Origin of the sequence: Agriterribacter sp. (assembly GCF_035445465.1) — a bacterium.
In the GTDB taxonomy this organism is placed as follows: domain Bacteria; phylum Bacteroidota; class Bacteroidia; order Chitinophagales; family Chitinophagaceae; genus Agriterribacter.
The window spans coordinates 173,014-230,684 of sequence record NZ_DAOMQT010000001.1 but is presented as its reverse complement, the minus strand read 5'-3'; the positions used below and the strand labels follow the sequence as shown (position 1 = coordinate 230,684).

General features: G+C 42.4%; 47 protein-coding genes and 1 CRISPR repeat array (2 of these 48 only partly in view). Of the genes, 29 read left to right on the top strand and 18 right to left on the bottom strand.

Annotation, left to right across the window (positions count from 1 at the left end):
* The 4 genes from PLE34_RS00915 to PLE34_RS00900 form a co-directional block, all read left to right on the top strand.
* Positions 1-101 carry the 3' portion of a hypothetical protein gene (locus PLE34_RS00915; RefSeq protein ID WP_324553157.1) on the top strand. The gene continues 277 nt to the left of window position 1, outside the view, so 101 of the gene's 378 nt are visible here — the last part of the coding sequence; the start codon falls outside the window, past its left edge; the stop codon is at positions 99-101.
* Positions 102-560: 459 nt separating this feature from the next.
* Complete coding sequence (locus PLE34_RS00910) at positions 561-938, top strand: hypothetical protein (RefSeq protein WP_324553154.1); 378 nt, start codon at positions 561-563, stop codon at positions 936-938.
* A 196-nt stretch (positions 939-1,134) separates the two neighbouring features.
* The gene (locus PLE34_RS00905; RefSeq protein WP_324553151.1) at positions 1,135-2,010 is read left to right on the top strand and encodes an alpha/beta fold hydrolase; all 876 of its coding nucleotides are present in this window, start codon (positions 1,135-1,137) and stop codon (positions 2,008-2,010) included.
* A gap of 8 nt (positions 2,011-2,018) precedes the next feature.
* Positions 2,019-2,702, top strand: a complete 684-nt coding sequence (locus PLE34_RS00900; RefSeq protein WP_324553148.1) for a hypothetical protein — start codon at positions 2,019-2,021, stop codon at positions 2,700-2,702.
* Positions 2,703-2,838: 136 nt separating this feature from the next.
* On the opposite strand, the gene PLE34_RS00895 is transcribed toward PLE34_RS00900, so the two are convergent.
* Together PLE34_RS00895 and nhaA are read right to left on the bottom strand one after the other, a co-directional pair.
* A complete protein-coding gene (locus tag PLE34_RS00895; protein ID WP_324553145.1) occupies positions 2,839-4,125 on the bottom strand; it encodes a DUF389 domain-containing protein in 1,287 nt (428 codons plus the stop codon).
* Between the two features lie 72 nt (positions 4,126-4,197).
* The gene (gene nhaA, locus PLE34_RS00890; RefSeq protein ID WP_324553142.1) at positions 4,198-5,538 is read right to left on the bottom strand and encodes a Na+/H+ antiporter NhaA; all 1,341 of its coding nucleotides are present in this window, start codon (positions 5,536-5,538) and stop codon (positions 4,198-4,200) included.
* A gap of 368 nt (positions 5,539-5,906) precedes the next feature.
* On the opposite strand from nhaA, the gene PLE34_RS00885 reads away from it, so the two are divergent.
* The 7 genes from PLE34_RS00885 (at position 5,907) to PLE34_RS00855 (ending at position 12,357) form a co-directional block, all read left to right on the top strand.
* The gene (locus PLE34_RS00885) at positions 5,907-6,422 is read left to right on the top strand and encodes a hypothetical protein (protein ID WP_324553138.1); all 516 of its coding nucleotides are present in this window, start codon (positions 5,907-5,909) and stop codon (positions 6,420-6,422) included.
* A 225-nt stretch (positions 6,423-6,647) separates the two neighbouring features.
* A complete protein-coding gene (locus PLE34_RS00880; protein WP_324553137.1) occupies positions 6,648-7,568 on the top strand; it encodes a hypothetical protein in 921 nt (306 codons plus the stop codon).
* Between the two features lie 5 nt (positions 7,569-7,573).
* Positions 7,574-9,562, top strand: coding sequence for a TonB-dependent receptor plug domain-containing protein (locus PLE34_RS00875; RefSeq protein ID WP_324553133.1), 1,989 nt, complete (start codon positions 7,574-7,576; stop codon positions 9,560-9,562).
* Positions 9,563-9,565: 3 nt separating this feature from the next.
* Complete coding sequence (locus PLE34_RS00870) at positions 9,566-9,931, top strand: hypothetical protein (protein ID WP_324553130.1); 366 nt, start codon at positions 9,566-9,568, stop codon at positions 9,929-9,931.
* Positions 9,932-9,998: 67 nt separating this feature from the next.
* On the top strand, positions 9,999-10,865 hold the full coding sequence (locus PLE34_RS00865) for an MbnP family protein (RefSeq protein WP_324553127.1): 867 nt from the start codon (positions 9,999-10,001) through the stop codon (positions 10,863-10,865).
* Positions 10,866-10,948: 83 nt separating this feature from the next.
* Positions 10,949-11,971: a cytochrome-c peroxidase gene (locus tag PLE34_RS00860; RefSeq protein ID WP_324553124.1), complete on the top strand. Its 1,023-nt coding sequence runs from the start codon at positions 10,949-10,951 to the stop codon at positions 11,969-11,971.
* A gap of 83 nt (positions 11,972-12,054) precedes the next feature.
* The gene (locus PLE34_RS00855) at positions 12,055-12,357 is read left to right on the top strand and encodes a YHS domain-containing protein (protein ID WP_324553121.1); all 303 of its coding nucleotides are present in this window, start codon (positions 12,055-12,057) and stop codon (positions 12,355-12,357) included.
* 273 nt (positions 12,358-12,630) lie between these two features.
* Here the strand turns inward: PLE34_RS00855 and PLE34_RS00850 are convergent, their stop codons facing one another.
* From PLE34_RS00850 to PLE34_RS00825, 6 genes are all read right to left on the bottom strand, one after another.
* The gene (locus tag PLE34_RS00850; RefSeq protein ID WP_324553118.1) at positions 12,631-13,986 is read right to left on the bottom strand and encodes a site-specific integrase; all 1,356 of its coding nucleotides are present in this window, start codon (positions 13,984-13,986) and stop codon (positions 12,631-12,633) included.
* A gap of 556 nt (positions 13,987-14,542) precedes the next feature.
* Positions 14,543-17,110, bottom strand: a complete 2,568-nt coding sequence (locus PLE34_RS00845) for a cation-translocating P-type ATPase (RefSeq protein WP_324553116.1) — start codon at positions 17,108-17,110, stop codon at positions 14,543-14,545.
* 338 nt (positions 17,111-17,448) lie between these two features.
* Positions 17,449-17,979, bottom strand: coding sequence for a VOC family protein (locus PLE34_RS00840; protein WP_324553114.1), 531 nt, complete (start codon positions 17,977-17,979; stop codon positions 17,449-17,451).
* Between the two features lie 78 nt (positions 17,980-18,057).
* Positions 18,058-18,507: an SRPBCC family protein gene (locus PLE34_RS00835; protein WP_324553111.1), complete on the bottom strand. Its 450-nt coding sequence runs from the start codon at positions 18,505-18,507 to the stop codon at positions 18,058-18,060.
* Positions 18,508-18,867: 360 nt separating this feature from the next.
* The gene (locus PLE34_RS00830; RefSeq protein ID WP_324553108.1) at positions 18,868-19,263 is read right to left on the bottom strand and encodes a response regulator; all 396 of its coding nucleotides are present in this window, start codon (positions 19,261-19,263) and stop codon (positions 18,868-18,870) included.
* A gap of 30 nt (positions 19,264-19,293) precedes the next feature.
* Positions 19,294-20,946 (bottom strand): PAS domain-containing sensor histidine kinase, encoded by a 1,653-nt coding sequence (locus PLE34_RS00825; protein WP_324553105.1) that lies wholly within the window; start codon positions 20,944-20,946, stop codon positions 19,294-19,296.
* A 164-nt stretch (positions 20,947-21,110) separates the two neighbouring features.
* Here PLE34_RS00825 and PLE34_RS00820 point away from each other — a divergent pair, with 164 nt between their 5' ends.
* From PLE34_RS00820 to PLE34_RS00780, 9 genes are all read left to right on the top strand, one after another.
* Positions 21,111-21,590 carry a four-helix bundle copper-binding protein gene (locus PLE34_RS00820; protein ID WP_324553102.1) on the top strand — a complete coding sequence of 160 codons (480 nt, stop codon included), beginning with the start codon at positions 21,111-21,113 and terminating at the stop codon, positions 21,588-21,590.
* A 121-nt stretch (positions 21,591-21,711) separates the two neighbouring features.
* Positions 21,712-22,224, top strand: a complete 513-nt coding sequence (locus tag PLE34_RS00815) for a hypothetical protein (protein WP_324553100.1) — start codon at positions 21,712-21,714, stop codon at positions 22,222-22,224.
* A 238-nt stretch (positions 22,225-22,462) separates the two neighbouring features.
* Positions 22,463-25,684, top strand: a complete 3,222-nt coding sequence (locus PLE34_RS00810; RefSeq protein ID WP_324553098.1) for a sigma 54-interacting transcriptional regulator — start codon at positions 22,463-22,465, stop codon at positions 25,682-25,684.
* Positions 25,685-25,979: 295 nt separating this feature from the next.
* A complete protein-coding gene (locus tag PLE34_RS00805; protein ID WP_324553097.1) occupies positions 25,980-26,969 on the top strand; it encodes an alpha/beta hydrolase in 990 nt (329 codons plus the stop codon).
* Between the two features lie 96 nt (positions 26,970-27,065).
* Complete coding sequence (locus PLE34_RS00800; RefSeq protein ID WP_324553095.1) at positions 27,066-27,827, top strand: SDR family oxidoreductase; 762 nt, start codon at positions 27,066-27,068, stop codon at positions 27,825-27,827.
* A 212-nt stretch (positions 27,828-28,039) separates the two neighbouring features.
* Complete coding sequence (locus PLE34_RS00795) at positions 28,040-28,225, top strand: hypothetical protein (RefSeq protein ID WP_324553093.1); 186 nt, start codon at positions 28,040-28,042, stop codon at positions 28,223-28,225.
* A 56-nt stretch (positions 28,226-28,281) separates the two neighbouring features.
* Positions 28,282-29,058: an alpha/beta hydrolase gene (locus tag PLE34_RS00790; RefSeq protein WP_324553092.1), complete on the top strand. Its 777-nt coding sequence runs from the start codon at positions 28,282-28,284 to the stop codon at positions 29,056-29,058.
* Positions 29,059-29,121: 63 nt separating this feature from the next.
* Positions 29,122-29,469: a YciI family protein gene (locus tag PLE34_RS00785; RefSeq protein WP_324553090.1), complete on the top strand. Its 348-nt coding sequence runs from the start codon at positions 29,122-29,124 to the stop codon at positions 29,467-29,469.
* A 331-nt stretch (positions 29,470-29,800) separates the two neighbouring features.
* Positions 29,801-29,977 (top strand): DsbA family protein, encoded by a 177-nt coding sequence (locus tag PLE34_RS00780; protein WP_324553088.1) that lies wholly within the window; start codon positions 29,801-29,803, stop codon positions 29,975-29,977.
* 44 nt (positions 29,978-30,021) lie between these two features.
* Here the strand turns inward: PLE34_RS00780 and PLE34_RS00775 are convergent, their stop codons facing one another.
* The 4 genes from PLE34_RS00775 to PLE34_RS00760 form a co-directional block, all read right to left on the bottom strand.
* Positions 30,022-30,633: a peptidylprolyl isomerase gene (locus tag PLE34_RS00775; protein WP_324553085.1), complete on the bottom strand. Its 612-nt coding sequence runs from the start codon at positions 30,631-30,633 to the stop codon at positions 30,022-30,024.
* Positions 30,634-30,816: 183 nt separating this feature from the next.
* Positions 30,817-31,896 carry a glycoside hydrolase family protein gene (locus tag PLE34_RS00770; RefSeq protein ID WP_324553084.1) on the bottom strand — a complete coding sequence of 360 codons (1,080 nt, stop codon included), beginning with the start codon at positions 31,894-31,896 and terminating at the stop codon, positions 30,817-30,819.
* Between the two features lie 3 nt (positions 31,897-31,899).
* Positions 31,900-34,659, bottom strand: a complete 2,760-nt coding sequence (locus tag PLE34_RS00765; protein ID WP_324553082.1) for an alpha-L-rhamnosidase — start codon at positions 34,657-34,659, stop codon at positions 31,900-31,902.
* A 263-nt stretch (positions 34,660-34,922) separates the two neighbouring features.
* Positions 34,923-35,312, bottom strand: a complete 390-nt coding sequence (locus PLE34_RS00760) for a VOC family protein (protein WP_324553080.1) — start codon at positions 35,310-35,312, stop codon at positions 34,923-34,925.
* 423 nt (positions 35,313-35,735) lie between these two features.
* Positions 35,736-36,630: direct repeats of the CRISPR family, unit length 47 nt; unit sequence GTTGTGAATTGCTTTCAAATTATTATGTAGCTTAGTTCTTATACAAC.
* A gap of 157 nt (positions 36,631-36,787) precedes the next feature.
* Here PLE34_RS00760 and PLE34_RS00755 point away from each other — a divergent pair.
* Positions 36,788-37,390: a hypothetical protein gene (locus PLE34_RS00755; protein ID WP_324553078.1), complete on the top strand. Its 603-nt coding sequence runs from the start codon at positions 36,788-36,790 to the stop codon at positions 37,388-37,390.
* Between the two features lie 94 nt (positions 37,391-37,484).
* Here the strand turns inward: PLE34_RS00755 and cas2 are convergent, their stop codons facing one another.
* The 4 genes from cas2 to PLE34_RS00735 all read right to left on the bottom strand — a co-directional run bounded on the left by cas2 (position 37,485) and on the right by PLE34_RS00735 (position 43,416).
* Complete coding sequence (gene cas2 / locus PLE34_RS00750) at positions 37,485-37,820, bottom strand: CRISPR-associated endonuclease Cas2 (RefSeq protein ID WP_324553076.1); 336 nt, start codon at positions 37,818-37,820, stop codon at positions 37,485-37,487.
* 88 nt (positions 37,821-37,908) lie between these two features.
* The gene (cas1, locus tag PLE34_RS00745; protein WP_324553074.1) at positions 37,909-38,805 is read right to left on the bottom strand and encodes a type II CRISPR-associated endonuclease Cas1; all 897 of its coding nucleotides are present in this window, start codon (positions 38,803-38,805) and stop codon (positions 37,909-37,911) included.
* A 336-nt stretch (positions 38,806-39,141) separates the two neighbouring features.
* The gene (cas9, locus tag PLE34_RS00740; protein WP_324553072.1) at positions 39,142-42,942 is read right to left on the bottom strand and encodes a type II CRISPR RNA-guided endonuclease Cas9; all 3,801 of its coding nucleotides are present in this window, start codon (positions 42,940-42,942) and stop codon (positions 39,142-39,144) included.
* 258 nt (positions 42,943-43,200) lie between these two features.
* Positions 43,201-43,416 carry a hypothetical protein gene (locus PLE34_RS00735; RefSeq protein ID WP_324553070.1) on the bottom strand — a complete coding sequence of 72 codons (216 nt, stop codon included), beginning with the start codon at positions 43,414-43,416 and terminating at the stop codon, positions 43,201-43,203.
* A 165-nt stretch (positions 43,417-43,581) separates the two neighbouring features.
* On the opposite strand from PLE34_RS00735, the gene PLE34_RS00730 reads away from it, so the two are divergent.
* The 7 genes from PLE34_RS00730 (at position 43,582) to PLE34_RS00700 (ending at position 54,149) form a co-directional block, all read left to right on the top strand.
* Positions 43,582-45,435, top strand: coding sequence for a glycoside hydrolase family 2 protein (locus tag PLE34_RS00730; RefSeq protein WP_324553068.1), 1,854 nt, complete (start codon positions 43,582-43,584; stop codon positions 45,433-45,435).
* Between the two features lie 108 nt (positions 45,436-45,543).
* On the top strand, positions 45,544-46,596 hold the full coding sequence (locus tag PLE34_RS00725; RefSeq protein ID WP_324553067.1) for a glycoside hydrolase family 43 protein: 1,053 nt from the start codon (positions 45,544-45,546) through the stop codon (positions 46,594-46,596).
* A gap of 34 nt (positions 46,597-46,630) precedes the next feature.
* Positions 46,631-49,093, top strand: coding sequence for a glutaminase family protein (locus PLE34_RS00720; protein WP_324553065.1), 2,463 nt, complete (start codon positions 46,631-46,633; stop codon positions 49,091-49,093).
* Positions 49,094-49,175: 82 nt separating this feature from the next.
* Positions 49,176-50,201 carry a LacI family DNA-binding transcriptional regulator gene (locus PLE34_RS00715; RefSeq protein WP_324553063.1) on the top strand — a complete coding sequence of 342 codons (1,026 nt, stop codon included), beginning with the start codon at positions 49,176-49,178 and terminating at the stop codon, positions 50,199-50,201.
* Between the two features lie 4 nt (positions 50,202-50,205).
* A complete protein-coding gene (gene galK, locus PLE34_RS00710) occupies positions 50,206-51,402 on the top strand; it encodes a galactokinase (protein ID WP_324553061.1) in 1,197 nt (398 codons plus the stop codon).
* Between the two features lie 156 nt (positions 51,403-51,558).
* Positions 51,559-52,752, top strand: coding sequence for an aldose epimerase family protein (locus tag PLE34_RS00705; protein ID WP_324553059.1), 1,194 nt, complete (start codon positions 51,559-51,561; stop codon positions 52,750-52,752).
* Positions 52,753-52,994: 242 nt separating this feature from the next.
* Entirely contained in the window at positions 52,995-54,149 is a 1,155-nt protein-coding gene (locus PLE34_RS00700) for a cellulase family glycosylhydrolase (protein ID WP_324553057.1), read from the top strand.
* 28 nt (positions 54,150-54,177) lie between these two features.
* Here PLE34_RS00700 and PLE34_RS00695 read toward each other — a convergent pair whose 3' ends face one another.
* Positions 54,178-54,327, bottom strand: a complete 150-nt coding sequence (locus tag PLE34_RS00695) for a hypothetical protein (RefSeq protein ID WP_324553055.1) — start codon at positions 54,325-54,327, stop codon at positions 54,178-54,180.
* A 45-nt stretch (positions 54,328-54,372) separates the two neighbouring features.
* Between PLE34_RS00695 and PLE34_RS00690 the strand changes: the two genes are divergently transcribed.
* Positions 54,373-55,344, top strand: a complete 972-nt coding sequence (locus PLE34_RS00690; RefSeq protein WP_324553053.1) for a glycoside hydrolase family 43 protein — start codon at positions 54,373-54,375, stop codon at positions 55,342-55,344.
* Positions 55,345-55,856: 512 nt separating this feature from the next.
* Here PLE34_RS00690 and PLE34_RS00685 read toward each other — a convergent pair.
* On the bottom strand, positions 55,857-57,671 hold the 3' portion of the coding sequence (locus PLE34_RS00685; RefSeq protein WP_324553051.1) for a S41 family peptidase. 1,476 nt of this gene lie beyond the right edge of the window; the window shows 1,815 of its 3,291 coding nt (coding positions 1,477-3,291); its start codon lies beyond the right edge, outside the window — the gene reads right to left on this strand; the stop codon is at positions 55,857-55,859.

The window sequence follows — 57,671 nt, the reverse complement described above, 5'->3', positions numbered from 1 at the left end:
CGGATCAAACCGTTAAATTAGAAATTATAGTAGACAATAATACTGTAAAATCTCAGGAGTTCCCATCTACTGCCGGTGCTATCATTTATACTTTTCAATAGTAATTTTTAAAAAATATCATGAAGAAAAATTCAATAACCCTGCTGTTTATTATTTTGTTTTCTTGTGGAACTCTCTTTGCCCATAATGAAAAAAGAAATTTTTAATACCCAATAAACAATTATTAAAAATGCTATACTTCAGATTATAGTGATGATAAATTTACCTATGCCGAATTAGTTTTTCAAAGAGATCTTGGACAAGATAAATTTTGGGTGAGTGGAATCAATGTTTCTAAAGAGATAAGAACTGCGGTTTCCGCCTCTAAATACAGGGATGAAGCAATAGAAATAATGGGGAAAAACGGCTGGGAGATGGTAAGTAGTCTTATCCGAAACTTCGATGGCGGGTTTGAAATCTTTTATTACTTCCAAAAAAAAATTAGCTAATAAAAATTATACTCAAAATAATTGTCCTAACATATCATTATAAAATAATTTATTATACAAATAATTTAAAAAATGAAATTATTTAAACCGTCCCTTTTTATCGCATTCATCATGTTCCTTGCAACATCTTGCAAAAAATCAGGTTCCGATATTGGTAATAACTATCCCAAACAAGTTAATATCACTTACAGGGTTAGCAGCACAGCAACCAATAGCCTGGTGTCAATTACTTATGATAATGAAACTGGAGGGCAGACTACTGTTAACAATCCATCATTACCATTTACAAAAACCATCACAAAAACTGTAAATAAAAACAATATTATAACACTGGGGTATTTTGTCAATCCAGATCAAACGGTAAAACTGGAAATATTAGTCAACAATGAGGTAGTAAAATCTCAGACATACAGCAATCCCAATTCTGCGATGTCATACACTTTTCAATAACAAAGAAAACTGATCATACCATTAAAAAATAGATAGCATGAAAAACTTGTTCAAACTTTATTTCACTTTCGTCATCTTTTCAGTATTCTTTTTTTCCTGTACTAAGGAAAGGTATATTAATGAGCCTGGAAATCTGGTGCCAAAAACTGTAATGGAAGAGGCAACTCTTCCGGCAATATCTGTTAATGGAGCAAACTTGCACTCAGAAGCTTTTGGTCCAAAAGACAGTACATTAATTATATGTATTCATGGTGGTCCGGGTGGCGACTATCGATATATGCTCAATTGTAAAACACTTGCAACAAAAGGCTATCGGGTTGTTTTTTACGACCAGCGGGGCGCAGGTCTTTCTCAACGATTCCCCAAAATCTGGTATAAATCCCAGGGCAGCGATGCTATTAATAAAATTTTTTATGATGAATTAAAAGGCGTGATAGCGCATTACAGAACAACTGCTTCGCAAAAAGTAATCCTGTTAGGGCAATCCTGGGGAGCAATATTAGCTACTGGTTATACCGGCAAATATCCAACCGAGATAAATGGTTTAATTGTAGCGGAGCCGGGCGGATTAAAATGGGATGATGTGGTTGACTACGTTGCTGAATCAAGGTCGTTTAAGCTGTGGAGTGAAACCTTAAACGATGCTACATATATTGACCAGTTTATTGCCGGGAAAGAAGACCAGCACGAAATATTAGATTATAAAGCCAGTTTGATGGGCGCTACAAATGAAATAGTTGGTGATGTAGGTGCTGATTTAGGTAATAATGCACCGTCTTATGTGGCTTCAAGAAGTGGTGCCGTTGTGCTTGCTGCATCGTTTGAATTGGGGCAAGACACTAAGCCTGATTTTTCAGCCGGTATCAATAATTTTTCCACCAAAACATTTTTTATTTATAGCTCTAACAATAAAGCTTACCCGGACAGTTGGGCAACAAAAATTTCATCGGTTTATCCTAACAAAGAAATTTTTAAAGCACAGGGCGTGGGTCATTCGGGAATGATAGACCAGGTAAATTTCTGGACAACAACTATGGAACCTAAAATTATTTCTTACATACAATCATTATAACATCACAAATGAAGACGATTGCTCTTAAGTCAATTATAATAGTTGCTGCTTTCTCATTTTTTCAGAATAAAATAAATGCGCAGGTCATAAACTGGGAAAATATCTCTAAACAAAACAAGCATTTGTTGCATGCTAATGTGGGAGCAGAATATGGCGTAACAGCCGGTTTGGGGTATCATCACTTAATACCCATTAAAAAATTTCCACTATGGATTGGTGGCGAATTTTCTGTGCCGGCGGGAAATCAGTTGGCAGATGATTATAAGGCAAGGTTAGGTGCACAGATCAGGATCGCTATATTCAGTCATTTCCAGTTTTCAGCGAGGATACAGGGAATAGCCAGGCGCTACCAGAATCAGTCGGTCACACTTTTGAATTTCGGAAGTGATTTTGCCGGGACATTGGGTTATTATCGTAAACATTGGTTTGGGGGTATTGAAGTTGGTTTTGATAAAGCTATTGTTACACATTTTAAACACAGTGACTGGTACAAAGAAAATATCTATGACAACGTTCAGGATGGCTGGTATGAGCCTGCCACTGGCGGCAATTTTTACTATGGATTGCAGGGTGGCTATTCTATGAAAAAAATTGATATTACGCTCAAAGTCGGAAAGCTTTTACAACAGGATTTCAACTCACAGCCATTGCTTCCTTTTTATGGGCAATTGGGAGTGAATTTTAGATTTTAAAACAGATGTACTATTGATACAATAAAATTATAGGGAATACATCCTGAAGGAATCTGACATTGCTGTTGTATCAATAATACATTTATTTGAGTCTAAAAACTGATTGTTAAGCCCCAACAGTCAGCTGCCTAGTTTTTTACCTCCTGATCAAAACAATATTTTTTGTTTTCAGCCTTTCTGCCAGCCAGGGCTTCAGCTTTTCTTCTTCAACATCCTCCGGAGCGCTATAAAGCAGTATACATTGTATCTGAACACTGTCCGTGTTCGGGAATTGCTCAATTTTTCCCAGCGATATATTTTTTATGGCAGGGAAAAGAATATTTAATTCTTTGGTCAAGGTAGGATCATCCAGTTTGTACTTGTTTAATTCGCTTTTCAGATTATTGATCGCAATGTCTTTTTCGGAAAGCACATTTTCTTTTTTATTGATCTCGTTTAATATCTCGGTCTTTAAATCTTCATCGTTTTGCCTGAATGTAAGTTCCGTATTGGCTGCACCCATATTGAAAAGTATCCGGTTATACGTCTCAATCTCCTTTTCGCTCAGCTTGCGGTTTAGTAGAGCAAGCTCTACTTTTTTGGGATCGCTTTTGTAATCAATTTTTTTGTAAATAACCATATTGCCGTTGCTCACAAATTCTGTGTTGATAAACTGCTCCACTATTTTGGTATATTTTTTTTCATTCCAGAGCGTGTATGCGAGGTAAAAGCTGGGAATGATCATGATAAGGATCAGCGAAGTAATGCCTACCCTGATCTGCCTGCTATACCGTATGCTCTTAAAGCTTGCCGCCGGGTATTTCAGGTATTTCACCACGAAGAAAGTAGCGATACATATAAAGAAGCAGTTGATGGTATATAAATAAAATGCCCCGGCAAAATAAGGAAAGTTAAAGGTGGCGATCCCATAGCCGGCAGTGCACAGTGGAGGCATTAATGCTGTAGCGATAGCCACGCCCGGGATCGGGTTCCCTTTTTCAACCCGTGTTACGGCAATTACGCCTACCAGTCCTCCAAAGAAAGCAATAAGCACATCGTAAATATTGGGTGAGGTCCTGGCTAAGATCTCCGATTGTACATCCTTAAAAGGGCTGAAATAAAAGTACAAAGCAGAGACTAATAAACTTACCCCGGTAGCGATAACAAGGTTTTTCATAGACTTCTTCAATAACGGGAAGTCGTAAGTACCCAATGCAAAACCTGCGCCCACAATCGGACCCATCAACGGGGAGATCAGCATGGCTCCGATGATAACGGCCGTGGAGTTAACATTCAGCCCGACAGAGGCAATAATGATGGCGCACGCTAATATCCAAAGATTAGAACCGCGGAAGGAAATGTTGTTAAACACATTTTCCAGCACTTTCTTTTTATCTTCCTCCCCGTTGTGTAAGTTTATGAACTCAACTATTTTATTGCTCATATTCGTGCTATAATATTAGATAGATGTTCTGAACTGAAAAGCAAGATAAATATCAATTCAGAAAAGACATATTCAATTTTCATTATTGTTCTTACTTTGGCTTTTCAGAATCATATATCCCAAAATACCGCCGATAATAGATGCGGCAAAGATGCCGATCTTCGCTTGCACTTTATATGCTTCGTGCGAAAACGCAAGTTGTGTAACAAATAACGACATAGTGAATCCTATTGCACCTAAAAGCCCAAGCCCCAAAAGGCTTTTTAAGTTCATTCCTTTGGGAAAGGAAGCAATCCTGAGCTTCACACAGAGCCAGGTAAATAAAAATATCCCTGCTGTTTTGCCAATTAAAAGACCCAGCGCAACACCCAATGCTACATTTGTACTGAAGATCTCTTTTATATCAATGTCCAATAAGGAAACGCCGGCATTGGCCAAAGCAAAGATCGGAATGATAATAAAAGTTACCATCGGGTGCATGGAATGTTCCAGTATTTGTAAGGGTGGAATAGCTTTATCGGTATTGCTTTTCACTTCATCGAGAATATGCAACTGCTCATTGGTGAGGGTTGGTATCTTGCTGTTGGAATCCGCCTCTTGAAACCGATCAAGATAATTTTTGATCTTCCGGATATAATCGTTCTCGCTTAGCTTCACATTGGCAGGAATCGTAAAGGCAGCCAGGACGGCCGCAATAGTGGCATGAACGCCCGATAACAGGAACGCCGTCCAGACACCGCCGATACCGAAAATGGCGTAAAAAAGGATACTCCTTATACCTGCTTTATTGCCTAAATACATGATCACCAGGAACCCGAATCCAAGCAGCAGGTTCAATACCGAAATATCTGACGTGTAAAAAAAGGCGATCACCAAAACAGCTCCCAGGTCATCTACAATGGCTAAAGCGGTAAGAAATACTTTTAAAGCCAGGGGAACTCGCTTACCCAGCAAATACAATACCCCCAGGGCAAAAGCAATATCTGTAGCCATCGGGATACCCCAGCCATGCTGCACTTCGCCGGAAGGATTAAAAGCAACATAGATAGCGGCGGGCACGAGCATACCGCCTATGGCAGCTGCAATGGGCAGCAACGCTTTTCTGGGGTTTGACAATTCCCCGGCTACTATTTCCCGTTTTAATTCAAGTCCTACCACAAAAAAGAAAACAGCCATCAGCCCATCGTTGATCCAATGGTGCAGGTCATATTCCAGGTAGGTTTTCCCGTCCCATTGAAAGCCGAACCTGTGCTCCAAAAAATGATGATAATCGTGCGCCCACGGAGAGTTGGCTAAAATCAATGCTACAATCACACTCAGGCCCAGTACAAGTCCGCTGGACTTCTCATTCTGGATGAATTTTTGAATGGGATATACAACTTTGTCAATCTGGTACTTTTTTGAACGGCTCATGCTTATGATCGGTGTATAAATACGAAATAGACAAAGGTAATCTTTAAAAAAATTTAATGACTTCCAAATTGTGGTCGTTAAAAACGATCTTCATAGCCAGCTTGACAATTTTTTATTCTAATAGCTATAAAAGCTCTTTTCATTTCAATTAATGCTATTGAAGTAAATTCAATAGTGCAGTCAAATATTCTTATCTCCCCAATGCCATACGACTGTGATGAATAAAATACTAACAGCTATGAAATAAATGCTGCAGCATAAAAAGTACCTCGGACTGTTGCTTCGTAGGCTATGCTGATGGCACATGCCAAAAACCTTATTTATGTCATCTCCACCATTGTCGTTTATCATATTGTTTCATAAAGCGTATGTTTATTTTTGCTTTTGAAGCTGTAGTATTAACCCGAAGAATATATTATTTACCTGGCAGGGTAATGAAAGCAGTATTTTTATACCTTTGCAAAAAATTACAGCTCGTAAGTATTATTTGCTTGAAACAGTTATCTAAAATAGCGAGTGTTTTTGTAATGTTGATTATGCTTTTGAGCATAATGAAAACCTCTATTCTTTATACTGTTTATGAATATGACAAAGCCTTCTTTATTGAATTGTTCTGCGTCAACAAGGATCGCCCTCAATTAAAATGTAATGGTCATTGCAAATTGGCCCAAATGCAGCGAGAGGAAAACGAAAAAAATGCGGACAACATCCTGAAGCAATTACAGTCTGAAATCGTTTATTTTTCTCCGGTATCAATGTCGCTAATAGACAAGGATTGCTTTTTAGTGACCAATAAAATACAATTTCCTTCCTACCACAATCAACTGTATTCATTCCTGTTTACTGCTAAGCTGATAAAGCCACCAGCAACATTACTCGGTTAGCAATACAGCTAATATCATCTTGTTTTTAAGCGGTGAAAACTTTTGTGTACCATAAGTGTGTAAGGGTTGCCTTGCATGCATGATCAACATATTCATATATGCTGATGACACTGTTTTCTTTCTGCTTACCAGTTTTCCTGTGTATAATTTGATACGACCAAGAAGCGTCGGCGCTTACAGCGACCTGCTGCCTGTCAGATATTTTTCACCAGACTTTCGTCAATAATGAAAAAAACAATATTTTTTTTCACCACCCTGTGCTTATCGGTGATGTCGTGCACCAAAGAAAAAACGGATTATGAAGCAGAGATAAATACGGTAGTGACGGAACATTACGAGTTTAAAGAAGCTGCTGCCATTAATAGCAATGGCTATCATATCAGCATTGAAGCGCTGAACGGAACTTTTTATAAAGGGTATAATGAGATCCGGTTGAAGATTTCAGGCGATCATACCAATGAAGATGTATCTGCAGTAACTTTTTTACCGATTATGACGGGTGCCGATGACAGCAGGATTTCCTGTCCTCACCGGTACGACATGGTTTACAACGCCGATGCTGGATATTTTCCGGGATACGCGGTATTTACAAGCGAAAGTAGTGCAAACGAAACCTGGGAACTATATATCAGTTTCACCATTAACAATCAAATCCATTCGGTTAAGCAAACCATTACTGTTCAGGAGCAACCCAACAAAAACCTGAATATGACTGCATTTACGGGAAAAGATGGTGAGCAATACATCATCGCCCTGGTGTCGCCGCAAAAGCCGAAAGTTGCCGAAAATGAACTAATAGCCGGAATATACAAATTCAACCAGCCAGCCAGTCCTCCATCCGGGAGTTTCCCTGATCCTTCGCAGTTCTCCTATACAGCTGTAAGCAATTATACGTTGCAGCTCGACCCGCGAATGCCCGAACCTTCTATGGGAAATCATTCTTCGACCAATAATAAGGATCTGACACAGCAAAGCGATGGCTTGTATTACGGTGTTGTCAATTACACTATGACTGGGAACTGGACACTGAATTTTATTATGCTGAATCAAAACGGTAAGATCCTGAAAGGAACCGAAGTGCCTACCGATTTCACACCGGGAGTTGAAGGGGTGAAAAGTGAATTATACATTGATATTTTATTCTAAGATTCATGAAGAAGCTACATATTATTTTCTGGACCCTTTTTCTTGGAATGAATGCAAACGCGCAAAATACGCAAGCGCAAAAGGATACGACTAAAATGCTTGAGGAAATAAAAGTAATTGCTATTGCCAAAAAGAAAATACAGACCGAAATGAAAATGGCGGTTACGGTGGATGAGTTCCTGGCGTCTTCCGACAATATCAGCTTTATAAAACGAGGTGCTTACGCCTGGGAACCTTTGCTCAATAATATGAGCTCGGAACGCTCTACCATTACTATTGACGGTATGCACGTTTTCGGCGCATGTACGGATAAAATGGATCCGATCACTTCGTATGTGGAAAGTAACAATCTTTCTGCCGTTGATATAAAATCCGGACAGGAAGGCAGCCTGCACGGCGCAACCGTTGCGGGAAGCATTGACCTGAAAAGAAAGAGTACGCCGTTCAGCCCTGAAAAAAAATATAACGGCGCTTACCAAACCGGTTTCGAGTTCAACAACAAACAGTTTTTCAACCTGGGAAACTTGTCTTACGCAAGCGATAAATTTGTAGCCGACGGAAGTATTTCCTTCCGCAAAGCAGGCAATTATTATGATGGAAATAACAATGAGGTAAACCATTCGCAATACAATAAATTCAATACCTCCGTAGGGTTGGCCTATAAAACAAGCCCGTTTTCCGCGGTAAGAGTGGATGCTATTTTTGATAAGGCGAAAAATGTAGGCTTTCCCGCGCTTCCCATGGATATGTGGCTTTCACGGGCGATCATTACATCTGCCTCCTACAAGCAATTATTTCAGCACGGGCTGATAAGAGTTTGGGATACCAAGGTATATTATAATGCGGTAGAACATTATATGGATGATACACATCGCCCGGAAAATTTGGTTCACATGGATATGCCGGGCTGGAGCACTACGTACGGGTTGGTTTCAAGAGCCAATTTGAAGCGCGGTGATTACAGTGCCGAAATCCAACTGAACGCATACCATAATTTATCCATTGCAGAAATGCGTATGTATCCGCAAGACCGGAGCAAACGCACCATGTTTGCATATAGTTGGCCCTGGGTTACAACACGGTTTACAAGTCTTGCCATGAATAATTCCTGGGATATTTCAGAGAACAGCCGGGTGAACTTCGGCGGCTCGCTGGGCTATAACTACAACCGTTCCAAATATGTGGAGTTCAACTGGATCTTCCATCCCGGAACCCAACAGGAAAAAAGCAGGATACTGCCGGGCTTGCATGCAAATTATCAGCTTACCGTCAATCAATTCAACTTTTCGGCCGGCGGTGGGTACGGACACAGAGCGCCATCTGTTTCGGAAGGATACGGGTATTATATCTACAATAGTTTTGACCGGTACGATTATATCGGTAACCCTGACCTGAAAAATGAAATTTCTTACGAAGCCAATGCAAGCGCCGGGTTTAAAAATGAAAAGATAGGGATAGAAGCCAAAGTAAACTATTTCTATATTCAAAACTATATCATCGGGAGAATTTTGAGTTTGGGAAGCCCTATGAACTACCAGTCGGTTGGTGTAAAAGGATATACCTCACTGGATCATGCCAGGCTTTTCAATATGGCGCTGAATGCCAATTACAATATCCTGCAACATTTACACTGGAAGGGAACGCTCACGTATGCACGCGCAACGGATGATAAAGGCGGGAATCTGCCATTTATCCGTCCGCTAAGTTATCAAACCTCCCTTCACTTTATGTATAAAAAAATCGGCTTTCAAACTTCACTGAACGGCGATCTTACACAAATAAATTACAGCCCGGAATATGGCGAAGATCAAACACCGGCATATATGATCTGGAATATCTCTGCGGATTACAGCTTTCATATCAAGAACTGTAAAACTGTTTTGCAGGTGGGTGCGGAAAACTTATTGAACGAATACTATAGCACTTATGCAGACTGGGGCAATATCCCCAGGATAGGTCGTAATATTTTCACTTCCTTAAAATTCAGTTTTTAGAATATGAAAATCGTTTATAGTGTTTTATTGATGGCTTTATCCCTGCTGATGGGATTTCAGCAGGCGGTAGTCATTATGCACTTTAAACTGAACCGGGATATTATAGAACAAAGATTCTGCATCAACAAAAACAAGCCAGAGTTGCAATGCCACGGAACATGTCATTTAAAAAAAGAATTGCAGCAAACGGAAAGCTCCGGGTCATCTGCCATCAGTAATTACCCAAAGATTGACATATTCCCTGTCTCATTCACAGCATTGGAAGTAACAAATCCAATAATTGATATACCTAGTAAAACATCCATTCAAAAAGACACCTTGTATACATCGCCTTACCGGGAAATATTTGTACCGCCCCCTATCGGTTGACTTTCTATTATGACTTAGTCAAAATTATTATTAGGTGATAAATTTTCAAATACTTAAAAAACCAGCAATGAAGAATTTAAAAAAATACTTATTATTATTAGTTGTTTTATCGGCATTGATATCCTGTAGCAAGGATGATAAGGATCCTGTTGCCAACAATATCACACTGCATTTCAACAACACGTTCAAAAGCAATACCATCGTGCTTGGCGATGCCGCTTCCACTACTGCCACAACAAACACTTCTGCCGAAGGACAGGTGCATCACTTCTCAGAATTGAAATACGTGGTAAGCAATATCCGGCTTATAAAAGCAGACGGCACTGAAATTCCTTATAACATCAACGACCTCGATAAGGGCGCAACCGTTGTAAACCAGGCAAAGACAGAAACTTTGGATTATACCCTGAGCAATATACCTTCAGGCGAATACAAGCAGATAAAATTTGGCTTGGGCGTTAAGCAGGAACTGAACATGCTGGATCAGACAAAGTTTCCAACATTTTATGCTAATGCCGGCGCTAATGAAACCGAAATGATGTGGGAATGGGGAGCGGGATACCGTTTCACAAAGCTGGAAGGTTTTTACGACAGCGACAATAAAGAAATGTCTATCCACACAGGGAGTACCATAGAGGGAGAAGAAGGCGCATATACGCAGGGGGTTGACGCCTACAGGGATATTACTTTGAACCTTACCGGCAATGTCGTGGTAGGCCGTAATGCTCCAAAAATCACCATCAAAGCAGATTTTGATAAGCTGTTGAGCGGAAAGACTAATACAATTAAATTGACAACAGGAACAGGAATGAATGACAATGCCACACCCAATATTCATACCGCCGTTCAAATGACAAAATTTGTTGACAACCTGGGTGGAGACGGGTCAAGCGATATTACCGGGATGTTTTCCATAGATGGTGTAGAAAATTAGGATAATAGTAAGAGCCGCCTGAAGCTCATTCCCGGACGCGGCGGCTCTTTTTTAAAATGTTCTCTTCATTGATTGATACCGGCATGAAAAAAGTATTCGCAATTTTGTCCATCTTGTTTTTGTTACAATCCTGTAACAGGGATGATATTGTTCAGCCGGTATCTTATAACAACCCGCAACTTTCATTGAATATCCCCACGGGCTTTCCTGCATTAAACAATTCAGTAAATGCAAACAAGCCCACAAAGTATGGAGTGGAATTAGGCGAAAAATTTTTCCAGGAAAAAAGATTCAGCGCGGATAATACTATTTCCTGTGCCAGTTGTCACCATAAATCAAATGCTTTTGCTGATAACAATGCCCTGGCAATAGGGATTTACGGCCGGGTGGGACTGCGCAACACACCGCCCATTCAAAACATGGCATTCATGCAGTTTTATAACTGGGACGGAAAGATCCTCCAGTTGGAAAAACAACCATTGGTTCCCATCATCACGCACGAAGAAATGAATTCTTCTATTTTGGAAGTTATTGGTAAAATAAATGACGATAAGGAATACAAAGAATTGTCCAGAAAAGCATTTGGCGATGAAAATATAAGCCCGGAAAGGATATATAAAAGCATTGCGCAATTCGGATATACACTGATCTCTGCCAACAGTAAATATGACAAAGTACAACGAAACGAAGGCGAGGTATTCACGGAAAGCGAGGCAAGAGGTTATCAGACTTTTCAGCATAAATGCGGGAACTGTCACAGCACCGCATTGTTTACCGACCAGAGCTTTAGAAATGTCGGTTTCCCTTTGAATCCTAACACCGATGAGGCGGGACGGGCCAGGGTAACAGGGGTTCCTGCGGACTATATGAGCTTCCGGGTTCCCTCTTTAAGAAATATTGAATATACAGCGCCTTACGGCAGCTTCGGTCAGTTTCCTACTTTGAGATCTGTTTTGGATTATTTTGATCATGGTGTTTTGGATGCTGACAATCTTGATCCTGTTTTAAAGGAGAACGGTAACAGGATACCGCTAACGGAACAGGAGAAAGAAGATCTTATCGCCTTTATGAAAACGTTAAGTGACAGCTCATTTGTTGGAAAGTAATCAGGAAGCTGTAAAATATTTTCTTCCTCAATGACAAGATGTTCATTAAAAATAAACTGATTTAGATAAATAAAAGGAAAACAATGAACAGGAGAACTAAAATAACATACACTCTCTTATTAACAATATTTACAGCCTGTAATGCAGGCGACAAAGGGAATATTCATAACAAAGAAACCCATGTGATGCAAATGCCGACAGAAACTTCCAAAAGAGGATTTGAAGGCATCCGGTTTGCATCTAAAAGAGATACAATTTGTCACATGCCGGTAAATAACGAAACAGCCGCAGATACACTCGTGTTAGATGGAAAAGTTTACGGCTTTTGTTCAAAGGAATGTAAGGAAGACTTTGCCAAGATATTAAAGGAACAAAATAAAATATGAAATGTGGGGATTGTAGGAGGCGCCGTATCTATTTTCCCTGATACTTTTTGGGGAAGGAAGATAAGTCAGCATAAATTGAAGTAACTTTATGGCGTAACCGCTCTTTGTTTCAAAGTTGCCTTAGCTACTGGCAAATTACTGGCAATAACTTACAAAGTCGCCGTCGGCGACTTTGTAAGTTATTGATTTTTTAGCTCCCCCTGCTGGATTTGAACCTGAGACCATCTGATTAACAGATTGAATCAAAGACAAGATCATTACATTGTCTTCGATTTATGCGCTAATAGCAGCGTGTTGAACTTGATGTCGGTTAACAATCCCCATATCACCTCTTTGCTCCCACAGCTCTTTTATTTTTAAGCCTGCTTCTTCGGGTGTAATACGGATGTAGCGGTAAAAATCACGGAGATTTTTATGCCCGCTAATTTTCATAATCAAGTCAATAGGGGTACCAGCTAAAAACTCATTGGTGCAAAACGAACGGCGGCAGGTATGCGAAGTGACCCAGGCATATTTGGGCCGTACTTCTATTATGTCTTTATTGCCCCGTTTATGAGAGAATTTGATCAATTCAGTGATGCCAGCAATTTTGACTACTTCTTTTATATAGTAATTAAAATCGGAGTTAGTAATTTTGGGAATTTTTCTTTTGAACGTATGGATAAATATATAATTGGCTTCATCCCTTAAAGGAATGACTACCCGGTGATCTGACTTCTCCTGCTTTTTGTAGAGCATCCTGTTTCTTACGTCTTCCGGCACAACGGTTGAGAAATCAGAAAACCGAAGCCCCGTTAAACATCCGAAAACAAAAAGGTCACGGTATTTTTCCAAGTGAGGATATTTGGACAGGTCGGTTTGATAAACACGGGTTATTTCATTCCAATTCAGGTAAACAGCATCGGATTCCTCGTCCATACCCTTAAAGTCCTCCAAGTTGATCGGGGAAATAATTTTGCGACGCATCCGGTTATTAAGGAATATACGGAGTTGCTTAATGGTTTTGCCGATTGTACTAATCTTAAATCCTTTTACTAATTTTTTCCTTCTCCGGTGTACATGCTCATAGGTCATATATTCAACAAACTCCTCGTAGAAGTTAATATCAAAGGATTCAAATTTGATTGGATTATTACGATATTCCTCAAATGCCTTTAACGTATCCCGCATGTTATTAAATACGTTAATCATTTTGGGGGAAACCTTCTTTTCTTTGCTTTTGATATATTCCTCTATCTGGAAAAAGACGTCCAGATTGACTTTCGGTTCTTCTTCCTTTTTGCCCTCTATTTCCAGAAGTTTTGAAGCATCAAAATCTGGCTTGAATGTAGTTTTAGTGAAGGATACAACGTCTTCAATATTATTTTGGACGGCATAAGTAATAACATCTTCTGCAATGCGTATTTGCCTTCTTATTTCAGTATTAATTTGGCTGGCGTCGCCATAAGTAGTCGGAAGCTTGTCTATGACATACTTGCCTTTTTTCGACCAGTAAGCGGGAGGAATAGCTACTTGAGTATTCAGTAGCGTTTTATCACTTTCACTTTTACAATACTGAAGGAAGATAATACTGGTTCCATCTTTCCGAGCTTTGCTTGCCGGGCAGATTGGCGTAACTGATAACAACATAGTTAGTCGAATTTTTAGTCGAATAAAATATTGTTACCAGAAGTAAAGATACTGCGAAGAAAAATAGGTTTTTGTTTCTAAAAACTGAAAATCAATCAGTTATAGTTAATCTAAGTAAGAATAAGTAAGTTTAGTTTTCGACAGTTTGAGTCCCAGCGGGATCACTGTTAAATTTAAAAAACCTGCGACTGACGCGGGTTTTGTTGTTTATAGGGTTTGGCTGGGGGCGGTTTTTGCCTTTGGCGTTAAGCTGCATAAAGCGTTATTGATTTCAGGTCCCTGCCGATTTTATTAACCGCCTCTTCTATTTTCAACACCTGTTTTGCTGAAGGATGTTTTACGCCGCTGCTGTACTGTCTTAACAAACCTGGTTAATAAGTTTTGCTATATTATGGAAAAAAGTAGTGTTTACAAAGACACCTGGTCAGTAATGCTGCCCGAAGTTGAAAGTTAAAAGTTCCCGCAAAGTAAAATAAGAAAAAAACACAAAGACCGGTAAGTGTCTTTGCGCCTATCCTTTGCGTAAAACCTTTGCTTGAAAAATTTCTCGAAACCTTTATTTCGATGTCAAATATTTTTTCTTGTTCAATAGTTTTACCACTTCTATCAGCACCACACTCACAATAGTTACAATTACAATCAGCAGCATAATACTACCATTCAATGGCGTGGTTTTGAAAATGGTATCCAAAAACGGCACATATACAATTAATATTTGCAGGATAACGGTGCCTGCAATAGCCAGCCACATGCCACGGTTGGAAAAGATATCTTTTGAAAAAAGCGAATGAAACGCTGAACGGACAGATAAAGCATTGCCCAGTTGCACAAAGCATAATGCAGTAAACACGGCTGTTTGCTGCGTTTTTACATCATAGCCTTCACTAACTGTCCACCATTGAATAAATAAAGCAGCCAGAGCAAGGAGAATCCCCGTTACAATTATTCTTGGAATTAATCCGCCGGCAAATAAATTTTCTTTTGGCGGGCGGGGGGGGCGGTTCATGATATCTTTTTCTGCCGGTTCTGCTACAAGTGCCAATCCGGGTAAACCGTCGGTAACCAGGTTGATCCAGAGTATATGAATGGGAAGCAGGGGAATGGCGAACCCCAGGATAGGAGCGCAGACGATCACCAGTATTTCTGCAAGGTTGCAGGAAAGTATATAAACAATGAACTTTTTAATGTTCTCATATATCCTTCTTCCTTCACGTACCGCCTTTACAATAGTGGCAAAATTATCATCCAGCAAAATCATATCGGCCGCTTCTTTCGATACATCGGTTCCTGTAATTCCCATGGCAATACCAATATCAGCCTGCTTCAATGAAGGCGCATCATTTACGCCATCACCCGTCATGGCCACAAATTCTCCGTTAGTTTGTAAAGCTTTTACAATATTGAGTTTTTGTTGTGGCGACACACGTGCATATACAGCAATGTGTTTGGTTTCTTTGGTGAATGCTTCTTCCGTAAGCTTTTCAAGGTCAGCGCCGGCTCTTACTTCCTTCGAATCTTCTTTCACCATACCCAAGCGTTCGGCAATGGCGGTTGCAGTAAGTAGCTGATCGCCGGTGATCATCACCGTTTTAATGCCCGCTGTTTTACATTGTTTAATGGCATCGATCACTTCTTCCCTGGGCGGGTCAATCATGGCCGTCATACCCAAAAAATCCAGTTCATTTTCTTCACCTTCCGTTATTTTCCCGGGGTCCCGGTCAAATGTTTTATAGCCAAAAAATAATACCCTTAATCCATCGGATGCCCATTGCCGGTTAATACCCAGCCATCCGTTTTTTTGTTCTTTATATTTTTCAGATACTGATTCCATCATTTTTACGGGAGCACCTTTTACAAATAATATCCATTTGTCGCCATGCTGATGGAGGGTGCTCATGCGCATTCTTACCGAATCGAAAGGCAGTTTGTTTACAAGTGGAAAACGTTTATCGGCCTCTTCTTTGGTTTTACCTTTTTCCAATACATATTTTACCAATGCGGTTTCTGTAGAATCTCCCAACAATTCTTTATTATCTGAAAATCTCACCTCATTGTTCAGCATCATGGCGTAGCTCAAAAGTTCTTCCTGCTCCGGCGCAGATTGTATCTTTTCTACGGTCATTATATTTTGGGTGAGCGTGCCGGTTTTATCACTACAGATATAAGTAACCGAGCCTAAGGTTTCCACCGCAGGCAATTTCCGCATCAGCGCTTTTTGCTTTACCATTCTTCGGGCGCCCTGTGCCAATGCAATGGTAACTACCGCCGGAAGGGCTTCGGGTAAGGCAGCTACAGCGAGCGATAATGCGGTGAGAAACATAGCAAATGCAGGTTCACCCCGCCATAATCCAAAACCAAAAACCAGCACACAAATAATAATGACAATCACCGCCAATTGCTTGCTGAAGACCGCCAGCCTTTTTTGAAGCGGTGTTTTTTGGTTGCCCACCTCCATCATTCCTGCAATTTTCCCTATTTCGGTTTCCATGCCGGTAGCAGTTACTATTGCTTTGGCCGATCCATTACTCACAATTGTTCCTTTGAAAACCATATTATGCTGATCGCCCGGTACCAGGTTGTCTTCCGGAATGGATTCTATTTTCTTTTCAATAGAATGGCTCTCCCCGGTAAGCGATGCTTCATCTGTTTTTAATGAACTCACTTCAAACAGTCTTGCATCGGCAGGAACGATATCTCCCGCCTCCAGTAATACAACATCACCAGGTACCAATTCCTTTGCTTCAATTTTTACGGGATTATTTTCGCGAAGCACTACCGCATTTTGCGCAGACATTTTTTGAAGCATTCTTACCGATTGCTCTGCATTATATTCCTGCGAGTAACCCATCCATGCATTGCCCAAAATGATTGCCAGGATAACATACGCATCTGTATGCTCACCTACAGCAAAAGAAATAACTGCCGCCACAATGAGAATAATGATCATTACGTCAGTAAACTGCGACAGGAGAATAGACCATCTGCTTTTTTGTTTGGCTTCCTGCAAAACATTTGTGCCATATTTCTTTTGAAGGGCGGGTATCGTATCATTATTTAAACCGGAAGGAGTTGTTTTCAGTTGCTGAAAAAGCGCTTCATTACTTAACTGGTAAAATGTTGCCATGAAGAAAAAGTATCCTTTAAAGGTAGGCAAAACTATGTTTCGGTACCACTCCATGAACTTGAACCGGGCAAATGAAGTTCGGGTGCGCTATTAATTGTTTTCAATCAAAACTTCCGGAGCATGGCCGGCGATGATACCTTCACCACCGTAACCTTCCCGTTATCTGTGGATGCTCTCATTCAGGTAATTTTTTGCAATAAGCCTTACAGTTGCGTCAATCTCTGTTTTGCCGGCCGGCTTTTCAGGCTAAGTAAAGCGTTGTGCAAAATAGCAGGAATACGCCACAAGTTTATGAAGGCTAAGGCTTGGCTTTTAGTAAGATCAGGATAAACAAATCCTTACCGGGCCTTTTGCATTTGTTCGATGGCGCTCCATCCTTCCGGTGTGATGCCCATAATTTCGGTGGCAACGCCCAGCGTTTGGTAAGTGTCGAAGAAAGCCATCCGTGCAATGGGGTGATCCACTTCGCTGATGATTTCATAACCCTGTTCGCGCAGATCGCTGGTGACACGATCGAAATCGCTAACCGGCAAACGGAACGCCATGTGCTGTGTGCCGCCTGCAGGATAGCGGGTAAGATAGTCATGGAACATACTTTGGCCGGAAAGAGGTTGGATGAGTTCGATGAAGATGCCACCGTTATAGGTTTGAGTGGTGAGCCATTCGCCGGCTGCGGCCTTGCCATAATAGGTCATAGCCAGGTCCTGTGCCCGGATGTGTTCCGGTTGGGGAAAACCGGCGATGCCCAGGGCGTTCGCAAGGAATTTTACGGCGGCGTGAATGTCCGGCACCACCCAGCCAATTTGGGCCAGTTGGAACCTGCCCGCCGCCCAGGCAGGTCCGGCGATACTATCGTTAACACTGTTCATGCTTAATGTTTTTAGATACCGGCATCCGGAGTTGTCATTACTGCCAAAAGCTTCGAATCACTAAGTAAACGGTTTGGGTCAGGCATCCGGTATCTCAGGCTCCACTAATTTGGTCAGCTTTTCCAGCGATTCCTGCCAGCCTAAATAGCACATTTCTACAGGTATGGCAGAAGGAATGCCTTCCTGCGTAATTTTTATTTCTGTACCCGCAATATTTTTCCGGAGCCACACTGAAGTAATCATATCTCCCGGCAGGTTGGGATCGTCAAATGTATCCGTGTATTTCAAAAATTCATTAGGTTTGATTTCTATATATGTTCCACCGAATGAATGACTATTCCCCGTTGAAAAGTTTTGGAATGACATCTTATAAGCACCACCCGTTTCTACATGCATTTGGTGAACGGTGCAAAGAAATCCGTAAGGGGGTAACCATGAAGCGATGGCAGGGGCTTCCGTAAATGCGCGGTATACTTTTTCCGGGGATGCTTTAAGCACTCTTTGCAGCGAAACAACATTGCCTGACATAAGAATATATTTTTGTTCCTACTCGTCTGGCTTTTCGGTTCCGCCCGTTTTGGAGTGGTTGCTGCTCCACTTACCTTTAATGCTGGTTGTTTATTGATTGCTTCAACACAACAAAGATGGTAAGAAGATTGCATTTGGATAGAGGCTGTATATGACAATTTAAAGGGCTGTTTGCGACACGGCCAAAAAATTTTAATCAGCCTTCGCATCAGAAAAACCGGATGGGGTATATACCGAGGTCGAGCAGAGAACCTTACGGGCAATGTTTCCCGGCCCGATGATTCCCCATTTAACAGGCTCCATATACAATTATTTTCAACCCTGTGCCTGATTACACAGTATTAAGCTGCTAATAAAAGCTTAAAAATCATACCGGAATTTTGTATCATCCAGCGTCTTTTTTTCTAAATAAGTTTTAACCATTTTAAGGAGATGTTTTATATCGAAAGGCTTTTCAATAAAATCATCGGCGCCGGCTTCTACAGATAATATGCCAATACCAGGATTGGCCGAGATCATGATAACCGGAATATGAGCAGTAGTTGCCTGGCTTTTAAGGTGATGACAGATATCAATGCCATCAATGCCTGATAACCGTTTGTCGAGTAAAAAAAGATCCGGAATGGTGTATTTATCGCCGAGCACATCTTCGCCGTTGGATATTATTTCAACTATATAGCCTGCTGATTCCAGGATAATCTTAAAGATATCCTGGATGCCCGGGTCGTCATCAGCAACCAGTATCCTTTTTATCATACATAGTTTATATCAAATAATATACCGGTACTAACAGGCAGGTATGCTTTGTGCCTGCCGTGATTTTGGAATGGGTAAGGAAACATAAAATGTAGAGCCTTTTCCCTTTTCAGAAACTACCCATATTTTACCATTTTGACGGCGAACAATTTCCGAAGCAATATAAAGTCCGAGCCCCAGTCCGGAAAAAGTATTAATAACGGGTTCCGCCACCCTGAAAAAGCGTTCAAATATCAGGTTCAGATGTTCTTTTTCGATGCCTACGCCAAAATCCTGAACAGATATTAAAACATTTTTCTTTTTTATTGCGGTTCTTACAATTATTTCACTGGCTTTGGGAGAATATTTAATGGCGTTGTTAAGCAGGTTACTTAACACCTGTCCTGTACGGTAGCGATCGCCCTCCATCAGAACGGAATGATCTAATCCGGTTTTGATCACATGTTGATGCGTGGTTCTTTGCAGCTCCTCTGTTAATTCTGTAATCAGTTCATTGAGGTCGTAGCTTTCTTCCCTGAACTTTAGCTGGTTACCTTCAATACGGTTAAAATCCAGTAAGTCTACAATAAGCGTAGTAAGCCGGTCAACCTGCATGTTCATCTTACCAACCAATTCAGCCGATCTTGTATCGCCGCTTTTTTTGAACAATTCTTCGAGGATCTGTGAATAGGCTTTAATGCTGGTAACGGGTGTTTTTAATTCATGGCTGGCTACACCGATAAAATCATCTTTCTGCTTTTCCAGTATTTTTCTTTCTGTTATATCCCTGTAATTGGCGATAATGCCATTGATCTTATCATTGTTCAAAAAACTCCGGAAAATAGCATCAATGGTTCGGTAGTTGCCGTTTTTATGCCGGAGGCGGAATTCCCCGTATACATTTTCGTCCGGGTTAGAAGCAGCCTTTTTTAATAGATCCAGTTTATGTTCCCTGTCGTCCGGGTGCACGATCATATCCAGTTTAATATTTCGTCCTACCCGCTCATCCGGTTTATAACCCAATACCGGCTCAATTGCCGGGCTTTCATACAAAACAGTGCCGTCTTCGGTAAAAACAGTAATAATATCTGAAGAATTTTGCACCAGCAGCCTGAAGCGTTCTTCATTTTCCATTAATTTTTCTTCCATTTCCTTGCGTGCAGTAATATCCTGTATGGTCAGGATAATCATGGAATCCTGCGCGTTTTTGAGCATGAGTTTAAACGCGCTTACCAGCAGGGTCTTACACCCCACGCCGCTGAAATTTCGGGTAATCTCCAACCCGCTGAAACTGGTATTTTTAGTTTGCAGCAGTTTTAATTTCCGGTGTAGTTCAGGTATATCCCATTTCCCTTCGCTTAATTCATGCAGGCATAAGCCTTCTGTTTCACCCGGCGTTAATTTAAATGCGTGGTAAAAACTTTTATTAGCATTTTTTATTTTTAAACCGGCTGTCATCATCAGCATCGGATCATTCAAACTTTCTATGATCAGTTTTGGGTAGTCTCCCGGTTCTTTCAATCTTTTATTTAGTTCTCTGTTAACCGCTTTACGCTTTTTATGAGTTGTTAATAATTCTTTTTTGAATGTTTTTTGAGCAGAAACAAGGGATGGTTTGGAAGCCTGTTTTGTTAGTACATGCACTGCTTTTTTTATTTTACCCGATACGGGTTTTATTTGTTTGCCAGCTTTATCTTTTTTCACAGCAGTTAAGATTTGCTTTCCCGGAATGCTTTTTTGGTCATAATCCCTTTCAGCTTGTTCAAGCGAAACACAAGTTACAGAAATATGTACTACCACGGCAGTAAACTGATAACCGGATGAAAAGAGGAGGTTGACCGGGAACCGCAATCCCATCCGGATGCGCCATGGCCGGTAAAAAAAGGGGAGTATGGTTAAGCCTGTATAAAAATTCTCTTTTCCTTGCTTTTGCTGTTTTGAAGAATGGATGCGGAGTATCCTTTGCGCTTATGGATAGAACGGGTAAGCCCGTAAGCGCCAGCCCTGAGGAGGGTTTTTTTATTCGCATTGATCTGCCCGGTCCTTCAGCCGGTGCAGGCCGTGGATATGACTGGGTGCAGATAGAAAAAATCGAGAAGGCGCAAGAGCTGCCATATGCAACCGCTCATACACTTATAAGAAGGACCAAAGAGCTTCAGGGAAATGAATGCGCGCATGTTTGCAACCAATGTATATCTTCCTGCCTGCAGGAAGAAGAGGTGTCGATGCTAACCCGTTGTATAAGCCTCGATATGGACTGTGCGGAAATTTGTATTGTTGCCGGGAGGAAATTATGCTCCTCCTTTTGTGGAAAATATTTCCCATTGTTTTTGTATTCACCCCCATAAACAGAACATTGTGCCTGCTGCAACCCGGTAAAACTCCGCTGTCAGGTACCGCTTCCATATAGAAAAGGAAAAGATTTGCAGTGCGGATTCATTTTTGAATATATTATTATAAATGATCAGTATGCCGCACCACAACATATTATTTCTTAAACAAAGGATTTATGAAATAGGCAGCGCTTTGCTTTACTGCCTCAACACCGGAACGCTTCGTATTCCGGCAACCATAATCAACGTGCTGAGCGTAGACAATTACGGAAATTTATATACACTGATCCAGCGTCCGGAGTATGACCTCACGGAAGCCGAAATGCAATTTCCCGTATTACTGAAACTCTATAAAAAAGGAAAACCTTTTTTCATGGAAATTCAGGGGCTGGCAGTTCTGTTAAATGATGGCGAGCTTTTTAACCAATTAATGCACCAGATGGGAAATGAATGTACCAGAAGAATGGAGAACATCATCATTGTGAAATTAAAAATGGAAACCATTTATTATTATGAATGGAAACAACCGTCGCCCGGCAACGGTATAAAAGGGCTTATCGCTCAATTTTTTCAATGGATACGGCGTGCCAGCTCCATATCTTTCTCCCTGAATTTAAATACGCTTGCCCTGCAACAGCGAATCGGATAATAGCAAGAACTGTTTATTTGTGAAACCGGCCGCAACCGTTTCGTAACATTCAACAGAAATACAAATACAATTATTGATTATCAAAGAATTAATATAATTCAGTAGGATAGTATACCCCATATCCACGCCCGTGGCTGTTTTTGCAAAATTTGATCTACCTTTAAGCCTATCGCTTTTTACCCTGTAAATATCCATTCCGCCTAAGCTGTGTGGCACCGCTCACTGCAAAACGCATTCCATGAAAAATGCAACAATAAAAGAACATAGAAAGAGTCAAAACCTCGCGGGGAAAAATGGGCAAAGCCATACCCTTCAGCAACAGTTGGCACTCTACCAAAAAGAAAAAGATATTTTACTAACCTTAAGCAACGACATTACCCGGGTTCGGGAAAAGGATGACCTTATAAAAGTTTTCTCGTCAAGGCTTAAAAAGTATTTCTATTTTACACACACGGTCATTTCGCTGATTGACAAACAAAACGGAACGTATTTTCCATTCCTGATTGACAGGGAATCTATGCAAATTAAACACCGCAGCGAGCTTCCTTCCTTACTTAAAATGCAATTCGTTATTAATGACCCGTTTCTTAGCCAGGTTACAGAGCCGGAAGTGTCGGCGTCCTTTCTGTTAGATGATATCATAAACGAACCGGGTATCCCGGCATTTTTAAAGGTCAATTATGAATGTGGAATAAAGAAAGCGATGATCGTTAAATTAAAAAGTAAAATGGAAACGATCGGGCATGTATTAATGTATTCAGACAAAACTGATAGTTTCCCGGACGACTTTAAAAATGTGCTGGAAGGAATCGCGCCTCATTTATCCAATGCCGTTGCTAATATTATAGTCAATGAGGAAATAGCGGAGAAAGATAAAGACAAGACATTTCTTATTGAGTTCAGTCATGATATAGCATCAGCCAGGACTAAGGATGAGTTAAGCCGGGCAATTCATCAATCGCTGAAAAAGCTGGGACAGATCAGGGCATATTTTATACGCACCATAAATGATGATGGCATTACCCTGAGCCCCTTTATGCATGATGAGGATATTCATTACAAGGATGCCCCTGAGTTTAAAAAATTGCTGAATACTAAGATCAACAAAAACGAGGGACTTAGCGGCAGAGTGCTGAGTGGGAACGAGCCGCAACTGATAGATTTTGAAGAAGAGGTCAAACAGGGAAATACCGATCATTATATAGCATTCTGGAAAGGCCTGGGAGCGCAAAAAGCAGCATTCCAAAAAATGGTAGGCGTTCCGCTCCGTGCAGGCAACACGGACCTGGGGATTTTATGGGTGATAACGGATCAAATAAACCTGAGCCTGCTGAAAGGAATAAGCGACCAGGTAGCCGTGGCCATTTCCAATACCAGGTCTAACGAGGAAATTACAGAAAGAGAGAAAGAAAAATCAATTTTACTTTCTTTATCCAAAGAAATAGCGGCGTTGATGAGCAGGGATGACTTACAAAAGGTAGTAAACAAACAATTCAAGCGTTTGTTCTCTATTGAAGATTTTGGCTTTTTACAGATAAATGAAGATCATACTTACAGCACATTCATGCTGGACCTTGGAAATCATATAAAAACCAAAGCAGGCTATACAGAAGTGAGTTCAGCGAGGTACCCTGTTAATGACCCCGTGTTCAGCCAGATGATGAACTCAGAAGATCCGGTAATATTCGAAATAAACAAGCTTGTGGAAATACCTGACGCGCCGGCGTATGTTTTTTTCTGGAAAAAGCTTGGACTTCGAAGAGTGTTAGGATCGGCGCTGCGTGTGGGCGGAAAAAATATCGGTTGTGCTTTCCTGCATATAGATGCTAATAAAACACAAAACATAAAGATCAATTTGCTAAAAGCCGTTTGTGCTCAGATATCGGTAGCTGTTTCCAATATTCTTGCAAATGAGCAGATCAGTAGAAAACACCAGGAACAAACATTTCTCCTGGATTTCAGTAATGATATAGCGCAGGTAAGAACGAAGCCTGAATTGCAGGCGGCTATTTTCAAAGTGCTGGATAAAACCATGCATGCTCAACTGGCAATGATCCGGGTTATTGAAGATGATAACGTTAACCTGTACCCGTTCATGTACGATAGTTCATTGTTTCAAAAATCAAAAGCGAAGTTTGATGAACTGGTGACGCAGCGGATAACCATCCATGAGCCTTACACGGCTCATGTACTGGCAAGCAGCGATGGCGTAGTATTTAATGTGGAGGAAGAATTAAAAAGCGGGAATGCTTATGCCAGGTTATGGAAAACCGCGGGATTAAAAAAAATGTATGGTTTCCCGCTCAGGGTAGGAAATAAAAACCTGGGTACGATTTGGTTGCTGGCGAAGCGGTTGAGCAAATTATTGCTGAAGGGTATTTGTGCACAGATATCCGTTGCTGTTGCCAATATACAGGCCAATGAAAAACTGCTGGCTTATAAAAAGCAATTGGAAGTAGAAAATGATTACCTGAAAGAGCAGATTCAAACCATCTATAATTTTTCCGATATTATTGGTGATGGCCCTGAAATGCAAAAAGTATATCATTTAATGTCTCTTGTGGCCGAATCTAATTCCACTGTATTGTTATTGGGAGAAACCGGTACAGGTAAAGAGCTAATTGCACGTGCTATTCATAATGCATCTCCCAGGAAAAACAAAATAATGGTAAAGGTGAATTGCGCGGCACTGCCCGCAAACCTGATTGAAAGTGAATTGTTCGGACACGAAAAGGGATCCTTCACCGGTGCCATTGAAAAACGGATCGGCAAATTTGAGTTGGCCAACAACAGTACATTGTTTTTAGACGAAATTGGCGAAATGCCGCTTGAAACACAGGTTAAATTATTACGTGTTTTGCAGGAACGTGAGCTGGAGCGTGTGGGCGGAAAAACGACAATAAAGGTTGACGTTAGAATCATTGCCGCTACCAACCGGAATTTGGAGCATGAAGTAAAATCCGGTCGTTTCAGATCCGACCTTTATTACCGGCTCAATGTATTTCCTATTACATTACCACCTTTAAGAGAACGTTCCGAAGATATTACCCCACTGGCTAATTTTTTTCTTGAACGGTACAGTAAGAATTCAGGGAAAAAAGTAATAGCCATATCTCCAAAGTGCATCGGGGAATTAAAGCGCTATACCTGGCCCGGTAATGTGAGAGAACTGGAACATTTAATTGAGAGAAGCATTCTTTTAACGCAGGGAAATGTTTTAACAGAAATACAATTGCCTAAAAGAGTGAATGAGGAAGGAGCCGATAAATCAGATGTTTCGAACAAAACCCTTCAGCAGCTTGAACGCACATATATCATTGAAGTATTGAAAAGGTGCAGTGGAAAAATTGCAGGCAGTGGCGGAGCCGCTGCAGCGTTGGAAATGCCTTCTACCACACTGCATTCAAAAATAAAAAAGCTCGGCATTTCCAAAGCAGATTATTACCAGAAAGCGGATTAAGCATACTGCTTCTTCTTATTACTGTATTCCTCCTGCTGCAGCCCTGCCGGCACAGCAGTTTATGTTTATCCCCGGTTTGCATTTACCATATCACTTTCGATTCAGCGATGTAAAGTTAACGTTCCACGCAATTCCCCGATATATAGCGCCTCTGTTCGCCAAATGGCGAAATAAAGTGGGTTGAAACATCGTACGCTTCATGTAAGTATCTCAGAATTAATTGATTGCCTATCTGGCACGCCGGTTGTTTTTAGCATCGCCAATCAATAAAAAATAAAACATAAACATTTTAACTATGACACAACCTTACAAGATTGTAAAAGCAGAGAATGATCCACGTATTCTTATACAGGTACGAAAATTTCTGCAAGCGCTTAATTCGGGAAAGGGTAAGCCCATTGAACAGCTTAGTCCCGCTGACGCACGAAAAGTATTAATAAATGCGCAAAATTCAGTAACGGTAGATTACTCCGGTATTGAAGAATCGGAAAGAACAATAATGCAGGACGGCGAACAGGTGAACGTGCATGTTGTAAAACCTATTGGCGCCCAACCGGGCGCGCCGGCCTTCATCTATATTCATGGAGGGGGATGGGTACTGGGAGATTATCAAACCCATAAAAGATTGATAAGAGACCTGGTAGTGGAAAGCGGCGCTGTAGCGATTTTCCCCGATTATACGCCATCACCCGAAGCCTATTATCCGGTAGCCATTTATCAAATCTACGCTACGCTTAAATGGTTGGAGGAGCATGGCAGCGAAATAGGCGTTGATGGTAGCAACCTCGCGGTTGTTGGTAACAGTGTAGGCGGCAACATGGCAGCATCGGTGGCATTGATGGCTAAAGAAAAAAATGGGCCGGCTATAAAGCTCCAGGTATTACTATGGCCGGTAACCGATGCCAATTTTGAAACCGGCTCATACAAAGAATTGGGTGAAGGAAGATTTCTTACAAGGAATATGATGATGTGGTTTTGGGATAATTATTTGCCTGATAAAGAAGCGCGCAGGGAAATATACGCATCTCCGCTGAACGCTACTTTAGATCAGTTGAAAGGCCTTCCTCCTGCCTTAATACAAACTGCAGAGAATGATGTGCTGCGGGATGAAGGTGAGGCCTATGCCCGGAAATTAGATGAAGCCGGGGTTAAAGTAACCTTAACCAGGTACGGCGGATTGATCCACGATTATGGTTTGTTAAACCCGTTGGCTGAAATCCCGGCGGTTAAAACAGCGCTGTTGCAGGCAGCCGCTGTTATGAAGAATGCACTGAAGCACGAATGATCCCGGCAGCAAATAACAAAGTCAACTTGCCTTTTGATAAAAAGATTTTATTAATCACACAAATATTTAAGTATAACAATTTAAAAAACAAAAATCATGAAAATTGTAGTAATTGGCGGAACCGGCCTTATTGGTTCAAATCTTGTAAACAGGCTTCTCCGGCATGATCACACCGTGATAGCCGCATCTCCTGCATCGGGTGTTAACACCATTACCGGTGAAGGACTGAATGAAGCGCTGAAAAATGCAGCTATTGTTGTTGATGTTTCCAATTCTCCCTCATTTGAAGACAAAGCGGTCCTGGATTTTTTTCAAAGGTCTACCATGAACCTGCTTACTGCGGAAGCTTATGCCGGAGTGAAGCATCATGTTGCTATGTCGGTGGTGGGTGCTGAGCGTCTTCCCGAAAGTGGTTACCTCCGTGCAAAAATTGCACAGGAAGAACTGATCAAAGAGTCCGGGATTCCCTACAGCATTTTGCGTTCTACTCAGTTTTTTGAATTTGCAGGCAGGATAGCACAGGCAGGCACAACCGGTGAAGAAGTGCATATTTCGCCGGCCGAATTTCAACCCATAGCATCAGACGAAGTGGTGTCGGCCCTGGCAGATATCGTGCTCGGAGCGCCTTTAAATGCCACCGTTGAGGTAGCCGGGCCGGTGCGTATGCCGATGGTTGAGTTCATCCGCTACTATCTGAATGCAACAGAAGATTCCCGCCGGTTGATCAGTGATGGGCATGCGCTTTATTTTGGCGCCGAATTGAATGACAGATCCTTAGTTCCGGGTGGTAATCCCCGACTTGGAAGAATAAAATATGAAGATTGGTTCAGGGCCCAGTTAGCTACAGCGCAATCCTGATAACTTTCACTACAGCATTTGATCACTGCCTTTCGTAACGGAGATGACGGGTGTCAGCTCGTTGAGGCGGCTGTAAGGGACGTGCACTTTCCACCCGTTCGTGCACGGGACAAACCCACGTCGGCGCGGTGTCCCCGCGAAAACCGGCCAGCTACACAACGAGGCGGCCGGCAGCAGATGCGCTTATTTTCTAATCATAAAAATGGTTTAACATGGGTACCATCTTTTCATCTAAAAAAACAGATCCCGGCAATGAACGGGCCATATCAGAAGGCATTCAGGAAAGCATATACCCATTCTACCACGAAGTAAATATAACCGATGGAGGGGAATTCCTGGATGATGCCATACGAATGAAAGACCAACCCTTAGGCGAAACAAAGGATAGGGAAAACTGACGACACTTTGCAGACGCCTGTAAGAAACAATATTATTAAAATCAAAAACAAATTTTATGTTTACAATTAAACAACTCACATCAGTTGCGTTAATTGCTGCAGCTAACGTTTTTCCGCTGTCGCAAAATGCAAACGCACAAACCCATTCAAAAGGAGTAAAAAATATTGTATTGGTTCACGGCGCTTTCGCCGATGGTTCCAGTTGGACAAAGGTTATTCCTTTACTTCAGGCAAAAGGACTAAACGTAATTGCCGTGCAAAATCCGCTCACTTCGTTCGCCGATGATGTTGCTGCTACCAAGCGGGCCATCGCTCAAATGGACGGACCGGTACTGCTGGTTGGACACTCGTATGGCGGAATGGTGATTTCCGAAGCAGGAAAAGATCCAAAGGTGGCCGGGTTGCTCTACGTTGCTGCATTGGTTCCTGAAGAAGGACAGAACGTTAACGATGTTAATGCTGCGATGCCGCCAACAGCAGTGGGGCCGGAATTTCAGCTTAGCCCCGATGGTTTTTTATCCCTGTCGCCAAAAGGGATCAACGAGTTTTTTGCGCAGGATGTATCACCCGAAGAAAGAAAGGTAATATTTGCTACCCAGGTTACATGGGCTGCATCGGCCACCCAGGAAAAAGTATATAGTCCTGCCTGGCAAACAAAACCTTCATGGTATATCGTAGCGGCAAAAGATGGGATGATTAATCCTGACCTGGAGCGGTATAAGGCCGGGCTGATAAAAGCAACAACGCTTGAGCTTGCATCCAGCCATGTTCCTATGGTATCCCAGCCAGGTAAAGTAGCGGATTTCATGATTGAGGCAGCCGGGAAATTATAATATACCCGATGCGCAAGAACTTACCGACAGTATATTTTTTTAAACAAATAAAATCTAAACAAAATGAACGAGTTTTTATTAGCGATCCACAGGGATCTTACAAGCAAAAATCCGAGTCCTTCGCCGGAGCAAATGAAAGCAGCATTAAAACCTTATCAAGACTGGATAGCGGGCATTGCGTCCAGCGGCAAGCTGGTTGCTCCGCCAAAGCGATGGGATGTTGACGGAAGAGTAATTGCAGGAGATAGTAAAGTACAGCAGGGGCCTTACGCAGAAAAAAAAGAGTCTATCGGCGGGTTATTTCTGATAAAAGCAAAAGATTACGATGAAGCTGCGGAGATTGCGAAGGGATGCCCGATTATTCAATATGGAGCCATTGTTGAAGTACGTATGGCAATTCCTGCAGCATAGGGTTTGGGGTTATTGAATGCCTTTGGCGTAACAAAGGCATTCTTGTTATTCTAACAGTGCTGATAAAGAAATCAAATAAATAGTAATCAAAAAATAAAGTACAGGTTAACAACAGGAATCACTGCGCCGGATTTTGAGCTGTATGCTTCCCCTTATCAAAAATTCATCCTCTTGCCTTACCTGCAGCCGTTGCAACAGAGGCCGCTGCCCTGCAGGATAAATTTTGGGAAATGCACGACATCATTTTTGAAAAACAGCAAACGCTGGAGGCAGAAAGTTTTTTCTATTTGCTACAACCATCGGACTTGACCAGGAACGCTTTAAAAGTGATATGCAAAGAAAAGATCTGGCGGAGAAGGTTCAGCGCGATTTTGAAAGCGGACTCAGAAGCGGGGTAAACCGGACTCCATCTTTCTTTGTCAATGGAAAAAAATATAATGGTGGTTGGGAAGAAGATGAACTGCTTCAGTACCTGGAAAGCAAGTTGGCGGAGATCTCCGTTTTTTAGAAGTAAATGTAAATGTACAGGTGTATAGGGATACTTTCAACCCCTTATCTCCCGTTTGCGCGCAGCACGGTTATTTCTTTCTTCACCTGGTCGTCGTAGGTTTTTTTAACAATATAGTGCCATTGCCGCTCGGGAACGTCAACGAAAAAGATATCATCTTTTTTATGTTTTTGTACAGCGTCCTGGAATTCTTTGGGCATCATTTCTTCGCCGAAGAACCAGCCGGTGTCGCCATGCGTGGTGTTGCCATCCATGGTGTACTGGTCGGAAAGCTGATCGAATGATGTGCCTTCAGATGCTTTTTGTAAAATAACTTTTTTAAGACTGTCTACCTCTGCGTTGGATAAGGATGAGCCGTCTAAGAAGATATAGTTGGCGCGGTAAGTCACTTCTTCCGTTCCGTCAAGCACCAGGTAAGTAACATAGCCAACGGAAAAAACATCGCCTTTTTTTTGCCGCAGCAGCCGCTTGTCTATAAGCGTTGTGTCTTTTCCCAGTGTGAGGTGAAGCAGGGTAGGTTTGAGCGGCTGGTTGGCGTCAATGAATTTCTGCGCTTCCTGGAGTGTTTTGATCTTTTCAAACTGTTCCCTGACGGTTAACTGTGCAAACATTGGCGTGGCAAAGAGCAGGCATATCCATACAAGAGCAGCTTTCATATTTCTATTTTTAGTTGGGTATTTCAAAAAATGCTTTTAATAAAAATTGCTGAACACACCTGATGAAGATACTATTTTTATAGTATTATCATTGGGTGCAAACTGTTATAAATTCTCCCAAAAATACGGCGCAGCCTTGAACCGGTGGTCTGCAGGAGCTTAAAAGATCCTTAAAAATTATAATTATGGTTTGACATTCATATCTTTTGATGTTGCCAAAGCGATCACTCTCCCGTTTTCACCTACTGCGTTATAAAAATGATATACTACGCCTTCCCATTGTATTACCCAGGGCTTATGCGCATATTGCTGATCGTAAGGTTCGGATGGCGCTACCAGGCTGGGTCCATTCCATTCTGTCCAGTTCAGCAGGTTGTATGAACACGCGAAGCGGTCAAAAGCGGAGGGGTTGCCATCCTGCCAGTTATGCCCAAAATAAAACATCACGTACAGGTCATTCATCTTTACAATTTGCGCGTCGCCACAAATACCCCTTCCTTTTGTAATTACCGGGTCATGGCCTTTGCGTTCCCAATGCTCCATGTCATTGGAAACTGCCACGGCAATGCTTTCAAAACTATGTCCCTTAGCATCTGTACTGTCGCCTGCCGCATTATAATACATCACAAACGGGTAACCGCTTTTTTTATCTGCATCATGTATTACGGAACTTTTAAAGATGGTTTTATTATCGTACCATTTAGCCGATGAATCAATGGCCGACAATACCGGCTGCGGTAATCTTTCCAGCTCTTTTGCCTGCAGGTTATCTGTATACGCCATGCCCACACCCAAACGCCCTGCTTCATATCCCTTATCGGCGCCGCCTAAGTAAGATACCCAATATCTTTGGTTATATTTCATGGGCGCATAGCTTCCGCCCCAGGTAATATCTACCAGTGCCGGATACCCTGCCTTTTGACTGGCATCCCAGGTGTTTTCGGTAAAGGACATTATCTTTCCCTGCGTATCCCAGTGCAGCAGGTCATTGCTTTCGGCGATCCAGGTTTCGTAGCCGGTTCCGTCAAAAATAATATAGGTCATATACCATTTGCCATTCAAACGAAAAACGGTGGGACTGTCGGCCATTTTCGCAGCATCGGGCGCTGAAACAACGATGCCATATTTAAAAGGCGTTTTTACTGCTTCGTATACTTTTTGCATGGTTTCCTGTGAAACGGTTGAGGGCACAGGCGCTTTGCAGCTCCATATAACGATGCAGATGCAGAAAAGCGAAAAGCGCATACCCCTATTGTGGTTCATACATTAATGATTGATCGTAAATATATAGTTACCGGAAGCAATCGCAAAATGGATATTACCTGCTTTTTGCTGTATACGAGTGATCCATTTATTTTGGATAAGCGGTTGGTTATCTGCTGTTATGTTTTTTATATGAGAAACGGGTAAGATAACCGCTGCCGTTGTATTGGCGGGGATACTTACCGTTAATACGGTTTTGTTCCCTTCTTTTTTCCATGCGGTATGGATAATGCCGTTTGGCGTGGAATGCGAAGCGCTTACCGAATCCATACCATCTACCATTTGGGGAGCTATACGGATCCTGCGAAACCCGTGATCATCTTCCTGCTGGTTAATGCCACCCAATCCACTGTAAAGCCACTCCATTAAATGTCCCAGCATCATGTGATTATTGGATACAAGCCTCAGGGTGGGCCAGGATTCCGTTAGCGCGGTTGCGCCATGCTTTATCTGGTAGCCGTATCCCGGCACGTCGTTCCTGTTATTCATTTCATATAGCAGTTGGGAAGCGTTACCGTTTTCCAAAACCCGTACCAGGTAACGGTATCCCACATCACCCGCGGTTAATGCCTTATTACCGGCATGAATGGCTTTTACCAGGTTATTAAAAACCCTTTCGCGGTATTGTTCTTCTACCAGGCCTGTGAACAGGGGCATGGCATAAGCGGTTTGACTACCGGTGGCGTATACCTGCGTTTCCGGGTCAAAGAACTTATCGTTAAAGGCTTTTTTAATTTTTTCCGATAGCGCAGCATATAATTCCGCCTCTGCATCCTTTGCTAAAAGCGCGGCAGTTTTGCTTAGTATTACCGCATCGTAGTAGTATATGGCAGTTGCGGTTAGCGCAAGTGGCGTAAGCTGCGAGGGCCCGGGAGGTTCCGGACCAAGGTCGTACCAGTCGCCCAATCCGTACGATAAAATATGATCGTTCGCTTTGGTATTTAAATGGGATACATAGCGTTTCATCATATCATAGGCATTTATCAATGCTTTTTTATCGCCGTACCATAAATACATATACCAGGGAATGATCACGGCGGCGCTTCCCCATTCCGGGGAATCGCGGAAGCCGTCTTCAAACGGAACATATTCCGGCGCAATATCGGGAACAAGGCCGCCGGGCAGTTGCGCTTCTTTCATGTCGTGAATGATCTTCGTATATAAATGCCGGACATCGTATGCGTAACGCATGGAGGCACCCACAAGATGGGTTTGCTCCAGCCAGCCTAATTTTTCTCGATGAGGGCAATCGGTGGCCACACTTGCCATATTGCTTTTTATGGCCCAGTCAATGAGCTGGTAAATATTATTGAACAGGGAGTCGGAACAGTTAAAGCTTCCGGCCGAAGGGGAGCTGTTTCGGGTATGCAGCATCGTTATTTCCGGCATTTGCGGCGCAGGGGCAGTGCTGATGTATTCTACCAGCGTATAGCGTAAGCCGTAATACGTAAACCGGGGCTCCCATGTTTCTGTGCCGCTGCCTTTAAGGATATAGGTAAAGTAATAAGGTTTTCCCGACGCGGATTGTTCGGGCAGTCCGTTGTCGTTCAGCAATTCAGCAGGTGTAATACGAATGGTATCTCCTTTGTTGCCTTTTACTTTCAGGCGCACGATGCCGGAAGCATTCTGCCCGAAATCATAAACTGTTTTTCCTTTGGCTATCGCTGTTTGCGCCTTCACCGGAAAAGTGTCCATCACTTTTAAGGGGTAATCATACTGCGCCCTCATTTGCCCGCCCGGGCCCTTTGTGATCAATACTTTTTTCCAGCCGGCATCTGCAAAGCCGGGCATATCCCAGCCTGCCTGTTCTTTATTGGCGTCATAATCTTCTCCGCCGTAGATGCTTGTAAACAGTACAGGAGAGGGCGCTGTTTTCCAGCTTTCATCTGTAACAATTTCTCTTGAGCTGCCATCTGTAAACCGTACAATCAGTTTAGCGCGCAGCATAGGATATCCTTCTGCGCGAACCAGCTTCCTGTATCTTTCGCGATTGATGTAAAAAAATCCCGTGCCAACAATAGCGCCTATTGCATTTGGTCCCTGTTTCAGGCGGCTGGTAATATCATAGGTGTTGTACAGGCAGCGCTTTTCATAATTCGTCCATCCGGGCGACAGGAAGTCGTCACTTACTTTTCCCCCGTTGAGGTGCAGCTCATATTGTCCTAAACCCGAAACAAAAACGAAGGCTTCCTTAACCTGCTTTTCCAATATGAATTCTTTTCTGAAGCAGGGAACCACAGCGCGTTGTATGGCTTTATTGCCGAGTGCATCACCGTTGCCATGCACGCCGGGCATTACTTGCATGCTATCGGGTAAAATATCATATGCTATCCAGTTACTGGCATGCCATTCTTCCTGCTGCAGGATGCCGGTAGTAAAAGTGGCGGTTTCACTCCATGCAGATGCTTTGCCGGCACTGTTCCATACTCTTACTTTCCAGTAGTATCTGCGACCCGATTGCAATGACTTTCCCGCAAAGGCATTATTGTTATTATCAGCAGATGCGATGCGGCCGGAGTTCCAGGTGTCGGCGTTTTTTTCATTCAGCTTATCCGGGCTTGTGGCAACCAGTACCTGCCAGGCTAATTGTGTAAAGCCTCTTTCGGCTGAACTGATCCACCAGCCCAGTAAGGGCTTTGCACTTTCAATGCCGGAGGGATTAATTTTTTGTTCGCAACTCAGATGATCCGGCAAAAAACCGGCTTTTACTATCATCCCGCACATAAGCAGGCAAAGCAGCAGGAATGATTTTGTATGAAGCATAATTATGCAGTTTGCCTGAAAGATAGCAAATGGCACTTAATAATGGTGCTGTATGTATTCCTGTTTTTTGTTTTGGTGTTTACCTTTTTCCCGGCTCCCTGATGGATGTAATAAGGTTCAGGTACAACGCGGTGTTCAGCTCCATTCCGCAAAGCATTTATTGGGCCAGGTACAACCATTACTACCGTGGGATATGGCGATTATTCCGTTAGCCCCACTTGCACAAAACTGCATGTTGTGCATTCACCATTAGAATTTGATGCTTAGGGTACAAGCTCATACCATATCTCTATTTCATATCCATCCGGATCTTTAAAAAAAATGTAGGGTGAACCGGGAGCAAATTCTCCTTTGTGAACAATTTGCCCGCCTGCGTTCAATATCTTCTTTTCCATTACTGAAATATCTTCTGGTTTACGAAGCCTGAATCCGAAGTGCTTAATGCCACCAGATTCTCCATTGGCGTTTCCGTTTTTTTCAAACACAAGAATATCGTGAGAACCGGGTGTGGAAAGTTGAATAAAATCTGCTTCTTCATACATTATTTCCATGTCAAACACGGTTTGATAGAAATTCTTTGTTTTACTTAGGTCTTTGACTGCAACAGCAATATGTGTCAGTCCATAAGTGGGAGTTTTTCCTGTTGATGTCATATTATTGATTGCTATACAGACTTAATACTATGTTGGCATGAATATCGGGATGTAGTTCCAAAGTCAGATTGTTTGTATGTCGTTGTTCACCATTTAAATTTATTCTCTTTCTGTTTGTTCTCTGCGTGTCTGCTTAAAGATAGTTGTCGTTATAGCAAGACCGCTAATGCTGTTTCGCTGTGGCTAAATTAGGAAAAAAGCCAGTGTGGACAGCATTGGCGGTAGTGTTTTTTTTTGTTTTCGTCCTTTTGCTGTTTACGAAATACTGCTTTTGTCAGTTCATAAAAGAAAATTATTACACCTGATAATAGTAAAGTAATTCTAATGAATAGTATTGTTGTCTGGCTACAAATATAATTTGGGATAAGAGGTGTTTGTGTCATAATAGACAGCCGAAGCGGCGGTTACCGGTACTGTCTCTAAGTTGTGAATTGCTTTCAAATTATTATGTAGCTTAGTTCTTATACAACATGGATTCAAGTATCCCTCTGAAAAAGAGAGTTGTGAATTGCTTTCAAATTATTATGTAGCTTAGTTCTTATACAACATGGATTCAAGTATCCCTCTGAAAAAGAGAGTTGTGAATTGCTTTCAAATTATTATGTAGCTTAGTTCTTATACAACGTCATACGCTTTTAATGCCTTTTTTATTGAGTTGTGAATTGCTTTCAAATTATTATGTAGCTTAGTTCTTATACAACACGCAAAACATAGGTTCCTTCGCTCAGCCCGTTGTGAATTGCTTTCAAATTATTATGTAGCTTAGTTCTTATACAACCCCACGTGAAACGAATTCCCTGATAGCTCTGTTGTGAATTGCTTTCAAATTATTATGTAGCTTAGTTCTTATACAACTTCCGTCTGGTGCGTTGAAGGGCACAATCAGTTGTGAATTGCTTTCAAATTATTATGTAGCTTAGTTCTTATACAACGCACCTTTTGAAATAAGTGTGCGCCTCTTTGTTGTGAATTGCTTTCAAATTATTATGTAGCTTAGTTCTTATACAACCGCTTCTTTTTCAGACTTTATTGCATCGTCGTTGTGAATTGCTTTCAAATTATTATGTAGCTTAGTTCTTATACAACCGGTAACCTCCGGAACAGTCAGCAGGGTATAGTTGTGAATTGCTTTCAAATTATTATGTAGCTTAGTTCTTATACAACAGGGAAAGTGCAGCGAAAGACATTACAATAGTTGTGAATTGCTTTCAAATTATTATGTAGCTTAGTTCTTATACAACGATGCTTAACTGATCTTCATGCGCCGTGTCGTTGTGAATTGCTTTCAAATTATTATGTAGCTTAGTTCTTATACAACCACAAGTTGCCTAAGCGCTTGATTTTAATGTATTTGGACTAAGTTTTACAATGAAAAAATGGGGCTCCGGCTCCATTTTTTTGTTCCTGTTCTGCAAAAACAACCCGGAACTTTGCGGGTTTTTGGGTAATTTCCCATACTATTTTGTATTTGCTATATGCCTGATTACCACCTGCCGCTGCTGCCCGGCGAAGAATACCATGTGCTCAGCAGAGCCGTTGGAAATGAAAAATTGTTCCGGAATGGGAATAATTATGCTTTTTTTCTCACCCGTTATATTAAACATATTTCACCGGTCGCGGATACTTATTGCTATTGCCTGCTTCCCAATCATTTTCATTGTTTGGTTAAAATAAAGGAGGAAGCGCAACTGGAGCGTCACTTTCATGAAGTAAAATACAATAAGCGATTTTCGCCCGAATTGCTTCCCGGATTTGTAATGGAGCGGTTTTCCAATCTGCTCAACAGCTATGCCAAAGCCTATAATAAAATGTATAACCGGAAGGGGGCTCTGTTTATTGATTATTTACGGCGAAAACAAATTGAAAGTGATGAGCAATTTCGGGCCACGGTGCGGTATATTCATAACAACCCGGTGCATCATGGCTATTGCACCAACCTGAGCAGATGGAACTGGTCTTCTTATCCTGCTATGCGCTCAAATGAACCCACCTGGCTATTGCGACCTGAGCTGCTGGACTGGTTTGGAGGAATAAAAGGGTTTGAGGATTATCATAGCCGGCCTGGCCAAGACCTATAAGATTTGCCGCGCTGCTGCAACCGTGGGCTGCAAATCTTATAGGTCTGCCGCCCGGCTTCCCAGGGCCGCAAATCTTATAAATCTGGCGCTACCCTTAAAATAGCTCCAGTTGCTGCGCTATGGCAGGGGCTTCCGTTAATTCCTTGCCCCGGAATATCTCCATCATGCCAAACTGTTTATCGGTAACGCACATAATGCCTACATGTCCTTTGGCGGGGAGAAAGCTTTTCACCCTTTTAATATGCACATCGGCATTTTCCCTGCTGGCGCAGTGTCGCAGGTATATGCTGAACTGAAACATATTGAATCCATCCGCCATAATATCTTTGCGGAATTTGGCATAGATCTTCCTGTCCTTTTTGGTTTCGGTGGGAAGATCAAAGAATACAAGTACCCACATGATGCGATAGGCGTTTAAGCGATTGAACATATAAGCGCAATTGAGGTTCCGGATGCCAGCTTGGGCCAGATCTATAAGGTCTCCGGCGCAGCGCGGCTTCCCGGCAGACCTGATAGATCTAGCTCAGCTCCGGGTATAATATCTTCCTGCTCTTTCCTTCAAAGCATTTGGCTAAGCTGGCAGTTGTGCGCTGTACCGCATTCATCAGCGGACTCTTTTGTCCGTCTATCTGCACATCCATGGCAGGAATTTCAAGCAATGCCTTTTTCATATTAGGCGTCATCTCTAAGAATTTTCCATTGCCTCTTATGATCTGGCAAACGATCTTGTCTACAAAAGGGCGATATGGCTCCATAATATCATCTGCCAGGCAATAGGCATTATACTGGTTCCTGTGATGGATACCCAGCGTAGGCAATAATCCGCTTGAAGTTAAACCCCTTGCTACCAGCGCTCTCAGTATAGCATAACCGTAGTTGAGCAGGTTGTTGGGCGGTGGGCCATAGCGTTCGCGCCTGAACTGCAAAAAATCGGGGAAGATCCTTTTCCAGTAATAGGCTGCAGCCTGGGCTTCATGATTTTCGCTGTCACCGCTTTTTACATCTTTGGCGTAGGTGAGCAATAATTTGTATTCTTCCCTTTCATGCAACAACAGGGCTGCCTGGTTTTCTATTTTGCAGGTTACCGTTTGCTGCCATAATTGTTTTTTTAGGGGAACCGATGCCTCTACCTGCGCCTGAAATTTCTGGCTTTGCAGGCTATGTCCGTCTAAGTTAAACAACATACCCGTAGGGTGGTGCGTGTGGTCGCAGGTGATCACTGCCGTGTTGTTAGACAGTAATTTGGCCAGCAGGGACTGGGTAATAGTGATCTGCTGGTGATCTAATATCAGTAAGCCAATGTCCTCTATCGGCGCCGACCTGGTTTCGCCGCTGTCGTGCATCTCGATCACCAATTGCTCGTTATTGGTTTTGAGATAGGCAGGATTGCCGAAATAAAGCGTTCGTTTGATCATGGGAGCAGGGTTTATCGCAAATGGGTTGTTGTCGCTTTAAGTTTACCAGGAGGTTAGTTTGCAGCTTTCTAAAAGGGACTGCCGGAGCGTAAAATATTGCATTAGTAACTCACGGAATCCTAATTTATTACTTTTTTCTGTATTTATTTATTCTTTTCGTTCTTCAATATCCGTTTTATTAATTCATTTTGTTACATATCAGGATATGTTGTTCCAGGGGCAGGTTTGCTTTCGCATACGACCCGGCGGTCCATTCAAAGGTATCAAATGTTGTTAGAGTTGTTTTTTATAATGGCTTCTGACTTCGGTAAAATGATGTGTTGTTCTTTTATTTCATTAAAGGATTTTTTTTACGGGTGAAATATTGCCGAGGCAGTCAATGTTCAATTTAAGCGGATTTTGAGCTAAAAATGCGCCAACACTTTTAAACAAATAATATCTTTTACTTTCTTTTGCTCCTAATGTTTGCTTCAAATCTGAATTTTTAGTTTCTAAATGATGTCTGAACCAGTATTGATTTTCTCCCACACTCCAAACTAAATACAAGTGTTTGCTGATAAGTGATTTGTTGTTCTCGGCAATTGCTTTTTTTACATTTTCTTTACTTAATCCTAAAATGAACATTTCATTTTGTTGCAGGCTATATTCTAATTTTAGATTATCTACAGGAAGTTTATCTATAAAAGGCTGTGGTAATTGCTTATCAAGAATAGTAGTCCAAAGAGCATTGGTATCTTGTATCACTACCGGAAGCTTGAATTTCTTTCTTTCTACTGCGTGCCAGAATGTGCAGGCGTGCTGTATCAGCTTGCCGTCTGCATCTTTATAAATAGCGATGTGGTGGTTGTTTCCCAATACAACAAAACCAATATCCTCTCCTTTTTCATCTTTTTTTATACCTTCCACTGCCGACAGACCTGTAAAACACCTGACGCTTTTAATGGGGATTTGCTTTTCTTCATTATGCCAAAGCGTTGTTTTGAATGCTTCTTTCTCCTTTCCCCCGTGTTCATACAATCTTTGTTGTACAAGTTCTTTAACCTTTTTATCTACGATGTACGGAACATCTTTGGCTTTTAAACTATCCAACTTATACTTGATAACGACTTCTTCTTTAAAGCAGTCTGCCGTTTCCAAAACCTTTTGCTTTTCATTATCTAAATACACGGGTGATTTTTTTAATGAGTTTATTGCCCTTTTTACATCACCGTTAAACTCGCTTATTTTATCCAGTACTTTTTGCTGAATGCTTTTATCAATAATAGTTTTTGGATTCTCAAAAAGATATTTTGCAGCTTTATTTTTTTCGATGATTTTTATTTTTCCATAAACGGATTGCTCATGCAATGCACCCCGAGGCGTTAGCACTCCTGTATTAATATTTTTTCCTTTTGCCTTAAACTTGCTGATGGAAACCACTCGTTTACCGGGTTTGAAGGAAATCAAAATTTCGTCTATCGCTTTAGAAACCTGTGCAGTATCGAACGGTCTCTTTATAAGCAAATAAGTTTCTAACAAGGTCATCTTTTCATTATATTCAACTTTTGCAGCATCTACTTCTTTTTTCATTTCGTCCCGTACATCGCTTGCATTCAAAGTATTGATACGTTGAATGAATCCTTGTTGTGTGCAGGCTATCACTAATGCATCTACCGCATGGTGGCGGTGATCATCGCGCTTACTCCAGTTGGCAATTCCTTCTTTGTAATGTTTTCTTCTTCCGTGTTCACTTGTCCACTCCTTCATTTCCGTTTGCTCCAGCTCTTTGAATTTGGGTAACTGCAAATGCAGCATAACATCTTCCCAACCCCATAGCTTACGCAGTTTGGCCGTAACATTACCCTCTGTAACTCTTACCTTACTACATATTTTTCCCAATATCTCTTTTGATTTTCGACTGATGTATTGAGTTTCCCTGATATTACGATCTATGAAACTTTCCCAAAGCTTTTTATCTGCTTCTGTTTCTTTTTTTTGCTTTTTTCGTTCCTGATATTGCTCAAAGGAAACCTTTAAACGGTTCATTTTAGAATAAGAAATAATACCGCGCTTAAACCATTCGTCTACCCTTGATAAATATTGATTGAGTACAGCATTTCCCTTTTTCGAAATATAATCGTAAGCTGTTAAATTGGTTTTGTTGCCATTGCATTTACGATGTACCAGCACTTTATTGCTTTGAGAATCATCGAACAATAAAGCTTTAGGCACTATATGGTCTACATCAAAAGCATCGCCGGTTAAAGCTTCTGTTAAATTAAAAGTTTCTCCACAATAGATACATTGATTAACGACTTGTGTCTCGTTCCAGCTTTTATCTCTTGTTGGTGAAATAAATTTATATTTTTCAATAAATCGTTTGGTAGCAGGTATGTCTAATTCTTTTAAGGCATTTGCCACTTTGTCGTTTATCTTTTTATTGAAAGAATTTAGTTTATCAGCTGCATCGCGTTCGTCTTTACTTTGTTTGAGTTCGCGAGCCAGTTCAATTCTGATTTCAGCAGGCTTGCCATATTTTTCAATCAAGGCATTTACCACATTAATCATTTGGTTTAAAATTTTTTCTACTACCGGCTGACGCAAGCTATTTTTTGGTAAGAGCGTCAGTTTTTTATCAGTACCTGTTTTTTCTAATTCATCTTTGGTAAGTGACCGGGAAACATAACCGGCAAGGCTTTCTGCTTCATAAAGATTATAGCCTTGCATTAGGTAAGACAATATTTTTCGAATAGCTTTTACCGATTTATTAGCATAACCCTGTTTGTCGAAATCAATCTTAGAAAGCTTTTCAGCAATTTCTTCTGAAAACGCAAACCGCTTTATTAATGCCTGCTTACATTCTTCCAAATCTTTAATGGAATAGATGGTATGCCATAGTTGATAGAGTGGCTGTTTTTCTATTTCTTTACTGATAATGGAGCCGTGTCGTTCTTCCAAAATCTCACCTGTTTTACGGTCATAAATGTAAGCGTCTTTTCCATTGGAGATAATTTTTGTATTAAAGTTCAGAAGGTTACTGTCGCCAATAATTTTATGGATATCTGCAAATGTGGGATTACCCTTAATACCTTTTAAAATTTGTTTATTGCTATAAACGTCGTCTTTTTTAAGGGTTAAAATTTTCAATAAATCGGTGAAACTTAGCTGTTCGTTTTTCCAAAGGTGCTCAGCAATTTGTTTCTTTTCGTCAAGTGTAGGGGTGCGGTCGCCCCATTTGTATTTTGCATCAGGCGGATTTTTTACTTTCAAGTTGATATTGTTTACCGTTTCCCAAATTCGGCATAATTGGAATAATGGGTTGGATTTTGCCGCTACTTTTGGCCCTACAAATACTTCTTTATCGTTTCCTGATTTGTCTTTTATTGTTTTTTCAAAACCTTCAAACTCACATACACTCAATAATCCTTTTTGCGATTTCAGTTTGCGTTGATAATAAATAATTTCATCGCGAAGCGAATGGATTAAATCGTCTGTCAGGAATGGATGATGCTTTTTTTGAACATTGATAATCGTATCAAACTCTTCAATATAAGCCTCACGCGGATATACTTTTTCCTTTACCCTGAAATATTGATTTTGTTCAACAGCGTTTTTCAATCCTTTATAAAAAAACTGCCCAATGGTTTGATTACGATCTTTCAGTTGGGTATATCTGCCTTTTACGGCTTGTACATATTCTGTATCCCTTTTGTCAGCATTGGCTTCGTTTCTTGCCGATTTATAACCTCGTTTTTGATTAAGCATATACAAGACTCGTCCCAATTGCTTCGGTTCTATGGGCAGTGAAGCAGCGTCACTTCTTAATTTCCAGATGTCCAGCATAGATAGATTAAGTAACTCTTTGGATGGATAAATACTATATTTCTCTAAAGCTTTTCTTAAGCTGTATTTGAAATCATCACTTTTCTTCAGTTGTTTCCTGTCATATCCTCTGCGCTGTATTCTAGCTGTTGTTCTATCCTGATTTTTGGAAATTGCTTGTCCTTTCTGAAACTGGGCACGTTCGTCAGAGGACAATGATATAATTCTGCTGCCCATTGCAAGAATTTCTATTGGAATATTATTTTCATCAACTTTTATTAATACCCACCCAATGGAAGTCGAGCCGAGGTCTAATCCAAGAATTGTTTTATTCATTTTGAAATTTTATTATTTTAAAAATTGCTAAACCTTTATTATTTTCGCTATGAAAGCAATTCACAATAAGGATTATTCCGTTGTGAAAACATTTAAGGTGGCGCAAGTCGCCTTTTTTTATTCCCGAAGCGCTTACTTGAAATTACGGACAGGGTTCATGGAGTGATATTGCAGGTAATGCAGGCAATCGGGTTGAGACGTTAATTTACGAATTTTGGATGAATTTTGCAGCAGCTTTTTATTTTACTGCAAAGTTTTTTAGTGTGCTGTAAGATTTGCATGGTAATGCACTGCATACCTGGATTTTTCCTCTCCCTCATGCAGAATAGTGTTCCAAACCCCGAACGGAGCATCGCAACAGTTGTACATAGCAGCTATGCAGCCGGCTAACCCATACCATAGCAGATCCTGTTCATTAGGGCTATGTTGTTCGTATTCATCCCGCTTCACCCTCGCATATTCCGTTGGCGTCATGCCAAACTGTTTTAAAAAGCTCCTGCCGAAATTGTTCTGCGGTTGAAAGCCGGTCGCATAGCTGCTGTTTCGGGGTATAAAGGAAGGCTCCCTTATATTTGTACGCCCGGTTATTACTATTATTGCAGAATATTGTGTAAAGTTTATCATTCAAAGCAATCAATCATGAAGCCATTTTTTTCTTTTGTTTTTTTTGTAACGATCAGTATGGGATTATATGCGCAGGAAGCGTGGAAGCCTGTTGCGGGCAAAATTACAACGCAATGGGCAGCGGATATAAAAGCGCAACAGCCCTTGCCCGAATATCCCCGTCCGCAGCTTGCCCGCAAAAGCTGGGTGAACCTCAACGGGCTGTGGCAATATGCCATTCTTCCTAAGGAAACCGGCGAAACCCCACCTGCCGCTTTTGATGGTAATATCCTTGTTCCTTACGCGGTGGAATCTGCCCTTTCAGGCGTGGGCAAAACGGTAGGAAAGGATAGTGTGCTCTGGTACAAACGCGCGGTAGAAGTATCCGCTGCATTCAGAAAAGGGAAAGTGCTGCTGCATTTTGGCGCGGTTGACTGGCAGTGTGATGTATATGTAAACGGTAATAAGGTGGGTTCGCACCAGGGCGGGTATGATCCTTTTTCATTTGATATAAGCACCGCGCTTACAAAAGGAAAGCAGCAGGAAATTACCATACGCGTTTGGGATCCCAGCGATGACGGCCCGCAGCCGCGTGGTAAACAAATCAAGAATCCTCACGGCATATGGTACACGCCGGTAACAGGTATCTGGCAAACCGTGTGGCTCGAAAATGTGCCTTCTACCTATATTGCCGCTACGGTGCAAACGCCCGACATAGACAAACAAACGCTTACAGTAAAAGTGGATATAGAAAACCTGCAGCCGGGCGATGCCGTAAAAGTGGTTGCATACGATGGACAGCAACAGGTAGCGGAGCAAACATTGAAGGGTGAAGAGGAAGTTGCTTTAACCATAAGCAATCCAAAGCTATGGTCTCCGTCCGATCCTTTCCTGTATGATCTTAAATATACGGTTACCCGCAGGGGGAAAGTGATAGATGAGGCAGGCAGCTATTTCGCTATGCGTAAAATTTCGGAAGCGCCGGATAACAATGGTATAAAAAGAATGTTGCTGAACAATGAATTTGTATTTCAATACGGCCCGCTCGACCAGGGCTGGTGGCCGGACGGCTTGTATACCGCGCCAACCGATGAAGCGCTTAAATTTGATGTGGAGCAAACCAAAGCGATGGGCTTTAATATGATCCGCAAACATGTGAAAGTAGAGCCCGCCCGCTGGTACTATCATTGTGATAAGCTGGGCATGCTGGTATGGCAGGATATGCCCAGCGGCGATATGGGTGGAAACAAATGGGATATGCGGGTAGGACAGGTGTCAGGTAAAAACTTAGATAAAGAACGGAGTGCTGAATCTGAAGCCATTTACCGTGCCGAATGGAAAGCCATCATGACCGCCTTGCATAATTTTCCTTCCATTGTAGTGTGGGTACCTTTCAACGAGGCATGGGGACAATTTAAAACAAAAGAAATTACGGAATGGACCGTGCAGCTCGACCCCTCGCGACTGGTAAATGAAGCCAGTGGCGGGAACTTTTTTGGTTCGGGTCATATTCTCGATATTCACAATTATCCCGATCCGCAAATGCCTGCACCAACCATATTTGGTGCTAAGCAAATATTAGTGCTGGGCGAATTTGGCGGACTGGGCCTGCCGGTTGAAGGCCATACCTGGCAGCAGAAAGACAACTGGGGATACCAGAGCTTTAAAAACAGCGATGAGCTCCTTAAACGCTATACCGGGCTTATCACCGATCTTACACCGCTCATTCCTCTGGGTCTTTCCGCGGCAATATATACCCAAACAACAGATGTAGAAGTGGAAATAAACGGGCTGATGACTTACGACAGGAAAGTGATGAAAATACCTTTGGAAAAGCTAAAGCAACTGCATCAGCAATTGTACAATAAGGGGCTGGTGAAGATGAAGTAGACCACCTGTTAGGTCTGCCGAACGGCGAAGCATCCAGGCAGACCTAACAGGTTTAAGAGCGTCAGACCGCATACACCATAAACTATAAATAAAAAACCACAAACTCAGGTGAAGCACTTCATTCTGATACTATTTCTTATCCCGGCACTGCTCATTTCCTGCAAAACCCAATCGCAGGATAATGATAAGCGTATGTTCAGCAACCCGCTGCTGCCTTCCGGCGCAGATCCTTTTTCCTTTTATAAGGATGGCTATTATTATTATACCCATACTTTGGGCAACCGGATTGCCATATGGAAAACCAAAGACCTGGCTGATCTGAAAAATGCCGAACGCAAAGACATTTTCACACCACCTGCAGGTACCCTGTATTCAAAGCAGCTTTGGGCGCCGGAAATTCATTTTATTGAAAACAAGTGGTATGTATACTTTGCGGCTGATGATGGAAACAATAACAATCACCGGATGTATGTGCTGGAAAATGAATCAGCGGATCCCATGACCGGTGAATGGAAGTTTAAGGGGAAAATTGCTGATCCGGCTGATAAATGGGCCATTGATGGAAACGTTTTCTTTTACCGGGAGCAATTGTATATGATCTGGTCGGGCTGGGAAGGAGACGTGAACGGGCAACAGAATATTTATATCGCCAAAATGAAAAACCCGTGGACGATTGATGGCAGCAGGGTATGCATTTCCAAACCCGAACTGGAATGGGAAACACATGGTGACTTAAATGATGCGGATAATCCACCACATGTAAGTGTAAATGAAGGCCCGCAGGCGCTATTCAATAGCGATAAATTGTTTATTGTATATTCTGCCAGCGGCTGCTGGACCGACTATTATGCCTTAGGTTTATTGCGCTTTACGGGGAATAATAATTTGCTTGATAGTGCTGCATGGAAAAAAGCGCCCCAGCCCGTGTTTAAGCAGTCAAAAGAAAATAGGGTATATGCGCCGGGGCATAATTCATTTTTTAAATCGCCTGATGGTAAAGAAGACTGGATATTATACCATGCCAATGCCCTGCCCGGACAGGGTTGTGGCGGGCATCGTTCGCCCAGGGCACAGCCTTTTACCTGGAACAGTGACGGCACACCCCGGTTTGGCTCACCTGTAAAAACGGAAATGATGCTGCCCGTTCCTTCGGGGAGATAGCAAATATTTTTTTGAACAAAATACGACCAGGAAAATGAAAAAAGTTTTTGCCCTGCTCTCCGTTTATTTTTCTTTTGGATTATTGACAGCCCAGGATCTCCGTGCTCCCGCTTATCCGTTAATAACGCATGATCCTTATTTCAGCATATGGTCTTTCACCGATCAGTTGAGTGCTGCTCCTGCCAAACACTGGACGGGAAAGGAACAGCCGTTGCTGGGTTTGCTGAAGGTGGATGGAAAAGTTTATCGTTTCCTTGGAGATAGTGAAAAGCAGTACAATAGTCTTGTTGCCTCCGGCGATGAAAAACCATTCGAAGCAGTATATACAGAAACACAACCCGCCGACGGGTGGATAAACACCGGCTTTAATGATGCCACCTGGAAAAAAGGAATGGCGCCATTTGGCGATAATGAATCCACTGCAAAAACCTTGTGGAAATCGCATGACATATGGGTGCGCCGCAGTTTTGTATGGAATGGCGGAGATGTGAATGGACTATTTCTTAAGCTCCTTCATGATGACAATGCAGAAGTATATCTCAATGGTGAAAAAATTTACAGTTATACAGGATGGCTCAGCAAATATCATTATATTCCATTGCCAGGGTCTGCCGTAAAAAAATTAGTAAGAGGGAAAAATGTGCTGGCTGTTCACGTTGCCAATACTGCCGGCGGCGCTTCGCTCGACGCAGGCATTGTACAGGAAGTAATACTTCCCACAAACAAGCTGATAGTGCCGGCAGAACAAAAAAAAGTAACGCTCAACGCCACCCAAACCCTGTATGAATTTACCTGCGGCCCGGTAAACCTAACCCTTGGCTTCACGTCTCCCCTGTTAATGCATGACCTTAATGTATTATCCCGGCCTGTTTCTTACCTCAGCGCTGCTGTTGTTTCCAACGACGGTGCCAAACATGATGCGGAACTTTATTTTGGCGCGTCAACTGCACTGGCTGTGAATAACGGGTCCGAAGCAGTGGTTGCCAGCGGATACAAATCGGGTGATTTGAATATATTGAAGGCAGGAACCAAAGATCAGCCGGTGTTACAGAAAAAGGGAGACGACCTGAGAATAGACTGGGGCTATATGTATGTAGCCGTGCCGGGGAAAGACAGGGCTGTGCAGTACATCACACCTGCAAGATATGCCTTCAATGCTTTCCTGTCGGGAACATACCGGTTCAATACCTCCTCAACAGAAGGAAATCAGCTCATGCTGAATACGGTATTGGCCTTGGGAAAAGTAGGCGGAGATACCGTTAGTAAGCTGATCATGCTGGGCTATGATGATGTATACGCTGTGCAGTACTTCGGTCAAAATCTGCCTGCCTGGTGGAGAGACGGGAAAAATGCCACGATCGAAAAGGAATTGGCAAAAGCGTATTCGGATTATAGTATCATTATAAAGCAATGTAAAGCAGTTAACGAAAATATACACAATGCTGCGTTGAAAGCGGGTGGAGAAGAATATGCACAGCTATGCGCTCTTGCCTATCGCCAAAGCATAGCCGCACATAAATTAGTTAAAAGCCCGCAGGGGGAAATACTGTTTTTATCGAAAGAGAATTTCAGCAATGGCTCCATTAATACGGTAGATGTAACCTACCCTTCCGCGCCGCTGTATCTCCTGTATAACCCCGACCTGCTGAAGGGAATGCTGAACGGCATCTTTTACTATAGTGAGAGCGGGAAATGGACAAAGCCATTCGCAGCGCACGACCTCGGCACCTATCCATTAGCTAATGGCCAAACATACGGAGAAGATATGCCCGTTGAAGAGGCGGGTAATATGATCATTCTTACAGCCGCGATTGCCAAAGCGGAGGGAAATGCCGGTTATGCAAAAAAGCACTGGAATACATTAAGCATATGGGCAGGCTACCTGCTCAAAGAAGGTTTTGACCCGGAGAATCAATTATGTACCGACGATTTTGCCGGTCATATTGCACGCAACGCCAACTTATCGGTTAAAGCCATAGTAGCACTGGGATGCTATGCCATGCTGGCGGAACAGTTAGGAGAAAAGGAAATAGCAAAACAATATAAGAACAGTACCGCTATGATGGTGGAAAAATGGATGAAGCTGGCCGATGACGGCGATCATTATTCACTTACTTTCGAAAATCCCGGAACATGGAGCCAGAAATATAACCTGGTTTGGGATAAGATACTGGGATTGAAATTATTTCCTGAAACGGTTTATAGCAAGGAGATAAAATATTACCTCACCAAACAGAACAGGTATGGATTGCCGTTAGATAGCCGGAAAACCTATACCAAGTCTGACTGGATATTATGGACGGCCACGCTCACTGATAATGCCGGTGATTTTACAGCGCTGATAAAACCTGTGTATGATTTTGTTAATGAAACACCCGACCGGGTGCCGCTCAGCGACTGGCACGAAACTACCGACGGCAGGAAAGTGGGCTTCCAGGCAAGAGGCGTAGTGGGAGGCTATTTTATAAAATTGCTTGTAGATAAATTCAAAAAGTGAGGATCTTAGCTTTTCCTATTGTAAAATGACAGTACTTTTAACCAGCAAAATAACGATCTCTGTAGCCATTATATTTTAATCCATGAGCCAGCCGGCAACTATCCATGATATAGCAAAGGAACTGAACATAGCTGTGGCTACCGTTTCACGCGCGCTCAATGACCACCCTGCTGTAAAAGATTCAACGAGAAAAGCAGTGCGGCAAATGGCCAAAAAGCTGAATTATCACCCCAACAAAATAGCCACTTCGCTGCGGCTGGGGCGTTCGAAGATCGTTGGTGTGATTATTCCAAGCGCCGAGATCAATTTTTTTGGATCGGTTATTCATGGCATAGAAAAGGTGATGAGCGAAAACGGGTATAATGTGCTCATATACCAGTCTAATGAATTATACGAATTTGAAAAACGGGGAGTGGAAACATTCCTGCGTTCGCAGGTGGAAGGCGTGCTTGCTTCAATTTCCAAGAACACCATTAACCTGGATCATTATGCCGCTTTAAAAAAGCGGAATGTGCCACTCATTCTTTTTGACCGGGCCAATGATTCGCTTGGCGTGCCTTCGGTAGTGGTAGATGATTACCAGGGCGCATTTAACGCTACCCGTCATTTAATTCAGCAGGGCTGTATGTGTATTGCGCATATTGGCGGACAGCAGCATGTTACTATCTTTAATCAGCGCCTGAGAGGGTATATTGATGCTTTGAATGTGCATAACATACCGGTAGACGATAACCTGATCGTGTATGGAAAGGTGAGTATAGAATCGGGCAGGGAGTGCATGAACCAGTTGCTTTCGTACACTATTGACGCTGTTTTTGCGGTGGAAGATTTTACTGCACTGGGAGCCATACAGTCCATAAAAGCAGCGAATAAAAAAATTCCCGGCGATATTGCCATTGTTGGTTTTGCAAATGAAGCGTTTGGTGAGTATATTACACTCTCCTTATCAACTGTGAACCAGCAAACCGTTCATATGGGAGAAGAGGCAGCCAAGCTGTTTTTTGAAACCAGGAATAATAAAGAGTGGTCAAAAATGCCGTCGCCCAAACTGGTGCTTCAGCCGGAACTGATATGCCGGCAATCGAGCATCAGGAAAAAATACAAATAGAAAGATGACATCCGGAAATTATGATACAGCGCTATTAAACGAAAATTTCAGGCAACGCTTTCATGCAGTGCCCATGTTGTTCCGGTCTCCCGGAAGAATAAATATCATTGGCGAGCATACGGATTATAATGATGGCTTTGTGCTTCCCGCGGCTATAGATAAAGCCGCCTACGTTGCCATTAGCAAAAGAGACGACGATAGCATAGAGCTCGCTTCACTTGCATTTAACGAAACCTACACCTCTAAAATTTCGGAAGTGCGCCCGTTAAAAAGCTGGACGGATTATGTGCTGGGCGTGGTTGACCAACTATCGAAACAGGGTTTTGCTATCGGCGGGTTTAACCTGGCATTGGATGGGGATATTATAATAGGAGCGGGACTGTCATCTTCCGCCGCGGTAGAATGCAGTGTGTTGTATGCATTGAACGAGCTGTTTGCATTAGGGTTATCTAAGATACAAATAGCAAAAATGGCACAGGCAGCGGAGCATGAATTTGCCGGGGTAAAATGCGGCATCATGGATCAGTTCGCATCTGTATTTGGTAAGGCAGCCCATGCCATACAGTTAGATTGCCGGAGTCTTGAATACCAGTATGTGCCTTTACACATGGAAGAGATTAAGATCGTACTTTTTAATTCCAATGTATCACATGCGCTGGCGTCTTCCGGGTACAATACCCGCAGGCAACAATGCGAACAGGGCGTAGCATGGGTAAGGGAGCAGGTAGCGGAAGTGCAATCGCTGCGTGATGTGTCGCATGAAATGCTTCAGCAGCACGTGCTGCCAAAGGATGAATTAATATACAGGCGTTGCAAATATGTGCTGGAAGAAAATCTTCGCTTGCTCGCCGCATGTGATGATCTTAAAAAAGGTGATATAGCCGCACTGGGGCAAAAAATGTTTCGTACACACGAAGGCTTAAGTAAAGAATATGAAGTAAGCTGCAGCGAGCTCGACTGGCTGGTTCAATACGTGCGCAATGAAAAAGATGTGCTGGGCGCCAGGATGATGGGGGGCGGCTTTGGGGGATGCAGCATTAACCTTGTAAAAGAAGAGGCAGTAGATGCATTAGTTGAAAAAGTGAGCGCTCAATACAGGCAGGCTACCGGCTTAACACTCAGCGCATATGCGGTACAGATAGCTGATGGCACGGAAGAAATATTACAGCCCGGGGAAAAATCTGCTGTAGAGTGTCTTTGACTCTGCTGTAAGAAGTCTGCGGCTGTGCGAGCCCTGCTGTGCGAAGTCTCTGACTTCGCACAGCATATGTTCTTCCGGGACGCTGTCCTGCACAGCACTAATGCCAGGATGAACCGTAGTAATATGCCATAAAATCAAATAAACCAAACGATTGTTATGATAAAAATTAAAGCCTTTACAATTGCCTGCCTTATGGTGGTAATGGCCTGTAACCAGGGCGTCAAAGAGCAGGATGCGGAACAAAAAAACGGAACAGAAACTGCTGCAGTAAATGCATGCGTGCCTTCATTGGAGAATAAAAATTTTGAGGATAGCATAGATGGTAAACTTACCGGCTTGTACATACTAAAAAACAAAGCCGGGGCCTGCGCTGCCATTACCAATTACGGGGGCAGACTGGTAAGCCTGGGAGTGCCTGATAAAGACGGAAAGCCTGTTGACGTGGTGGTTGGTTTTAAGAATGTGCAGGATTATGTAAATTCCACCGAACCTTATTTTGGCGCTACGATAGGCCGTGTAGGCAATCGCATTGCAAAAGGCAAGTTTAGCTTAGATGGAAAAACCTATACCTTATTTACCAACAATGGGCCCAATACATTGCATGGAGGGAAAAAAGGTTACCAGGATGTGGTATGGGATGCCAGTCAGCCCAATGATTCCACATTGCAATTAAAATATGTATCCAAAGACGGAGAGGAAGGCTTTCCCGGAAATTTAGATATAACGGTACGGTATACCCTTGCGGCAAATAATGCGCTTAAAATAGATTATCATGCCACCGCCGATCAAAAAACGGTAGTGAACCTTACCAATCATGCTTTTTTTAACCTGAATGGTGAAGGCAGCGGAACCATCAATGATCATGTGCTGCAGATCAATGCAGATAAATATACGCCTGTTGATGCTACATTAATACCCACAGGAAAGCTGGAAGCTGTAGAAGGAACACCATTTGACTTTCGCCAGCCTACAGCTATCGGGAAAAGAATAGATACGGTAAATAACCGGCAATTAAAGAACGGCAGTGGTTATGATCATAATTTCGTGCTTAATGAAAATGATCCGGCTTCCCTGCATGTGGCTGCGGAAGCCACAGGCGATAAATCGGGCATTGTAATGAAAGTGTATACAACCGAGCCCGGGCTCCAGTTTTACGGCGGTAATTTTATGCAGGGAAAAAATACTTTTAAGAGCGGGGCTAAGGATGATTTCAGAACCGCGTTTTGTTTGGAAACACAGCATTTTCCCGATGCGCCCAATCAAAAAAGTTTTCCGTCAATTGTACTGGAACCGGGTAAGGAATATAAAACGTCTACTGTGTATGCGTTTTCCGTGAGAGGGGAGGAGTGAGTGGTGCATAGTCAATAGTGAGTGTTGAAAGAACCAAATCACAAAAAGCAAGAACCAAACAAATACAGATGATTCGTTCCTTTCCAGGACAGGTAAAATTCAAGTACGAAGCATGAAGCCCTACATCCGAAAACGAAATGCAACTATAAACCACAAACTATAAACTAAAAATCCGAAACCCGAAGGAGATCAGCTTGTGAATCCTGATATCAGCTTTATCTTAATCTTCAAAATTAACTCTAATGAAATTTAGACTGATCGTATTAAGCGCTTTATTTTTTAGCATTGGTTTTCAGCAATGCAAGCCCAAAGAAGAAAAAAAAGCAGACAATGAAGAAGTAGCGGAGGTAAGAGGTATCTGGACAAAGGAGCAGGCCAATGACTGGTATGCGAAGCAGGGATGGCTGGTAGGTTGCGATTTTGTTCCCAGCACTGCCATCAATCAGTTGGAAATGTGGCAGGCGGCCACATTCGATACGGCTACCATTAACCGTGAGTTAGGCTGGGCAACCTCGCTGGGCATGAATACCGTGAGAGTATACCTGCATGATTTGCTGTACCAGCAGGACGCTGAGGGTTTTTTGCAACGCATGGATACGTTTTTACAGATCGCATCCCGGCATCATATTAAACCGCTTTTCGTATTGTTTGATTCCGTTTGGGATCCCTATCCTAAATTGGGTACACAGCGGGAACCCAAGCCCGGCGTACACAATTCGGGTTGGGTGCAAAATCCGGGTAAAGAAGCTTTGTTAGACAGCACGCAATACCCCCGCTTAGAAACCTATGTAAAAGGAGTAGTAGGAAAATTTGCATCAGATGATCGCGTGCTGGGCTGGGATGTATGGAATGAGCCGGAGAATATGAACAACGAGTATTACCGCAAAATGGAGCCACCAAACAAAGCGGATATTGTATTGATTTTACTGAAAGAAGCTTTTGAATGGGCACGTTCAGTAAATCCGCAACAGCCGCTTACCGCGGGCTTATGGTCGGGCGACTGGTCGGCTCCGGAAAAGCTGAAGCCTATTGAAACGCTTATGGTGGAAGAATCGGATATAATATCCTTTCACAATTATGATAGTGCGGCATCCTTTGAAAAAAATATAGTAGAACTGCAACGCTACGGTCGTCCCATTCTTTGCACGGAATATATGGCCCGTGGCAACAACAGCAGTTTTGAAGGTTCATTGCCCATTGCAAAAAAATACAACGTGGCCGCATACAACTGGGGATTGGTAGATGGCAAATCACAAACCATCTATCCCTGGGATAGCTGGAAGAAAGCATACGAAGCTGAGCCTGAAGTTTGGTTCCATGATATATTCAGAAAAGATGGAACACCTTACAGAAAAGCAGAAACGGACCTGATCAAAAAGCTGACCGGTAAGCTGTAATATGTTTATGGCAGAACGCAATGATCTGCTACAATGAAAAACCAGCAGGCAGCAGCTGTGCAACACTTTCTATTCTGTTCATCATTGACCAGCCTCTTCCCTGCTTGCCGGCAGAAAGAGAAGCATCTGTATCGCCCGCTTTATGAATCGCCCGCTTTATGAGGCGTCTTCGCCTCATAGGCAAACCATGTCGCCTGCGGGTGATGATTAAAATATACTGCTGATGTATCCGATCATTTATTATGTACTGGCATTGCTGTTGTGTTCCGTTAAAGAAGAGATCCGGCCGGCAACAGAACAAATATATCTTGCCGACCCCACTATTTTTCAGGAGGGCGGAAAATATTATCTCTATGGTACCGATGGCTTTAACGCCGATTCAGGATTTAATGCCTATGTGTCGGAAGATATGCAGCATTGGGGCAAGTCTTTAACCGGCAATCAACGGGCGCTTGCTAAAGGTGCATCTTTTGGAACAAAAGGTTTTTGGGCGCCGCAGGTATTCCGCCATCACAACCAGTATTATATGGCATACACAGCGAACGAGCATATAGCGATGGCCTGTAGCGATAACCCGGCCGGTCCATATAAGCAAACTCAATTAAAGGCGTTGGAGGCTCCTGTTAAACAGATTGATCCTTTTGTGTTTAAGGACGATGACGGAAAACTTTATCTCTATCATGTGCGGTTACAAAACGGCAACCGGATATTTGTGGCTGAATTAAAAAACGACCTTTCAGGGATCCTTCCCAACACATTACGGGAATGCATAAGCGCTGTAAACGATCCGCAGCCGTGGGAAAATATGCAGCAGGTGAAGTGGACGGTTACCGAAGGTCCAACGGTCATAAAACGTGGGAACCTTTATTATATGCTCTATTCCGCTAACGATTTTCGTAACCCTGATTATGCGGTAGGATACGCAGTAGCGGATAATCCTTACGGCCCATGGAAAAAATATGAGGGTAATCCCATCATCAGTAAAAAAGTTACAGGCGCCAATGGTTCAGGTCATGGCGATATTATTATGAATAAAGCAGGTGATTATTACTATGTATTCCACACACATTTTTCCAATGAAAAAGTGGCGCCGAGAAAAACAGCGATGATAAAAATAAGGTTTACGGATAATGGGAGTAACGAAAGCATGGAAGCCGATACGTTGAGTTTTGAGTATTTGAAGTATGGACAATAATGCTATTGCCAACAGGGCCCTGACGCATTATATTATTTATGGTTTATGGTTTGTGGTTGTATTCGCTTCGGATTTTACCCGTCATTGTGAGACCCCTAAACTAATTTGAATGATGTGTACTATTTTTAAGGGTCGAAGCCTGCCTACCGGCAGGTAGGCAATCCCCTGATGGGGGCAGCGGATTTTTTGTTTTTAGTTTACGGTTTATTGTTGTGGTTGTATTCGCTTCGGATTTACGACTTTTGGCTTCGGATTTGAGTTTTATATGTTTTTGTGATTTGGTTTTTGGTTCTTCTTTTCGAATTTCGAAATTCCGGCTTCGGATTTAATTTTATCTGTCATTATCACACAGAAAGCATGTATTCCCTTGATTTGCTCGCTTTATGAGGTTGCCCGCTTTATGATTGCCCGCTTTATGAGGCGTCTTCGCCTCATAGGCAAAACATGCCGCCTCCGGGCGGTGGGAATTCTTTCTTCCCTTTTCGTATCAAAGGTTAGAAAGGAGGCTCCTTCTATTTCTTTCCCGATTTATCAGGAAATGCCGGTATAGGCGGCACACCTTTAGGCCCCGGCTCCTGCAGCTTTTTCTGCAATTCTTCAATCGCTCTTTGAAGCTGCGCATCGTTGCCAAGCCATTCCTGGTGCGGGTCGTTGATAACTTCAATATCAGGATGAACACCTTCTCCTTCAATAATGAATTTGGAGCCATCCGCCGCAAAGTGTGCGAACTCAGGCTTGCGCATATCAGCCCCGTCAATAAAGGGCAGTGATCCCCGTATACCTACAACGCCACCCCATGTGCGCTGCCCCAGCAGGGGGCCTATTTTATAGAATTGAAACTGGTAGGGAAACAAATCCCCATCGGACGCTGAATACTGGTCAATCAAACAGATCTTGGGGCCTACCTGTGCGTCGGGTTTTATACCGGCTGTTTTATCGTTTCGCATCATCGTGCCCAGTCCCGGTATCCGCCGCAGCCGTTCAATGATCATGGGTGATACATTGCCGCCGCCATTACCCCGGTCGTCAATGATCAGCGCTTCTTTGTCTAACTGCGGATAAAAATAGCGGGCAAACTGGTTCAATCCTTCCGGCCCCATATCCGGTATATGCAGGTATCCTATTTTTCCGGCCGAAGCTTTGGTTACTTTGGCAATATTTTGCTGCACCCATTCATGATAATACAGGTTCGATTCGTCGTCAATGGGTTGTACGAACACTTTACGGCTTCCCGTAGCCGAAGCTTTGCTGTTTACCTGTAATTCAACGGTTTGCCCAGCCTTTCCGATAAGCGCCTGGTATATATTGGTGAGCCTGCTCACATCTTTTCCATTGATGGAAATAATGTAGTCGCCTTTATTTACGTTTACTCCCGGTTGGCGCAGGGGTGATATCAGGGTTTTATCCCAGCTTTCGCCAGACAGCAGGGAATCAATTTTATAGTAGCCGCTTTTATCGCGGCTGAAGGTTGCACCCAGGAGTCCCATTTTTATGCGTTCCACTTCCGGCCGGTCGCCACTGTTTACATAAGCATGCCCGATGCTCAGCTCGCCGATCATTTCACCAATAATATAGGTAAGATCATTGCGGTGATTTACATAAGGAAGCAGTGTTGCATACTTGTCGTGCATCGCTTTCCAGTTCAGTCCGTGCATGTTAGGATCGTAAAAGTAATCCCGCATTTGCCGCCAGCTTTCATCAAATATTTGCTTCCATTCGGCATGCAGACCGGCGTTTATTTTTAACCCGCTGAGATCCAGTTTATTTTTGGGTTCTATTTTAAATTTGCTCAGATCTTCTATATAATAATCGTCTCCTTTTTTAAAAATAATTTTCTTCCGGTCATTGCTAATGGAATAGCTATTCATATTCCCGATTTCAGTTTCCTTTTTATCTTTAAGATCAAAGAATTTTAAAGATCCCGGCGTGCGGAAAGCAGCAGCCTCATAATACAAACCCTCATTGGTAGCGGTAAGATTATAATAATTACCCGGCGTTACCGGCAAGCTTTCGATACGATCGGTTAATCCTGTTTCATCTATTTTGATTTCCACCGTTGTATCTGGTGTATCCACCGTTTTCTTTTGTGCTTTTTCTTTGTCTTTTTGATTAATCGCTTTACCTGCGCCGGCGCTGTCTTCCTTTATGGTTACTTCATCGTTTTCAACCTGGAAAGGCGATGTGGTTCCTGCTGCCAGCCTCACCATATAGGGTTTGCTCATATCTACATAAGCGTGGTTCCATTCGGTATTGCTGTATACGGGGTTAAAGTCGCGTTCAGACACAAAATACAGCAGTTTTCCGTCGGCACTGAAAGCAGACCTGCC

Excerpts from the sequence above, each read along its gene's own strand:
- PLE34_RS00895 (WP_324553145.1), bottom strand. The coding sequence starts at position 4,125 with ATGAGCAATAAAATAGTTGAGTTCATAAACTTACACAACGGGGAGGAA.
- PLE34_RS00820 (WP_324553102.1), top strand. The coding sequence starts at position 21,111 with ATGGCCGGTAAAAAAAGGGGAGTATGGTTAAGCCTGTATAAAAATTCT.
- PLE34_RS00850 (WP_324553118.1), bottom strand. The coding sequence starts at position 13,986 with ATGTTGTTATCAGTTACGCCAATCTGCCCGGCAAGCAAAGCTCGGAAA.
- cas1 (WP_324553074.1), bottom strand. The coding sequence starts at position 38,805 with ATGATCAAACGAACGCTTTATTTCGGCAATCCTGCCTATCTCAAAACC.
- PLE34_RS00770 (WP_324553084.1), bottom strand. The coding sequence starts at position 31,896 with ATGAACCACAATAGGGGTATGCGCTTTTCGCTTTTCTGCATCTGCATC.
- PLE34_RS00730 (WP_324553068.1), top strand. The coding sequence starts at position 43,582 with ATGAAGCCATTTTTTTCTTTTGTTTTTTTTGTAACGATCAGTATGGGA.
- PLE34_RS00875 (WP_324553133.1), top strand. The coding sequence starts at position 7,574 with ATGAAGAAGCTACATATTATTTTCTGGACCCTTTTTCTTGGAATGAAT.
- PLE34_RS00815 (WP_324553100.1), top strand. The coding sequence starts at position 21,712 with ATGCCGCACCACAACATATTATTTCTTAAACAAAGGATTTATGAAATA.
- PLE34_RS00705 (WP_324553059.1), top strand. The coding sequence starts at position 51,559 with ATGATAAAAATTAAAGCCTTTACAATTGCCTGCCTTATGGTGGTAATG.
- PLE34_RS00865 (WP_324553127.1), top strand. The coding sequence starts at position 9,999 with ATGAAGAATTTAAAAAAATACTTATTATTATTAGTTGTTTTATCGGCA.
- cas9 (WP_324553072.1), bottom strand. The coding sequence starts at position 42,942 with ATGAATAAAACAATTCTTGGATTAGACCTCGGCTCGACTTCCATTGGG.
- PLE34_RS00775 (WP_324553085.1), bottom strand. The coding sequence starts at position 30,633 with ATGAAAGCTGCTCTTGTATGGATATGCCTGCTCTTTGCCACGCCAATG.
- PLE34_RS00880 (WP_324553137.1), top strand. The coding sequence starts at position 6,648 with ATGAAAAAAACAATATTTTTTTTCACCACCCTGTGCTTATCGGTGATG.
- PLE34_RS00785 (WP_324553090.1), top strand. The coding sequence starts at position 29,122 with ATGAACGAGTTTTTATTAGCGATCCACAGGGATCTTACAAGCAAAAAT.
- PLE34_RS00805 (WP_324553097.1), top strand. The coding sequence starts at position 25,980 with ATGACACAACCTTACAAGATTGTAAAAGCAGAGAATGATCCACGTATT.
- PLE34_RS00735 (WP_324553070.1), bottom strand. The coding sequence starts at position 43,416 with ATGACGCCAACGGAATATGCGAGGGTGAAGCGGGATGAATACGAACAA.
- PLE34_RS00835 (WP_324553111.1), bottom strand. The coding sequence starts at position 18,507 with ATGTCAGGCAATGTTGTTTCGCTGCAAAGAGTGCTTAAAGCATCCCCG.
- PLE34_RS00700 (WP_324553057.1), top strand. The coding sequence starts at position 52,995 with ATGAAATTTAGACTGATCGTATTAAGCGCTTTATTTTTTAGCATTGGT.
- PLE34_RS00795 (WP_324553093.1), top strand. The coding sequence starts at position 28,040 with ATGGGTACCATCTTTTCATCTAAAAAAACAGATCCCGGCAATGAACGG.
- PLE34_RS00845 (WP_324553116.1), bottom strand. The coding sequence starts at position 17,110 with ATGGCAACATTTTACCAGTTAAGTAATGAAGCGCTTTTTCAGCAACTG.
- PLE34_RS00855 (WP_324553121.1), top strand. The coding sequence starts at position 12,055 with ATGAACAGGAGAACTAAAATAACATACACTCTCTTATTAACAATATTT.
- PLE34_RS00860 (WP_324553124.1), top strand. The coding sequence starts at position 10,949 with ATGAAAAAAGTATTCGCAATTTTGTCCATCTTGTTTTTGTTACAATCC.
- PLE34_RS00900 (WP_324553148.1), top strand. The coding sequence starts at position 2,019 with ATGAAGACGATTGCTCTTAAGTCAATTATAATAGTTGCTGCTTTCTCA.
- PLE34_RS00910 (WP_324553154.1), top strand. The coding sequence starts at position 561 with ATGAAATTATTTAAACCGTCCCTTTTTATCGCATTCATCATGTTCCTT.
- PLE34_RS00840 (WP_324553114.1), bottom strand. The coding sequence starts at position 17,979 with ATGAACAGTGTTAACGATAGTATCGCCGGACCTGCCTGGGCGGCGGGC.
- PLE34_RS00755 (WP_324553078.1), top strand. The coding sequence starts at position 36,788 with ATGCCTGATTACCACCTGCCGCTGCTGCCCGGCGAAGAATACCATGTG.
- PLE34_RS00780 (WP_324553088.1), top strand. The coding sequence starts at position 29,801 with ATGCAAAGAAAAGATCTGGCGGAGAAGGTTCAGCGCGATTTTGAAAGC.
- PLE34_RS00830 (WP_324553108.1), bottom strand. The coding sequence starts at position 19,263 with ATGATAAAAAGGATACTGGTTGCTGATGACGACCCGGGCATCCAGGAT.
- PLE34_RS00715 (WP_324553063.1), top strand. The coding sequence starts at position 49,176 with ATGAGCCAGCCGGCAACTATCCATGATATAGCAAAGGAACTGAACATA.
- PLE34_RS00690 (WP_324553053.1), top strand. The coding sequence starts at position 54,373 with ATGTATCCGATCATTTATTATGTACTGGCATTGCTGTTGTGTTCCGTT.
- PLE34_RS00790 (WP_324553092.1), top strand. The coding sequence starts at position 28,282 with ATGTTTACAATTAAACAACTCACATCAGTTGCGTTAATTGCTGCAGCT.
- galK (WP_324553061.1), top strand. The coding sequence starts at position 50,206 with ATGACATCCGGAAATTATGATACAGCGCTATTAAACGAAAATTTCAGG.
- PLE34_RS00720 (WP_324553065.1), top strand. The coding sequence starts at position 46,631 with ATGAAAAAAGTTTTTGCCCTGCTCTCCGTTTATTTTTCTTTTGGATTA.
- PLE34_RS00695 (WP_324553055.1), bottom strand. The coding sequence starts at position 54,327 with ATGAGGCGAAGACGCCTCATAAAGCGGGCGATTCATAAAGCGGGCGAT.
- PLE34_RS00885 (WP_324553138.1), top strand. The coding sequence starts at position 5,907 with ATGTTTATTTTTGCTTTTGAAGCTGTAGTATTAACCCGAAGAATATAT.
- PLE34_RS00760 (WP_324553080.1), bottom strand. The coding sequence starts at position 35,312 with ATGACATCAACAGGAAAAACTCCCACTTATGGACTGACACATATTGCT.
- PLE34_RS00870 (WP_324553130.1), top strand. The coding sequence starts at position 9,566 with ATGAAAATCGTTTATAGTGTTTTATTGATGGCTTTATCCCTGCTGATG.
- PLE34_RS00810 (WP_324553098.1), top strand. The coding sequence starts at position 22,463 with ATGAAAAATGCAACAATAAAAGAACATAGAAAGAGTCAAAACCTCGCG.
- nhaA (WP_324553142.1), bottom strand. The coding sequence starts at position 5,538 with ATGAGCCGTTCAAAAAAGTACCAGATTGACAAAGTTGTATATCCCATT.
- PLE34_RS00800 (WP_324553095.1), top strand. The coding sequence starts at position 27,066 with ATGAAAATTGTAGTAATTGGCGGAACCGGCCTTATTGGTTCAAATCTT.
- PLE34_RS00765 (WP_324553082.1), bottom strand. The coding sequence starts at position 34,659 with ATGCTTCATACAAAATCATTCCTGCTGCTTTGCCTGCTTATGTGCGGG.
- cas2 (WP_324553076.1), bottom strand. The coding sequence starts at position 37,820 with ATGTTCAATCGCTTAAACGCCTATCGCATCATGTGGGTACTTGTATTC.